The 57671-nt window shown below is 35.1% G+C and carries 46 protein-coding genes (2 of these 46 cut by a window edge); 42 read left to right on the top strand and 4 right to left on the bottom strand.

From position 1 onward, the window contains the following. The 18 genes from B0A66_RS14670 to B0A66_RS14585 form a co-directional block, all read left to right on the top strand. Window positions 1-798, top strand: the 3' portion of a protein-coding gene (locus B0A66_RS14670) for a UDP-glucose 6-dehydrogenase (protein ID WP_089050600.1). 615 nt of this gene lie to the left of the window's left edge; the window shows 798 of its 1413 coding nt (coding positions 616-1413); the start codon falls outside the window, past its left edge; it ends in the stop codon at window positions 796-798. A gap of 50 nt (window positions 799-848) precedes the next feature. Beyond that, window positions 849-2168 carry an MATE family efflux transporter gene (locus B0A66_RS14665; RefSeq protein ID WP_123868246.1) on the top strand — a complete coding sequence of 440 codons (1320 nt, stop codon included), beginning with the start codon at window positions 849-851 and terminating at the stop codon, window positions 2166-2168. 34 nt (window positions 2169-2202) lie between these two features. Continuing rightward, window positions 2203-3051 carry a glycosyltransferase family 32 protein gene (locus tag B0A66_RS14660; RefSeq protein ID WP_089050598.1) on the top strand — a complete coding sequence of 283 codons (849 nt, stop codon included), beginning with the start codon at window positions 2203-2205 and terminating at the stop codon, window positions 3049-3051. A gap of 115 nt (window positions 3052-3166) precedes the next feature. Beyond that, window positions 3167-4246 (top strand): glycosyltransferase, encoded by a 1080-nt coding sequence (locus B0A66_RS14655; protein ID WP_089050597.1) that lies wholly within the window; start codon window positions 3167-3169, stop codon window positions 4244-4246. Beyond that, on the top strand, window positions 4243-5487 hold the full coding sequence (locus B0A66_RS14650) for a glycosyltransferase family 4 protein (protein ID WP_089050596.1): 1245 nt from the start codon (window positions 4243-4245) through the stop codon (window positions 5485-5487). Before B0A66_RS14655 ends, B0A66_RS14650 begins: the two co-directional genes overlap by 4 nt. A gap of 11 nt (window positions 5488-5498) precedes the next feature. Further along, window positions 5499-6800, top strand: a complete 1302-nt coding sequence (locus B0A66_RS14645; RefSeq protein ID WP_089050595.1) for a hypothetical protein — start codon at window positions 5499-5501, stop codon at window positions 6798-6800. Continuing rightward, on the top strand, window positions 6801-7967 hold the full coding sequence (locus tag B0A66_RS14640; RefSeq protein ID WP_089050594.1) for a glycosyltransferase: 1167 nt from the start codon (window positions 6801-6803) through the stop codon (window positions 7965-7967). It abuts the gene before it with no gap. After that, window positions 7964-9046, top strand: a complete 1083-nt coding sequence (locus tag B0A66_RS14635) for a glycosyltransferase (protein ID WP_089050593.1) — start codon at window positions 7964-7966, stop codon at window positions 9044-9046. The genes B0A66_RS14640 and B0A66_RS14635 overlap by 4 nt, the downstream gene beginning before the upstream one ends. After that, window positions 9043-10161: a glycosyltransferase family 4 protein gene (locus B0A66_RS14630; RefSeq protein ID WP_089050592.1), complete on the top strand. Its 1119-nt coding sequence runs from the start codon at window positions 9043-9045 to the stop codon at window positions 10159-10161. Before B0A66_RS14635 ends, B0A66_RS14630 begins: the two co-directional genes overlap by 4 nt. Window positions 10162-10163: 2 nt before the next feature. Next, window positions 10164-10715: a DapH/DapD/GlmU-related protein gene (locus B0A66_RS14625; RefSeq protein WP_089050591.1), complete on the top strand. Its 552-nt coding sequence runs from the start codon at window positions 10164-10166 to the stop codon at window positions 10713-10715. Next, window positions 10708-11538 carry a glycosyltransferase family 2 protein gene (locus B0A66_RS14620; protein ID WP_089050590.1) on the top strand — a complete coding sequence of 277 codons (831 nt, stop codon included), beginning with the start codon at window positions 10708-10710 and terminating at the stop codon, window positions 11536-11538. The genes B0A66_RS14625 and B0A66_RS14620 overlap by 8 nt, the downstream gene beginning before the upstream one ends. Beyond that, on the top strand, window positions 11535-12479 hold the full coding sequence (locus tag B0A66_RS14615; RefSeq protein WP_208862594.1) for a UDP-glucuronic acid decarboxylase family protein: 945 nt from the start codon (window positions 11535-11537) through the stop codon (window positions 12477-12479). Before B0A66_RS14620 ends, B0A66_RS14615 begins: the two co-directional genes overlap by 4 nt. A gap of 120 nt (window positions 12480-12599) precedes the next feature. Beyond that, the gene (locus B0A66_RS14610) at window positions 12600-13349 is read left to right on the top strand and encodes a glycosyltransferase family 2 protein (protein WP_244283501.1); all 750 of its coding nucleotides are present in this window, start codon (window positions 12600-12602) and stop codon (window positions 13347-13349) included. 42 nt (window positions 13350-13391) lie between these two features. After that, window positions 13392-14159 carry a polysaccharide biosynthesis/export family protein gene (locus tag B0A66_RS14605; RefSeq protein ID WP_089050588.1) on the top strand — a complete coding sequence of 256 codons (768 nt, stop codon included), beginning with the start codon at window positions 13392-13394 and terminating at the stop codon, window positions 14157-14159. A gap of 45 nt (window positions 14160-14204) precedes the next feature. Further along, a complete protein-coding gene (locus tag B0A66_RS14600; protein ID WP_089050587.1) occupies window positions 14205-16550 on the top strand; it encodes a GumC family protein in 2346 nt (781 codons plus the stop codon). A gap of 63 nt (window positions 16551-16613) precedes the next feature. Further along, window positions 16614-17030 (top strand): VanZ family protein, encoded by a 417-nt coding sequence (locus tag B0A66_RS14595; protein ID WP_123868245.1) that lies wholly within the window; start codon window positions 16614-16616, stop codon window positions 17028-17030. Continuing rightward, window positions 17014-18414: an exopolysaccharide biosynthesis polyprenyl glycosylphosphotransferase gene (locus B0A66_RS14590; protein ID WP_089050585.1), complete on the top strand. Its 1401-nt coding sequence runs from the start codon at window positions 17014-17016 to the stop codon at window positions 18412-18414. The genes B0A66_RS14595 and B0A66_RS14590 overlap by 17 nt, the downstream gene beginning before the upstream one ends. Window positions 18415-18432: 18 nt before the next feature. Beyond that, window positions 18433-18636: a hypothetical protein gene (locus B0A66_RS14585; RefSeq protein ID WP_089050584.1), complete on the top strand. Its 204-nt coding sequence runs from the start codon at window positions 18433-18435 to the stop codon at window positions 18634-18636. Between the two features lie 16 nt (window positions 18637-18652). Here the strand turns inward: B0A66_RS14585 and B0A66_RS14580 are convergent, their stop codons facing one another. Continuing rightward, window positions 18653-21367: a S8 family serine peptidase gene (locus B0A66_RS14580; protein ID WP_089050583.1), complete on the bottom strand. Its 2715-nt coding sequence runs from the start codon at window positions 21365-21367 to the stop codon at window positions 18653-18655. A gap of 457 nt (window positions 21368-21824) precedes the next feature. Between B0A66_RS14580 and B0A66_RS14575 the strand changes: the two genes are divergently transcribed. The 18 genes from B0A66_RS14575 to B0A66_RS14490 all read left to right on the top strand — a co-directional run bounded on the left by B0A66_RS14575 (window position 21825) and on the right by B0A66_RS14490 (window position 44892). Continuing rightward, the gene (locus B0A66_RS14575) at window positions 21825-22673 is read left to right on the top strand and encodes a M57 family metalloprotease (RefSeq protein ID WP_089050582.1); all 849 of its coding nucleotides are present in this window, start codon (window positions 21825-21827) and stop codon (window positions 22671-22673) included. 163 nt (window positions 22674-22836) lie between these two features. Further along, window positions 22837-23862, top strand: a complete 1026-nt coding sequence (locus tag B0A66_RS14570; protein WP_089050581.1) for an NAD(P)-dependent alcohol dehydrogenase — start codon at window positions 22837-22839, stop codon at window positions 23860-23862. A 20-nt stretch (window positions 23863-23882) separates the two neighbouring features. Then, entirely contained in the window at window positions 23883-24905 is a 1023-nt protein-coding gene (locus B0A66_RS14565) for an LLM class flavin-dependent oxidoreductase (RefSeq protein ID WP_089050580.1), read from the top strand. Window positions 24906-25193: 288 nt separating this feature from the next. Further along, window positions 25194-28484: an AsmA family protein gene (locus tag B0A66_RS14560; RefSeq protein ID WP_089050579.1), complete on the top strand. Its 3291-nt coding sequence runs from the start codon at window positions 25194-25196 to the stop codon at window positions 28482-28484. 191 nt (window positions 28485-28675) lie between these two features. Further along, window positions 28676-29245, top strand: coding sequence for a Crp/Fnr family transcriptional regulator (locus B0A66_RS14555; RefSeq protein ID WP_089050578.1), 570 nt, complete (start codon window positions 28676-28678; stop codon window positions 29243-29245). 129 nt (window positions 29246-29374) lie between these two features. Further along, on the top strand, window positions 29375-30169 hold the full coding sequence (locus B0A66_RS14550; protein ID WP_208862593.1) for a type 1 glutamine amidotransferase domain-containing protein: 795 nt from the start codon (window positions 29375-29377) through the stop codon (window positions 30167-30169). Between the two features lie 92 nt (window positions 30170-30261). Further along, window positions 30262-30567, top strand: coding sequence for a putative quinol monooxygenase (locus B0A66_RS14545; RefSeq protein WP_089050577.1), 306 nt, complete (start codon window positions 30262-30264; stop codon window positions 30565-30567). A gap of 128 nt (window positions 30568-30695) precedes the next feature. Then, complete coding sequence (locus B0A66_RS14540; protein WP_089050576.1) at window positions 30696-32090, top strand: aldehyde dehydrogenase family protein; 1395 nt, start codon at window positions 30696-30698, stop codon at window positions 32088-32090. 238 nt (window positions 32091-32328) lie between these two features. After that, window positions 32329-32550, top strand: a complete 222-nt coding sequence (locus B0A66_RS14535) for a tautomerase family protein (RefSeq protein ID WP_089050575.1) — start codon at window positions 32329-32331, stop codon at window positions 32548-32550. Window positions 32551-32573: 23 nt separating this feature from the next. Then, entirely contained in the window at window positions 32574-32993 is a 420-nt protein-coding gene (locus B0A66_RS14530; RefSeq protein ID WP_089050574.1) for a hypothetical protein, read from the top strand. 11 nt (window positions 32994-33004) lie between these two features. Further along, window positions 33005-33967, top strand: coding sequence for a zinc-binding dehydrogenase (locus B0A66_RS14525; protein WP_089050573.1), 963 nt, complete (start codon window positions 33005-33007; stop codon window positions 33965-33967). 24 nt (window positions 33968-33991) lie between these two features. Further along, window positions 33992-34987, top strand: coding sequence for an L-histidine N(alpha)-methyltransferase (locus B0A66_RS14520; RefSeq protein ID WP_208862592.1), 996 nt, complete (start codon window positions 33992-33994; stop codon window positions 34985-34987). A gap of 16 nt (window positions 34988-35003) precedes the next feature. Continuing rightward, window positions 35004-36182 carry an ergothioneine biosynthesis protein EgtB gene (gene egtB / locus B0A66_RS14515; protein ID WP_089050572.1) on the top strand — a complete coding sequence of 393 codons (1179 nt, stop codon included), beginning with the start codon at window positions 35004-35006 and terminating at the stop codon, window positions 36180-36182. A gap of 18 nt (window positions 36183-36200) precedes the next feature. Further along, complete coding sequence (locus B0A66_RS14510; RefSeq protein WP_089050571.1) at window positions 36201-37115, top strand: ABC transporter ATP-binding protein; 915 nt, start codon at window positions 36201-36203, stop codon at window positions 37113-37115. Continuing rightward, window positions 37112-38680 carry an ABC transporter permease/substrate-binding protein gene (locus B0A66_RS14505; RefSeq protein ID WP_089050570.1) on the top strand — a complete coding sequence of 523 codons (1569 nt, stop codon included), beginning with the start codon at window positions 37112-37114 and terminating at the stop codon, window positions 38678-38680. The genes B0A66_RS14510 and B0A66_RS14505 overlap by 4 nt, the downstream gene beginning before the upstream one ends. A gap of 23 nt (window positions 38681-38703) precedes the next feature. Further along, entirely contained in the window at window positions 38704-39861 is a 1158-nt protein-coding gene (locus tag B0A66_RS14500; protein WP_089050569.1) for a MalY/PatB family protein, read from the top strand. Between the two features lie 706 nt (window positions 39862-40567). Then, complete coding sequence (locus tag B0A66_RS14495; protein ID WP_089050568.1) at window positions 40568-43768, top strand: T9SS type B sorting domain-containing protein; 3201 nt, start codon at window positions 40568-40570, stop codon at window positions 43766-43768. Window positions 43769-43899: 131 nt separating this feature from the next. Beyond that, a complete protein-coding gene (locus tag B0A66_RS14490; RefSeq protein WP_089050567.1) occupies window positions 43900-44892 on the top strand; it encodes a PorP/SprF family type IX secretion system membrane protein in 993 nt (330 codons plus the stop codon). A 143-nt stretch (window positions 44893-45035) separates the two neighbouring features. On the opposite strand, the gene B0A66_RS14485 is transcribed toward B0A66_RS14490, so the two are convergent. Next, entirely contained in the window at window positions 45036-45722 is a 687-nt protein-coding gene (locus B0A66_RS14485) for a LytR/AlgR family response regulator transcription factor (protein ID WP_089050566.1), read from the bottom strand. Then, on the bottom strand, window positions 45719-46819 hold the full coding sequence (locus B0A66_RS14480; protein ID WP_089050565.1) for a sensor histidine kinase: 1101 nt from the start codon (window positions 46817-46819) through the stop codon (window positions 45719-45721). Before B0A66_RS14480 ends, B0A66_RS14485 begins: the two co-directional genes overlap by 4 nt. 183 nt (window positions 46820-47002) lie before the next feature. On the opposite strand from B0A66_RS14480, the gene B0A66_RS14475 reads away from it, so the two are divergent. The 6 genes from B0A66_RS14475 to B0A66_RS14450 all read left to right on the top strand — a co-directional run bounded on the left by B0A66_RS14475 (window position 47003) and on the right by B0A66_RS14450 (window position 57035). Further along, the gene (locus B0A66_RS14475; protein ID WP_244283498.1) at window positions 47003-47695 is read left to right on the top strand and encodes a DUF2490 domain-containing protein; all 693 of its coding nucleotides are present in this window, start codon (window positions 47003-47005) and stop codon (window positions 47693-47695) included. 18 nt (window positions 47696-47713) lie between these two features. Further along, window positions 47714-49006: a CitMHS family transporter gene (locus B0A66_RS14470; RefSeq protein ID WP_089050563.1), complete on the top strand. Its 1293-nt coding sequence runs from the start codon at window positions 47714-47716 to the stop codon at window positions 49004-49006. Between the two features lie 40 nt (window positions 49007-49046). Then, window positions 49047-50291 (top strand): cation:dicarboxylate symporter family transporter, encoded by a 1245-nt coding sequence (locus B0A66_RS14465; protein WP_089050562.1) that lies wholly within the window; start codon window positions 49047-49049, stop codon window positions 50289-50291. 44 nt (window positions 50292-50335) lie between these two features. Beyond that, window positions 50336-51133 (top strand): DUF475 domain-containing protein, encoded by a 798-nt coding sequence (locus B0A66_RS14460; protein ID WP_089050561.1) that lies wholly within the window; start codon window positions 50336-50338, stop codon window positions 51131-51133. Between the two features lie 25 nt (window positions 51134-51158). Next, the gene (locus B0A66_RS14455; RefSeq protein ID WP_089050560.1) at window positions 51159-53453 is read left to right on the top strand and encodes an NADP-dependent malic enzyme; all 2295 of its coding nucleotides are present in this window, start codon (window positions 51159-51161) and stop codon (window positions 53451-53453) included. Between the two features lie 591 nt (window positions 53454-54044). Beyond that, window positions 54045-57035, top strand: a complete 2991-nt coding sequence (locus tag B0A66_RS14450) for an amino acid adenylation domain-containing protein (RefSeq protein WP_244283497.1) — start codon at window positions 54045-54047, stop codon at window positions 57033-57035. Window positions 57036-57205: 170 nt separating this feature from the next. Here B0A66_RS14450 and B0A66_RS14445 read toward each other — a convergent pair whose 3' ends face one another. After that, a protein-coding gene (locus B0A66_RS14445; protein WP_089050558.1) for an amino acid adenylation domain-containing protein crosses the window boundary here: on the bottom strand, window positions 57206-57671 show its 3' end. 3290 nt of this gene lie beyond the right edge of the window; the window shows 466 of its 3756 coding nt (coding positions 3291-3756); the start codon falls outside the window, past its right edge; it ends in the stop codon at window positions 57206-57208.

The raw sequence follows: 57671 nt of genomic DNA, 5'->3' as shown, positions 1-57671 counted from the left end.
CCGGAACAAATTTTAACTACGAATGTCTGGTCATCAGAATTATCAAAATTAACTGCCAATGCATTCTTAGCACAACGAATTTCTTCAATTAATGCCTTATCTGCTTTATGCGAAGTCACAGAAGCCGATGTTGATGAGGTTGCCAACGCAATAGGAACGGATAGTAGAATTGGTTCTAAATTCCTTAAAGCTTCGGTAGGTTTTGGAGGTTCTTGTTTTCAGAAAGATATTTTAAACCTGGTGTATTTGTGCCGTTACTTTAATCTGCCGGAAGTGGCGAATTACTGGGAGCAGATTATTATTCTGAATGATTACCAAAAGTATCGTTTTGCAAAAAAAATTATAACCTCGCTTTTTAATACGGTAAGCGGAAAAAAGATCACTTTTTTAGGCTGGGCTTTCAAAAAAAACACCAATGATACGCGTGAGTCGGCTGCCATTTATGTCGCAGAACATTTAATAGAAGATGGAGCAGAAATTCATGTATACGACCCAAAAGTTTCTGAAACAAAAATTAAAGCAGATATGCGCTATTTATGGGAGTTAAAAGGTGTTACAGATCAAAAAATTGAACAAAAATTACAACAGATTTTTGTTTACCAAACTGCAATCGAAGCTTTAGATCTTACTCATGCCGTAGCGGTATTGACAGAATGGGATGAGTTTAAAACGTATGACTGGGAAAGCATTTACAGCAACATGTACAAACCTGCTTTTGTATTTGACGGACGTAATATTCTGGATGTGAAAAAATTAACGACAATTGGTTTTCAGATTAAGGGAATTGGAAAAGGGTAAACTTATCCATTACATAAAAAACGATTGTTAAACTATTTTATTTCCATTCCTTGAAAAACATCTTGATCAAATTCAGACAACATTCTAAATATAATACCGTCATTAGCTGGGGGAAACTACTCTCGATTACCGGAAGCACTCAAATTATAATACAGGCTTTAGGATTTGCTTCGGGTATTTTAATAATCCGTTTGCTGACTGTTCAGGAATATGCTTATTATACTTTAGCGAACACCATGTTGGGAATGATGGCAGTACTTGCTGACGGTGGAATCGTTCCGGGAGTAATGGCGCAGGGAGGAAAAGTGTGGCGCAGTAAAAAAGAAATGGGAGTTGTTTTAGCCACTGGTTTAGATTTAAGAAGAAAATTTGCAATGGCAAGTCTCTTTGTATCAGTACCTATTTTGTTTTATCTTTTGCTTCACAATAATGCCAGCTGGATGATGGCGCTGCTCATTGCAATAGCACTGATTCCTGCCTTTTATGCAACCTTGTCTGATTCCTTATTAGAAATTATTCCAAAACTAAACCAGACCATTGTACCCTTACAGCGCAATCAGATAGAAGTAGGAGTGGTGCGGTTGTTTCTTTCAGGTATCAGCATGTTTGTTTTTCCCTGGGCTTTTGTAGCCGTGCTGGCCGCAGGAATCCCGCGCATTTGGGGAAATATTGGTTTGCGAAAAATAGTTCATACTATGGCAGAAAAGGAACAAGAACCCGATAAAGAAGCCCGAAAAGAAATGTTGAGTTTAGTAAAACGTATTTTGCCAACCTCTATTTATTATTGTTTTTCGGGTCAAATTACGATTTGGCTGGTCTCTATTTTTGGCAATACAAGTTCTCTGGCGCAATTAGGTGCTTTAAGCAGAGTTAGCGTGATGTTATCTATTTTTAATGTGCTAATTGCAACCTTAATTATTCCGCGTTTTGCAAAGTTAGAACCAAATAAATACTTGCTTTTTAATCGTTTCCTGCAAATTATGGGGCTTTTGCTAGTACTGACAGTCGGTATTGTTCTAACAGTGTATTTATTTCCTACTCCAATTCTATGGTTACTGGGAGATTCTTATAAAGATTTACATTTTGAATTGTTACTAAGTATTATTAGCAATTGCATTGTATTGCTGGGCGGAGTAGTTTTTAACCTATATAGTGCAAGAGGCTGGGCAATGTCCCCTGTATTGGCAATCTTACTGAATTTTGTATCAATCATCGTTTTTTCTTCACTATTAGATTTAAGCAGTTTAAAAGGTGTTTTGTTCCTCAATATAGCTTTAGCAATAGTTTCATTAGTACAAACAGTTTTGTTTTTTACCTACAATATTGTCCTTTTAAAAAAGGGAGAACATCAACAGTCAAAGTTTTTATGAAAAATAGCTTTTTTAAACGAATAAAATAAAAATTATGATTCCAAAGACAATACACATTTGTTGGTTTAGTGGAGAAGAATACACTCCATTTATAAAAGAGTGTATGGCTACCTGGAAAATTTATCTGCCCGAATTCAAGATTCGAATATGGAACAAGGATAGTTTTGATTTTGATTCCGTTCCTTTTGTAAAAGAGGCCATTGCGGCCAAAAAATGGGCTTTCGCTGCAGATTACATTCGATTATATGCCATATACACAGAAGGAGGACTGTACTTAGATTCAGATGTTAAGATTCTGAGACCTTTTAAAGAATCGTGGTTTGCTTATGATTTTTTTAGCGCTCATGAAATACATCCCGGATTGTTTGAAGAAGCCGGAGGAATGCAACAGTTAAATGCTTCCTTTTTGCCCAAAATAGCGGGGGCGCCAATAGCGGGTTTTGCGGTGCAGGGAGCCATATTTGCCGCTGTACCCAACCATCCGTATATAAAAGAATGTTTAGAACAGTACAATAATTTAGAATTATTTGGAGCTGATAAAACGATGGATCTCAAAAAGGTTATAATAGGATATGTTATAACTCCAATTGCCGAAAAATACGGCTATACTTATCAGGATAAAGAACAGATTCTGAGCGAAAATATGCTAATTCTTTCTTCGCATATATTGGTTGGAAATTCAATTTATTTAAATAAAGAATCCTACGCCATTCATTTAATAAACGGAAGCTGGAGAGGTAAAAAAGGAATTGAAAAGTTTATGCATTTAATTCGAAATCAGTATCCTAAAATATTTCCGGTGGTCAATTTTATTGGCAAAGGTTTCAACAAAACGTACCGTATTTCAAAATATCTGAAAAAAAATATCTTAAGACAAAATTAAAAAAGTAATCAGGATATTTTTTGGCAATCAAATCATGAATATTGCGATTACCCTCCCCTAAGATTACTACATCAATGCCCGATTTATTTATACAATCAATAACTAAATTAAAAATATGGATATACTTTTCATTTGCGGCTCTGCCGAGATTAGCAATGATGGCGTTGGTGATTATACACGTCGCTTGTGTGGTAAGCTTATAAGATCTGGTCATCAAGCTCAAATTGTATCCTTATGCGATCAGATCATTTTTTTTACCAGCGAAAATCAAATAGTAGAAGATACAGCCGTAACGGTACATCGAATACCGGTAGAAACTCCGGATGAACAACGATTAATCTGGTTACAATCTGTTTTAAAAGATTTTCAGCCCGATTGGATTTCGCTGCAATATGTTCCTTATAGTTTTAATCCTAAAGGATTGCCTTTTTGGCTGCCTTCATTATTAAAAAAAATAAGAGGAAATCATAAGTGGCATATTATGTTTCATGAATTGTGGTTAGGCATAGACATTGAATCTTCTGTAATCCATAAAATAATTGGAAAGTTACAGCAATTGATAGCCAAAAGAATAATTCACAATACAAAAAGACCAGCTGTTAACACACAAAATAAGTTGTATCAGGTCTTTTTGAAATCTCATAATATTAGTGCAGAAGTTTTGCCTATTTGCGGTAATATACCCTTGACGGCGTTAAAAAAACAAGCCAATGAGTTTTCTCAGTTTGTTTTATTTGGTACGATTCACAATGGTGCACCTTTTGAAGATTTTGCGTATGATCTCGTACGAAATTCAGAAAAGTTCTATAAGCCAATAAAGTTTGTATTCATTGGAAAAAATGGTCCGGAACTCTCCAATTATATGGCAATACTTGAATATTATAACATACAATATGAAGTATTGGGAAAACAGCCTGAAAACACAATATCGCAAGTACTCAAAAACAGTGATTTTGGAATATCAACAACACCTTATTATCAAACCGAAAAAAGCGGTGTTTATGCAGCTTACAAAGAACATGAAATAAATATTATTTGTGTTTCCCGCGAATGGACCCCAACAAAAGGGCAATATGTTATACCGCAAATAATTAAATATGAAAAAGATAATCTAAGCATAATTCCCATTAAACCTGAATCAGCAGTTTTATACAATATCGAATCGCAGTTTATCAATTCAATTTCATTAGTATGACGTTATTACTTTCTCATCCGACTTTAAATGCAAATTCAAAAAATTTAGTAACAGGTTTATTAAAAAATAAACTTCTTTTTAAAGTAAAAACCTCCATTGCAATATTTCCGAATCAAATCTTATATAAGTTAGCCGGCATACCCAAACTAAAAGATCTAAAAAGAAGAAGTTTAGATACAGCATGGAAGCCTTACACAAAATCCAGGTCTTTTTATGAATTAGGCCGCTTATTATCGGCAAAGCTTAATTTGAAATTTTTGATACAACACGAAGAAGGATTTTTTTGTATCGACAGAGTTTATGAAAAGCATGATCACTGGGTTTCTACTCATTTGATTAAAGCCAAAAAACAAGGACTTTTGGGTGTTTATGCTTATGAAGACGGAGCATTATCTACTTTTAAAGCGGCAAAAAAAATAGGACTTTATTGTATATACGATTTACCAATTGGTTACTGGAAAAGTGCGCGTTTGTTACTGCAAAAAGAATTTGATACCAATCCCGATTGGTCCAATACACTTACGGGTTTTAACGATTCACCTCAAAAATTGCAGAAAAAAGATGCGGAAATAGCGTTGGCAGATGTTGTTTTTGTCGCCAGTACTTTTACCAAAAAAACATTAGAAAAATTTTCAGGTCAATTGCCGGAAATAAAGGTTATTCCCTATGGATTTCCCGATGTTACCGAAAAGAAAAAGTACGAGCCACTCGATAATCGAAAACTCAAAATTCTATTTATAGGAGGTTTATCACAACGAAAAGGACTTTCCTATTTGTTTGATGCGGTTGAAGAAATGCAAAACGAAGTCGAGCTCACTGTTGTAGGCCGAAAAGTGGTTCCGAATTGCAATGTATTGAATGTAGCTCTGGCAAAGCACAAATGGATTCCGTCTCTTTCTCATGATGAAGTGTTAGCCTGTATGCGGGAGAACGACGTATTTATTTTTCCGTCACTTTTTGAAGGTTTTGGTTTGGTAATTACAGAAGCAATGTCACAAGGACTTCCTGTTATAACTACAGAACGTACCGCCGGACCGGATTTAATTACAAATGACGAAGATGGCTGGATTGTTCCTGCCGGTTCTGCAGAAGCCATTAGAAATAGTATCGTCAAAATACTTAAAAATCCACAAAGCATAGAACGAGTAGGTTTGGCAGCTCAAAATAAAGCGCGACTAAGACCCTGGTCAGTTTACGGACAAGAAATGGCTGATGCGCTTTCTTCCTTAAAGATTTTATAAAAGCAATGGTAATGAATGCAATAACACAAAAAGAAAGTACTCCTAATTATAAATCGATAAAAGCAGCGATCTGGCTGTATTTTTTACTTTGGATTTTTGAAGGCGCTTTACGCAAATGGATTCTTCCTGGATTGGCCACGCCTTTGCTGGTAGTACGTGATCCTGTTGCTATTTTTATAATTCTTCGGGCTTTTTATTTGAATGTGAAATTTTTAAATGTTTATATCATTTTAGCATTGGTCTTTACCTTATTGGGATTGGTCATTACGCTAACATTTGGACATGGTAATCTTTTTGTAGGCTTATATGGCGCCAGAATTATGCTGCTTCATTTTCCGTTAATTTTTATAATTGGAGAAGTTTTAAAAAAAGAAGATTTACTGAAATTAGGACGTGTTATGTTGATGGTGAATATTTTGGTAACAGTAATTGTTTATTTCCAGTTTATAAGCCCTCAGACTTCGTTTATTAATGTAGGTATTGGTGGAGAAGGAAGTGCTGGTTTTTCTGGCTCAATGGGGTATTTTCGCCCTTCTGGTACCTTTTCTTTTACAACAGGATTATCCGCTTTTTATATTTTCCTTTCTGTATTCGTCTTTTATTTCTGGTTGTCTAAAGAAGCCTGTTCAAAGATTTTATTGATTGCAAGTACAATAGCTTTACTTATTGCTTTGCCGCTTACCGTTAGCAGAACTTCGGTTGGTGGTGTAATTTTAGTTGGTTTTTTTACTTTTTTGGGTTCTTCTACCAGTTTTAAATCCATAATCAGATTGGCATTTACTCTTGTACTAATTGGTGGTTTGTTCGTGTTTTTGCAAAAAACCACAGTCATTTTTAGTTTAGGTACAGAAGTTTTTATGAGCAGGGTTGAAACCGCCAATGGGCAGAGCGGAAGCGTGAAAGATTCCTTTTTTGCCAGAGCATTGTCTGGATTTACAGAACCCATAATTTCTTTATTTCATGCACCCTTGTTTGTTGGCAATTTAGGTATGGGGACGAATGCCGGATCACAATTATTAGTGGGAAAAAGAAAATTTTTAGTTTCAGAAGGAGAATTAAATCGGCTTAGTGGAGAACAGGGATTCATTTTTGGCGGAGGCCTTATTGTTTTAAGATTGGTCTTAGCATTCAATTTGCTTCTAAAATCAATTAAGTTGCCGGGTAAGTATAAACTGCTGCCCATGACATTGTGCGGTACCGCTTTATTTTTGATTACGCAGGGACAATGGGCGCAACCCAGTATTTTGGGATGCTCTGTAATAGTCACCGGTTTATTAGCAGCAAGTATAAATATTAAACCAAAAACTGCCTAAATGAAAATTGTCCTTTTCACACATCCTCCATTTTTAGAGCATCAAAGTATGCCGCGTTATGCTAATATGCTATTAAACGGAATGAAAGAAAGAAATCATGAAGTAGAAGTCTGGACGCCCAAAGCCAGATTTTACAGACTTTCTAACATCAAATCTTTAAAAAAATGGTTAGGCTACGCCGATCAGTATATTGTGTTTCCTTTAGAAGTGTGGTTTAAACTCCGTAGATCTTCAAAAGAAAATCTTTACGTATTTGCAGATCAGGCTTTAGGACCTTGGGTTCCCTTAGTACATCATAAAAAACACATTGTGCATTGTCATGATTTTTTAGCTTTAAAATCGGCTTTGGGAACAATTCCGGAAAATCATACCTCATTTTCAGGTAAACAGTATCAAAATTATATTAGGAATGGTTTTTCAAAAGGAAAATATTTTATTTCAATTTCTAAAAAAACAAAGGAAGATTTACACGCATTACATCGGGGTAAAATAGAAAGTTCAACAGTGTGTTACAACGGATTGAGCCGTCCATTTTATGCATTATCTCCTTTTGTATCACGCAGTTTATTAGGAAAAAAAGTCAAGATGCAATTATCAGCAGGATACATTATGCATATTGGCGGAAACCAATATTATAAAAACAGAAAAGGCGTAATAGAAATATATGATTTTTGGCGCAGTACAAGTTCCGGCAAGATTCCATTGCTTTTGATAGGCGCGGTACCTTCAGCTGAATTACTTGATTTATACCAAAAATCACCTTACAAATCAGATATTCATTTTATCAATAATTTATCTGATGAGTATATTAATACGGCTTATTCCGGAGCGGTTTGTTTATTGTTTCCTTCTTTAGACGAAGGTTTTGGGTGGCCCATAATCGAAGCAATGGCATCCGGCTGTCCTGTTATTACCACCAACAGATCGCCAATGAACGAAATAGGAGGCTCGGCAGCTTTTTATATTGATAAAAGACCTGCTGATATTTTACCCTTGCAAAAGTGGAAAGAAGATTCGGCAAGTATTTTAGAAAAGCTTATTTCCCTTGATGAACTTCAAATGAAAGAGCGAATTAAAAGATCAGTACAACAAGCACAAAAATTCACTACAGATAATGCTTTAAATGCTATCGAAAATGTTTATAAAGAAATTAATTCTATTGTATGAAAGTAATTCATTATATAGCCAGTATCGATAAAAGTGGCGGCGGAACAACAGAGTATATACGTTTGCTGAGTAAAGCACTAAAACATGACACCACGTTTAGTATAGCAACCGGAATGTCCAGCGATCCCATAACGATTGATGGCGTGGGCATAAAGTTTTTTCATAACGGAATATTGCGCTGGTTTTCTTTAATTAAAGAATTTCATGCTTTTCTTCAAAGTGAAAGACCGGATATTGTACACATTAATGGAATCTGGAGTCCTCAAAATTGGGGTTTTCAGAACACAGCACAAAAACTGGGCATCAAAGTCATTATTTCACCTCATGGTATGCTAGAACCCTGGATTTTGGCTCATAATCCGTTAAAGAAAAAACTGGCGCTGTATTTATACCAAAAAAAAGCCATCGAACAATCTGCCTGCCTGCATGCAACGGCTCAGATGGAAGCTGAAAATCTTCTCGAATTGGGATTTAAAAACCCTATTTATACCATTCCAAACGGAATTTATTTAAGCGATATTAAAAAAAATAAGAAACTGTACGGAACCAAAAAAATGGTGTTTTTATCCCGTATTCATCCCAAAAAAGGAATTGAAATTTTGTTGGAAGCCTGGCGAAATTGCGATACCAAAGGCTGGATTCTGGAAATAGCCGGAAACGGAAATGCCGATTATATTGAAAGCCTAATAGGAAGCTGTCTCGATTTAAAAAATGTATATTTTGTTGGAGCAGTGTATCAGGAAGCAAAATGGAATTTTTTGCGCTCCGCAGATATTATGGTTTTGCCTACATACAGCGAAAACTTTGGAATTGTAGTAGCAGAAGCACTAGCAGTTGGTGTACCTGTAATAACTACAATGGGAACACCCTGGGAAGATCTAAAAACACATGAATGCGGCTGGTGGATTGATTTATCAGTATTAAATTTAGAAGAGAGTCTGAAGGAAGCCTTTACAGCATCCCCCAATTTACTGGAAACAATGGGTGAAAACGGACAAAAACTGGTCAAAGATAAATATGACATTATGATTATAGGCAAAAAAATGATTGAATTATATAACACTTTATTAAAGCAATGAAAATAACAATAGTTCAGGGTGCATTTTTTCCGATACCGCCATTATTAGGAGGAGCCGTAGAAAAAAGATGGTACGGTTTAGCAAAAGAATTTGTTAGTCGGGGTCACGAAGTAAATTACATCTCAAAATCATACAAAGGATTTTTGAATGCCGAAAACGAAGCCGGAATTCATCACGTTCGTGTAAAAGGATATAAGTCGCCATCTTCAGGAATTATCCTCAAGATTTTAGATTTTTTTTATACCCTGAAAGCCGTTCGCAAAATTGCCGGTAATACGGATATTATTGTTTCTAATACTTTTTGGCTTCCTATTTTATTATCCTCAAAACAAAAACAAAAGTGTATGATCGATGTGGCTAGAATGCCAAAAGGGCAAATGAAGTTTTATACCAAAAACGCCCGATTAAGAGCCAATTCAAGTCCCGTGGCAAAAGCAATAAAAGAGGAAATTGATCAGGAATACTTCAACAAAGTAGTTATGATTCCAAATACATTACCATTTAAAAATTCAACTCCGATTGACTTTTCTAAAAAAGAAAAAATAATATTATATACCGGACGAATACATCCTGAAAAAGGCTTAGATATTTTAATAAAATCTTTTGCGGCGCTTCACGCAAAAGATTGGCAATTGCTTATTGTAGGACCTTATTCTACAGAAACAGGAGGCGGCGGAGACGCTTATTTGTCTGAATTAAAAACGTTAGCCAAAAACAGCAAGGTAATATTTTTAGAACCTGTTTTTGATATCGATAAATTAAACAAACTATACTCAAAAGCCGCCGTATTTGTATATCCTTCGGTAGCAGAACAAGGGGAAACTTTTGGGGTTTCACCATTAGAAGCGATGAGTTGGGGATGCGCCACGATAGTTTCTGATTTAGACTGTTTTAAAGATTTTTTAATTCATAATAAAAATGGTTTATGTTTCGATCATCGCTCCAGACAAAGAGTCGAAATTTTGAGTAAATACCTGGAAGATTTAATAGACAATCCGAAATGGAGGAACGAGTTAGCACAAAAAGGTTTGATGGTAAATGAGACACATTCTACCGAAAAATTAGCAGCAGAATTTTTAAGTGAGTTTCAATCTATGAGAATCCAATCAAGTTAGTAATGAAACAGGAATATGCACAAAATTCGCCCTACGATTCGCCCTGGTCTGTAAAACAGCGCATTAAAATGATACTCTGGGAATATGTCTGGATCTTATTCTGCAGCTGGACGCCAAAACCGGCCAATGTCTGGAGAATATTCTGGCTGAAAGTATTTGGCTGTAAAATTTACGGAAAACCATTTGTACACCAAAGAGCAAGAATTCAAATTCCATGGAATCTAACGCTGCACGATCATGCCTGTCTTGGTGATCGGGCGAATGCCTACACACTCGGCCCTATCGAAATATTTGAACACGCCACGATTGGGCAGGAAGCGTATTTGTGTACGGGAACTCATGCCTTTGATAAACCAGCAATGAACCTGATAACAAGTAAAATAACAATACAAAAAGGTGTTTTTGTCGGAGCGAGAGCTTTTATAATGCCGGGTGTAACGGTAGGCGAATATGCTGTTGTAGGTGCAGGAAGTCTAGTGATCAAAAATGTTGAAAAAAATACCATAGTAGGAGGGAATCCTGCCAAACTTATAAAACCGAGAAGCTTTGAATAAAATTCCAATTTCTGTAATCGTTTCCGTCAAAAACGAAGCTTTAAATTTACCCTCTTGTCTGGATAAATTAAAGCGATTTACTCAGATCATTGTGGTAGATTCAGGAAGTACTGATGAAACTGTGACTATTGCTTCTGGCATGGGAGCTGAAGTATTGCAATTTCAATGGAATGGCAAATTTCCAAAAAAACGAAATTGGGCAATGCAAAATGCAAAAATTTTAAATGAGTGGATTTTGTTTTTAGATGCCGATGAATTTGTTACGGATGAGTTTATCGACGAAATAGCTTTTAAAACTCAGGATGATTCCTATAGTGGTTTTACCATACAGTTTGAAAACTATTTTATGGGTAAAAAAATGAGGTACGGTTACGGATTTAAAAAGTCAGCTCTTTTTAAGAAATCCAAAGGAGCGTATGAAAAAGTAGAAGAAGATTTGTGGAGTCATCTGGATATGGAAGTACACGAACATCCTATTATCGAAGGTAAGGTTGGCGTTATAAAATCGAAAGTCGTTCATAAAGATTTTAAAAATTTAGAACATTATATCGCAAAACACAATGCGTATTCTACCTGGGAAGCGCAACGCTATTTGCAGCTGAAGCAAACTAAAAATGCTTTTTTATCCGTCAATCAAAAAATTAAATACGGTCTTCTCAACACAGGATTACTTCCGGCAGTTTATTTTTTAGGAGTTTACTTTTTAAAATTAGGTTTTTTAGATGGTAAGCAGGGCTTTTATCTGGCACGTTTTAAGTCGCATTACTTTTTTCAAATTCAGACCAAAGTCGATTCATTCAAAAATAACATAGAATTAAAATGAAGAAAATATTAATAACTGGGGGAGCCGGATTTGTAGGTTCGCATTTGTGTAAAAGATTGTTGAATGAAGGAAATGAAGTGATTTGTCTGGACAATTACTTTACGGGAGCAAAATCCAATATAATTGAACTGCTCGATAACCCGTATTTTGAAATGGTAAGACACGATATAACAGAACCTTATTATGCTGAGGTCGATGAAATTTACAATCTGGCGTGTCCGGCATCTCCGGTGCATTACCAATATAATCCCATAAAGACAATAAAAACGTCTGTTATGGGCGCTATAAACGTGCTCGGATTAGCCAAACGTGTCAACGCTAAGGTATTGCAGGCTAGTACGAGTGAGGTTTATGGTGATCCGCTGGTACATCCTCAAACCGAAAGTTATTGGGGACACGTAAACCCGATTGGAATTCGTTCCTGTTACGATGAGGGCAAGCGTTGTGCTGAGACTTTGTTTATGGATTATCACAATCAGAATAAGGTTGCGATTAAAATCATCCGGATTTTTAATACGTATGGTCCTAATATGAATCCGGCAGACGGCAGAGTAGTTTCTAATTTTATTGTGCAGGCATTGCTGGGAAAAGATATTACCGTTTTTGGTGATGGTTTACAAACCCGTTCGTTTCAATATGTTGATGATTTAGTAGAAGGAATGATACGAATGATGGATTCGTCCCTTGATTTTTTAGGGCCTGTAAATCTTGGAAATCCAAATGAATTTACAATGCTCGAACTGGCTCAGACTATTATTGAATTAACAGGTTCAAATTCAAAAATAATTCATCTTGATTTGCCTCAGGATGATCCCAAACAAAGACAACCGGATATTTCCTTAGCAAAAAACAAACTCAATGGCTGGGAACCCAAAATACAATTGAAAGTAGGGCTGGCTGCAACTATCAGCTATTTTGACACACTGCTTCTAAAGTTATAACAGCCCGCTTTTTACAAAATAAAACGATTTAGTGCTGCTCTCTTTTCCCAATGAATGTTGAGGAGTCAGGTTTTTGCACTCTTTAAATTCAGGTAAATATTATCCTTAAAAAGAATTATTATGATAAGAATAACTATAATAACGGTATGTTTTAATCGCAAGGCTACTATCGAAAAAGCCATTCAAAGTGTGTTAGAACAAAATTATCAAAACATAGAATACATTATTATTGATGGTAATTCTACAGATGGAACCAAAGAAATAATAGAGTCGTACAAGGATCGTATTTTTAAATACATTTCTGAGCCTGATAAAGGTATGTACGATGCCATCAACAAAGGACTTCAGTTAGCAACTGGTGATGTTATTGGTCTAATGCATTCTGATGATGAATTTTATGATAAAAAGGCTATTCAGAGAATCGCTGCCCGTTTTGCCCGTGAACCCAATATCGATGGTGTTTATGGTGATGGCGTATATGTTTCGAATGATGAACACGAGTCTTTAATCCGTGACCGCATAGGAGGCATCTTTAGTCTCAAAAAGATAAGATCGGGTTGGTTGCCTTTGCATCCCACAGTATACTTAAAGAAAGCTGTAATTGATAAAAATGGCTTGTATAATCTCGATTTTAAAATTGCCTCTGATACTGAATTTCTGCTTCGATACCTGTACAAATACAAAATTAGAATGAGTTACATCGATGCCTATATCGTTAAAATGAGAATGGGAGGCATGAGCACCAGCCTAAAACGTGCTTTTGAAGTTTTACATGAAGATTACAAAATTTACAAGTTTCACGGTTTAGCTGCAATTGCGGTTGTCTTTCTTAAAAAAACGATTGCTTTAAGACAATACATCGTGCATTAGAAAATAAAGAAGTCCTTAAAAATAATTTATACTACGATTAATATGAAGAAAATTTTCCTTTTGATGAGCTTGCTGTTTTTATTGCTGCTTCAATCTTGTACAACCAAGAAACAAACATTGTATATGCAGGATTTAGACATGTATGCTAATTCAAACTTAAATTATACCTCGACAAAAATTCAGCCTAATGATATCTTAAAAGTTGATATTGGGGATCTTAATCCTTTGGTTGCGGCGCCTTTTAATTTAAATGCCGGCATTTCGAATTCGCAAAACTCAGTAGAAATGATGAAACTGTCCGGTTATCTGGTTACGCCTACAGGAAATATTACTTTACCGGTTTTAAACGAAATAACATTGACAGGTCTAACCCCGACAGAAGCGGAGCTCAAAATAAAAGAACGTCTGATAAAGGAAGGTTATTTAGTCAATCCTACAGTTCAGGTTCGAGTGCTCAATAATAAATTTACCATTTTGGGAGAAGTCAATTCTCCGGGTGTAATTGCTTTTAGCGAAGAATCTATTAGTTTACTGAATGCCATAGGACTGGCAAAAGATCTAACATATTGGGCGATACGAAATGATGTAAAACTTATTCGTGAAATAGACGGAAAACGTTTAGTCTATCATATAGACCTGACTACGGCAGGATGGATGAATAATCCCCATTACCGAATCAGACAAAATGATGTTATTGTGGTAACGCCCAATAAATTAAAAGTAAACAGCGGAGGCGTGATCAGAGATCCTATTCAATTGCTGGGTATTACAGCTTCTCTTCTGGCAGTCATTTTATTGATTGTAAATTGATTTATACATTTTATTATTCATCCGAATATATCTAAATAAAAAATTATGGATTTTAAAAAAGAATTTCTAAAGTATTTACACTACTGGCCATGGTTTTTGCTAAGCCTTATTTTGTGTGTAAGTGCAGGTTTTATTTTTATCAAAGTAGTACCGCCTACCTATCAGACATCAGCTTTGATTTTTATTGATAAAAAACAAGAAGACAAAACCAAAATAATTACCATCAGTACAAGTCAAAAAAATGATGAAGATAATTTAGAAGAAGAAATCAGGTTAGTTACGTCTAATGAATTTCTACTGAGCGTTATAAAAAAGGTAAATTTAAATGTGAGCTATTTTGAGAAGGTATATACAGTTCAAAATCATAAAGTAAATCAGGTTCCTTTTATTTTAAAATTGACGGTTTCTAAAGATTCGCTGCCACTTACTTCTTACGATATAAAAGTAAATAAAGAGGGATTTGTAATAACCGATACAGAAACTAAGGAAGTTTATAGAATACAAGGATATGAAGGAAATCAGTCTGTAAAAGATTTACCATTTAAAATTATATTGTCTGAAAAGGCAATGAAGAATCCATCGTATTATTTTGAAAGTGACTATAAAGTAAGCATGGAACCTACGGCAATTGCCTTAAAAAATCTTAAAACATCGCTTAGCGTTTTAGCTGATGAAAAGCTAAAAGGAACAGTAGAATTAAAACATACCGGATCAAGTCCTGTGCTTTCAAGAAAAATATTAAATGAAATTATCTTTTTACTGGATAAAAATATTGTAATCAACAAACAAAAATTATTTACCAATACGGTTGCTTACTTAAATCAAAGAATAAAAAACTTTACCAAAGAAAAAGATTCGATCGAAAGCGTCAAAGAAAAGTACCTGCAAAATAATGATATAGGCGTAATGAATAGCTACATCGTCGAACAAACCGCCGATAGAAGCCAGAAGAAAGAGACTTCTTTGCTTAATGAAAAGCAAATTAAGCTGACTTATTACGCGATTAGCAGCATCAAAAAATCTGGTGAAGCCCAGACGCTGGGTACCGATTATAATTTAGATGCACCCACAGTCAATCAGATGCTTTCGGATTATAATGCTACACTTATGGAAAGTGAAGTAATTCTGCAAAGAGCGCAAAAAAACAATCCGGCCTACATCGCTTTAATAACCCAATTACAGAATCAAAAGCAACAGATTTTGAATACTTTAGATGGATATTTGAACTTTTTAAATCAAAACAATCGGGTTAACAAAACCGAAAAAAGCATTACGGATTCCAATATCAAAAGTCTTCCCACAAAAGATAAAGTATTGGGCAATATCAATAATGATCTAACGATGAAGGTAGAAACCTATGTGGCATTATTGCAAAAAAAAGAAGAAGCTGTTTTAAACAGCGCTATTTTAGAATCGAATCTAAAGACTTTAAATGCTCCGGAAACCAATTACTCTGCAATTTTCCCACAGCCCATATCCTTTTTATCAGCCTCTTTTTTATTGGGATTTCTGCTTCCTTTTGGAGTAATCTATCTTCGTTTGACTTTAGATACCAAAATACACAATGAAGAAGATATTCAAAAAGTAATGACCAATATTCCTATTTTAGGATTCATACCTAAAATAGATACCAGCGAAAAGTTAGACAACACCGCTACTTCACGTTCCTTAATTGCAGAAGCAAGTCGTGCTCTGGTTTCGAATGTATCCTATTTACTGCCCAGAAAAAAGGATAATAAGGGAGATGTTATATTGTTTACGTCCTCTATTCAGGGCGAAGGAAAATCGTTTAGTGCCTTTCATAATGCGATTACACTGAGCAATCATAATAAAAAAGTCTTACTGATTGGTGTTGATTTAAGAAATCCTCAATTACATGACTATTTTAAAATAGATAAAAACGAAGCAGGACTTACTAATTTTTTAGCGAATAAAAGTAATGACTGGAAAGCATTTCTGAAAAAAGACACCAATTTTTCTCATACGCTTGATATTCTTTTTACTGGACAAACACCTCCGAATCCTTCTCAATTAATATCCAATTCTAATTTTGAAGCTTTAATTGAAGAAGCAAAAGACCTTTATGATTTTATAATACTGGATTCTGCTCCCGTGCAGATTGTTTCGGACACGCTCAATTTTAGCTATTTAGCCGATGTTACTGTATTCGTTGTAAAATATGATTATACGGATAAGAGTAATTTAGTTCATGTAAATAATTTTATTAAAAAAGACCTCCTAAAAAATGTTGGTATCCTGATCAACGCTGTAAATATGAAAAGAGCCTACGGATATGGTTACGGATTAAAATACGGCTATGAATATCAGGAAGCAAAAGTTAAGGAGCCTTGGTACAAAAGAGGTTTGATTTACAAAAGAAGTTTAAGTTAATACGCTTGGATAAAAACAACTCAGACAAACAAAATCATATATGCTAAAAATAAATAATTCAAAATGTCTCATAAAACAATAATGTTGGCACTGCTTCTGGTTATTAGTATCGTTTTTTATTTTTCCTGGATTCCGGATTCCAGTCTAAGAAGTGAAACGTATTTACCCAACTGGCTTTTACAATGGAGCAATCGTTATTACAATTTACGAACCGCTGTTCCTTTTGTAGCGGTTGGCTTCTTACTCGAAGCTTATTCTGATTTCAGGAATTCAAATAGAGCAGAAAAGCACAAAAAGATCAATTTTATACAAAATATAAGTGTCGCAGCACTAATTATTTGCATAGCAGAAGCAGGACAATTTATAGTTATTAGAAGAAGTCCGACTTTAATAGATGTTTTTTTTGGAATTGCAGGAAGTATAGTAGGGCTAATAGGTTACAATTTATTAAAAAAAATAAGAAATGCGAAACAGACATAAATTTACCTTTATAATTTGCTGTGCTATTGCAGACATGATCGCTATGATTTTGGGTACGATATTGTTCCTAAAATTTGCAAGCGAAGAAAGAATAGGCTGGAATGCCTTATTTTTGGACAAGATGATCCCCATTACAATTTTAAGCTGGTTATTCGCCGTTACCTATTTTCAATTGTATAAAGTAGACGTTTTATTTAATCTGGAAACTTTTTTTCGTAACAGCTGGCGTGCTTTTTTTACACAAAGAATTCTGTGGCACAGTTACATCTTTATATTTCAGGATGATGTGCTGCATTTTTTTAAAAGCAGGGCAAATTTATTTCAATTAAGTTTTTTACTGCTCTATTTTTTACTGTCCAGAATTTTATTTACTGTAATAATAGAAAAAATAAAAGGGTGGGTTTTCAAACGGTATACAGTCGCGATATGGGGATTTAATAAAACGAGTATCGAATTAGCATCGCATTTAGAGAGTAATTCTTTTTTTATTCACTTTGTGGGTATTCTCAACGAAAATTCAGCTGCACAATACAAAAACAACGAACAATTTAGCGCAGCACTAATAGAAGCTATTCATAACGCATCTGAAGAAAAAATCGATGAGTTGTACATTGTATCCAAACCGGATTTTATTTCAGACTTGAATTACTTTTTTGAGCTGGGGGATAAATATTGTATGCGTCTGAAATTTGTTCCTGATTTTTCATCCATTTCAAAAAAACATTTTAACTCCGGTAATTTAAATAATTTCCATGTTATCAAACCCCGCTTTGAGCCGCTGCAAAATGCCTACAACCGATTAATTAAGCGAATATTTGATATTGCTTTTAGCCTGCTGGTAATTATTTTCATTTTATCATGGCTCTATCCGTTATTAGCCATTTTGATTAAGAAGCAAAGCAAAGGGCCTGTTTTATTTAAACAAATGAGAACAGGTAAAAAAAATGAACCATTTTGGTGCTATAAATTCAGGAGTATGTATACAGATGTAGGTGATGAAAACGAACAGGCAAAAAGAGAAGATGCCAGAATTACACCAATCGGAAAATTTCTTCGTCGTACGAGTTTAGATGAAATGCCTCAGTTTTTTAATGTCTTAATGGGAAAAATGAGTGTTGTAGGACCACGTCCGCACATGATCAAACATACATCTGATTACAATGGTCATATTAATAATTTTATGGTTCGTCATTTTGTTAAACCCGGAATTACTGGTCTGGCTCAGATTTCAGGACTCAGAGGCGAAACTAAAAAAGTATCAGACATGAAGCGACGCGTTACTACCGATATTCACTACCTGCAACGCTGGAATTTAATTACCGATATCAAAATTTGCCTGCTAACCGTTATTGTAACCTTAAAAGGAGATAAAAATGCTTTTTAAACTAAAAAAATAGAAATTATGGACATTACAAATTACTTTGTTGGTTTACTCACAGGTGTTTCTGTGACAACCTTTTTTATTGGAAAAGAATGGTATAAATATTATACTAAATATACTATTCAGCAAAAGCAATTGGATCGTATTTTAAAATTAAACGATAAAATCAAAAAAATAAAACATCTCAATACAACAGAAACGGAGAAATTTAGTGTTGGTGTTTAAAGTCTGGTTGTACTAATTAAAAAATCACAATTTTCCCTGTTTGCACTTCGCCTAGGCCAGTAACTATTTTATAGATGTAGATCCCTGCGGCGGTATTTTTTAGATTGACTTGATTATTTTTAGAAAGCAGTGAAGAAGTAATTATATTTTGTCCGCTGCTATTGTACAAATAAAAGGTATTGTTTTCCTCTTTTTTAGCTTCAACAATAAGTTCTTCGTTTTTGCGTACCAGAGTGGGATGCACAAAAAACAAATCATCACCTAAATAAGTAGCATCAAGAAGTAAAGAACTTATTATAGTATTGTTTTCTAAAATGATGTTGATCTTATACGTATTGTTTCCCTTTATTGGAGCAGGATCTAAAAAAGAGAATGTTTTTGAATTAACATCATCGATTGTGCTAATAATAACTTCAGCGTTATTTACTATTTTCACCAGTTCAATTCTTTTTATATTGTGCAGGCTAAAAAGACTGGCGTCAATCTTTATTTTATTCTCTTCATGAACTTCTGCCAAAGCCAATTCGAAATAACAATTAGAATTTTCAGCATACAGCAAGGTAGCTTCACTTTTTATTCCTTCACTATTGTCAAATACAGGAGTAACGGTATGTGTTTTGCCATCAGTATATGCATAAGTAGTGCTTGTCGTTTGTTCTTTAAATTCTAAATGATCTCCGATAAGCTGATAAATATTAAAGGAAGTTACATCTGCGGGTTTGTCCCAGTTAATTTCTGTTGTACCATCGCAAACTAAACTCGTGCTGATGTTTAAATCATAAGAAATAGTAAAGCTATCAGAGATAAAATTGTTACCACCAACGATCATTTTTAATTTTGCTTTCGAGAACTTTTGTTCGGAAGGGTTATAAGTGAATTGTTCTCCATCCAGATTTACATCATTTGCAATACTCTCCCAAGTTAACCCATCATCATAACTAATAGATAATTGTCCGGAAGTACCGGAAAAAGAAGAATTCCATTTAAAAGGAGAAATCGTCTTACCATCATACGGGAAATTATCATTACTAACAGGATAATTCCATTCAAATTGATTTGCCACTTCATATTCGTAAGCGATGCTGTAGTCCTGAGACGTATTCGAAATATATGAACCTATAATGTTGATAGTATAAGATCCTTCTGCCGGATCTTCAATGGTTACTTGCTCTATGGTATTAATATTGTCTTTTCCCTTTGCTGCCTCTTGTTGAGGAGCATCAGGATTAAGAATCCAGGGCAAGAAAATCGTGTTATCAGCCGAAATAACTTCTAGGTCTAAATTGTTTACCAAACTTATATTACTGTTGATGGCGGCAGGTAAGTCATTCCAAACCAATGTTACTTTTAAGTTTTTAGCATTTGCCGGAACCGCAATAGAATGCGAATTGGTCTGCCCATTAGCTAAATTATCCAATACAAATCGATTTGCGCTGATCGTCTTTAAACTTTTATCGGCATCAATAGTACCGTAACCATAAGTAAAGTCAGGACCTTCATTTCCTAAATCTTTTGCGCTATTAATTAAAATGGCTTTTGTAAGCGCATTAGTCAAATCGATATTGTTTATCGTTTTATAATGTTCTTTCATCAGTGTAATAACTCCTGTTACTAAGGCTGTCGAATTGGAAGTTCCCTCTTTACTAAAGGCAACTAACTCGGGTTTTACTCTTCCATCGTAGGCAGGACCTGTAGAAGAAAACGGTAGAATTACTTCGTTTTGATCGATACAACCTATTACAATACTATTTTTGGATTGTTTAAAATTTCCTGTTATAGATTTATATCCTTGAACTCCCGTATTACCGGACGAGAAACAATGCGTCAAATTAGCATTGGAGAATAATTGTACGTCGTAGGCATTAGCAAGCGAACCATAAAAGTTTTCAATCTCCGTTCCATAAGAATGATTTTGCGTAGTTGCACCTTGTAAAGAAGCTACTTCATCAGGATAAATATTCAAAAAGTCAGACGATTGCAGCTTAGCCTTTTGAGCAACTCCTCTTCCTAAGGCAGAACTATTCCCTAATCCCGCTGCTATAGTCGCCATGGCCGTTGCGTGGCTAGACACAAGAGCAGATTGTGTCGAAGAAGGAACGAACTTATCTAACAAATCGATATCGTTTATATTAAACAAATCATCTTTTATTGCTATAATTTGATTTTCACCTTTTAGAAGAGGAAAATTAACAGTCGCTTTATTTATAGCATTGATACTAAAATTTTGGTCTGGTATTTTAGATTCGCCTTTGGGTTGCAGTGATTCTTGAGAAACGGCCGATACAGTATTTAAAGGGATGATTTCATCCATAATTTTTTTAGAATTACTTCTTATGACTACGAGATGATTATCTAGTATTTTAATATCAGAAATAGTAAGTGACTGTAAATCTATCAGTAAAGCTTTGATAGAATCCGTTGCTATTGTATAGTATTTGTCTTCTTTGTGATTTGAAAAATTAGAAGGTAATTTCCATAAATTATTAACCGGGATAATTTCTTTTGAAGATCGCTTAGCCGTTAAGTTTTCATTTTCAACAATACAGTAAGTGTTGTCAAGCTTTTTTACAATCTTGTATTTGTTGAGATGTGCAATTTCTAAAGAAGTCAAATAGTATTTCTCCAATTTTGTTTCATTTTCTTTTTTTAGGTACTGTTTCCATTTTTCAGCACCTTGTGAGAAACTGATTGTCGAAATCATAAAAAAGAGAAAAGTTATAAGTTTCTTCATTTATTATATAGGTTAGGGCAATTGTTGTAGGTCAATAAAGTTATTAAAATATTTGTAAAAATTTTATGATTTTTTGTTTTGGTAAGAATCTTGACATTTTTACGACGTTTTATGCTGTTTTTGCGTCTCATTTTTAGTCAAAATGTTACAAAAAAATGATTTTTTAAGTTTTTTGTATAACGGTTTAATCAAAATATAACATTTAAATAATGGTAGTAAAACTTACAAATAAAATACTGTGGAGCTATTGATTTTACTGGTAATGAAAGAATATTCAGATAATTATTTTTGTAAAAATTTGATATTGAATAATATAACAAAAAGTGTTAAAATTGTTAAATATTATTTTTATAAGTATTTTAATATGAAAATTATCTAAATTTGAAATTTAACATTATTAATATTGTGTAAAGATCTCTATTTGTAAAGTTATTTTTAACACCCAAACTAAACCATTATGAAAAAAATTAATTTAATTGTAGCCTTATCGTTTATTGCACTAGTATTTGTGTCTTGTAACAAAGAAGATGATGCTGCACAAACAAACCAAGCAAGTCAACCTACTGAACAATCTCTTAAAGTAACACAAGAAGTATTAGATAAAATTAGTGCACTTTCACTAAATAATTCTGATGTTCAAGTGATCAAACACACTAATCTGGATGGTACTACCGAAGATGCTTTCTTAGTAGAAGGAGATATCGTGATTACAGCAGATCAATTAAAAAATTCTGACATTCACGGAGGTATCACAACAGAACAATACCGTACTACAAATTTAGTATCTGCTCCAAAAACTATTAACGTTGTTGGATTAACAGGAACTGGTACAACAGCTTTAAGTACAAATATGCGTAACGGATTGACAGCTGCAATCAATAGATACAATAATTTAGGATTAACTATTAGATTTAATCTAACTTTTAGCTCAAGTACATCAGGTGCAAACATTGTTGTAAGAAGACAAACCGGATCTGCCGGTGGGGTAGCTGGTTTCCCTACAGGAGGAAATCCATATAACTCAGTTACATTGTATTCTGGATTAGATTCTTACTCAGTAAATGTAAACGCACACGTAGCGGCACACGAAATTGGTCACTGTATTGGTTTACGTCATACTGACTGGTCAACTCGTCAAAGCTGTGGACAAAATTCAAACGAAGGTCAAGCAGGAGTTGGAGCAATCCACATTCCTGGAACACCTACAGGATATGATTCAACATCTTACATGAGAGCATGTTTCAGTTCATCTGAGACAGGAAATTTCAACTCTAATGATGTTATCGCTCTTAACTATTTATACTAAAAAAATGAATTAGAGAACTCTTTACACAATATTAGAAGGCTGTTTCACCAATGTGAAACAGCCTTTTTTTATTAACAAAAATTTAAAAAACTGTATTATAAAGGCTGCTTGCATTTTTTGTAAATTGCTTCTAATTGAAGCAATGAAATTAAAACAATAAATTATGAAAGCAGTACGTTATTTTGGACATAAAGATGTAAGGGTTGTTAACGATTTAGAGAAACCGGTTCCTAAGGGAGATGAGGTTTTATTAAAAATAGGAGGAGCAGGAGTTTGCCATTCTGATCTTCACATTATTGATGAAGGTACAGTAGGAGATTTGGTATTTACCCTTGGTCATGAAAATGCCGGTTGGATTGAAGCTGTTGGAGAAACGGTAAAAGATTATAAAAAAGGAGATGCCGTTTTAGTATACGGACCTTGGGGTTGTGGACATTGCAAACCTTGTCAGCAGTCTAAAGAAAATTATTGTGACCATCAAAGCGAACTGGGTTACGGAGGAGGACTAGGACTTAATGGCGGTATGGCAGAATATATGCTTGTACCATCTTCTAGGTTATTAGTACCTATTTATGATCTGGATCCTGTAATTGCTGCACCATTAACAGATGCCGCATTAACCCCATATTCAGCAATTAAAAGGTCACTTCCTAAACTGATGCCGGACGAATATGTTGTAGTTATAGGAGTTGGCGGACTTGGTCACGTTGCCATACAAATTTTAAGAGAAATTTCAGGAGCAGCAATAATTGCTTGTGATGTTACAGAAAATAAGCTGACCTTTGCAAAAGAATTAGGTGCCGCATATACTGTTAATTCAAAAGATGCAGATGCAGCAGAGCAGATTTTAAAAATTACCGGAATACAAAAAGCGAAAGTAATTTTGGATTTTGTAGGAGCAACCTCTACAATAGAGTTGGGAACTAAAGTAGTGGGAATGGATGGAGACTTAACCATTGTGGGTCTCGGAGGAGGATATTACCAATACAGTATGAACGGATTGCCTTTTGGAGTTACGATGACGAATCCTTATTGGGGATCTCGTACAGAGCTGATGGAAGTAGTTGGATTGGCAAGACAGGAAAAAATTCATATTGAAATTGAAAAGTTTGCCTTAGATCAGGCTAATGAAGTTTATGATAAAATGCGTCAGGGACAAATTAAAGGACGTGCCGTATTGATTCCATAATTATTAACAATAATCTATATATGAAGAAAATAGGATTTTTATCGTTTGGGCATTGGGCCAATCATCCGTCCTATCAAGCTCGTACAGCAGCCGATACACTTCTTCAATCTATTGATTTGGCAGTTGCTGCAGAAGAGATTGGTATAGATGGTGCTTATTTTAGAGTGCATCATTTTGCACGACAGTTGGCATCACCTTTTCCTTTGCTTTCGGCTATTGGTGCTAAAACAAGCAAAATAGAGATTGGAACCGGAGTGATCGATATGCGGTATGAGAACCCGCTTTATATGGTCGAAGATGCCAGTGCTGCAGACTTGATTTCAGGAGGACGTTTGCAATTAGGAATCAGCCGAGGATCACCGGAGCAGGTTATCGATGGCTGGCGTTCTTTTGGATATGAACCGGAACAAGGCGAAACCGATGCTGATATGGGACGCAAAAAAGCGTTAGAATTTTTGGATAAACTTAGTGGTGAAGGATTTGCTGAGCCAAACCCATTTCCAATGTTTCCAAATCCGCCTGGATTATTGCGTTTGGAACCATATTCCGAAGGATTGCGTGAGCGCATCTGGTGGGGAGCTGCATCTAATGCAACTGCGATATGGGCGGCTGAAAAGGGAATGCATTTGCAGAGTTCTACTCTAAAGTATGACGAAAATGGTAAACCATTTCATATCCAGCAGGCAGAACAAATCAGATTGTATAAGGAAGCCTGGAAAAAGGCAGGACATAAACACGAACCACGAGTTTCGGTAAGCCGTTCGATTTTTGCATTGGTCAATGATCAGGATAAATATTACTTTGGCGATCAGGGCAAAGGTTCTGATAGTTTTGGTAATATAGAACGTGATAAGCGCGCCATCTTTGGAAAAAGTTATGCTGCTGAACCGGATAAACTTATTGCTGAGCTGGCACAAGACGAAGCGATTCAGGAAGCAGATACAGTATTGTTAACGATTCCTAATACTTTGGGCGTTGATTACAATGTACATATATTATCGTCTATACTGGAACATGTTGCCCCGGCACTTGGCTGGCGTTAACGATTAGAATAAATACAATGAAGCCCCTTAAATTTTTAATGAAAGGGGCTTCTTTATTTTTTACAGTATTCAATGCATTGTGAAATACTTTTCATCATTATTCGTTAGTTTACAATAACGGATTTAAAAAGACCTTAACTGTTTTTTATTACAAGAGTAAAATTAATTCAATAGATTTGCGCTAATGACGCAAAGCTTTTTTAAAAGATTGCACTAAAGCCGCTACACAAGTGTTCAATTGATTAAAGCGCTGTTTTTAATCCCTTATTATAAATACGTTGAAAAAAAATGACTAAAAAGATTTTAAAAATCACTGCAATTTCTATAGTATCCCTAATTGCATTTTTGGTGATCATCCTAACCATTATTCCTTATGTTTTTAAAGATCAAATAACAGATAAAATAGAAAGTATTGCAAACGAGAATCTGGATGCAAAAGTACGCTTTGATGAAATTGGACTTTCTGTTTTTAAACATTTTCCGGCATTAATTGTTTATGTTAAAAACGTTAGTATCGATAATAACAAAGTTCAATTTGCTTCAAAAAATGTGGTAAAAGCCAAAACAGCTGCGGTCGGACTTAATTTTTATAGTTTACTAAAAGGTAAAATTGTTTTAGATGCTGTTTATCTGGACGACGCCAATTTAAATTTTGAAATCGATGCTGTCGGACACGCAAATTTTGATATTGTAAAACCCTCAAAACCTTCTGCAGATACTACTGAAACGGAGTTTAAAATTAAACGTGTCGTTGTCAATAAAACCAATATAAACTACAATGATAAAAGTGCGCTTTTAAAATTTAAAGCTCAGGATCTTAACTACAAAGGAGAAGGCGATTTAAGTGCCGATTATTTTGATCTTAATTCGAGTGTAAAGATTAAGACGTTTGATTTTAGCGTAGAGGGCGTTGATTATGTGCGCAGTAAACCTATAAATGCTGAAATTGTTACCTATATCGATACCAAAGCGCTTAAGTTTAAATTTGAGCGCAATACAATTCGAATTAAAAATTTTCCTTTCTCCTTCAATGGTTATTTTGCTTTCATAAAAGGAGGATATGATTTCGATCTGCGTATGCAGTCTAAAAATTCTACCTTAGAAGAAATGTTATCACTTGTTCCGCCTGCTTACGACAAGTGGCGCGAACAGATGACCATAACAGGAAATATAGATTTTAGAATTTTTGCAAAGGGAAAGTACATGCAGGATCAATCAGAAAAACCGGTTGTTTCAGCAGATTTACAAATCAATAGCGGTACGATTGCCTATAAGAAAATTAAGGAACCGGTAAAAGATATTGATATTACAGCCAAAGCTTTGGTTAAAGATTTAGATATTAATAAAATAAAGTTTGATTTAGAAAACCTTTCCTTCAGTCTGGACAAAAGGAAAACAGTACTTAATTTTCATTCAGAAGGTTTTAAAAAGTTAAAAATAAAAACCGCTATAAAAGCCAACTTAGATTTAGCAAAATTCAAAGAAGCCTTAAATTTAAACCAGCATGACATTCGTGGAGACATTGCTTTAGACTTAAAAGCCGATGGTACATTTTTACGTGATTTAGGTTTTAGTCAGCGTTTGAATAAAATAGATACCATTATAAAAAGTATACCTAAGTTTCAGTTAAGCGTGAGTCTAAAAAACGGATACTTAAAAAATGTAAAGAAAAATGATGCTATCAAAAATGTTAGCCTAAATTTAAATTTAACGGCTAAAGACAGTATTTTACGCAACGTTACCGGTAAAGTAACCAATTTAAATGTAGAAGCACTTGATAATTATGTTCGTGGTCAATTTGAGCTTCACAAACTATATCCTTTTACTGTAGATACGGAATTAGAATCTAAAATTAACCTTGCTGAAGTTCACAAATTTTATCCATTAGACAGTTTAGAAGTTAGGGGAGATTTAAATTTAAAAGTGAGTATGCACGGAGTTTTAAACCGTAAGCAGAAAAAATATCCATCTTCCAAAACAATCGTAAACATTAAAAACGGATATTTAAAATCACTTAAATTCCCTAATATTCCAATAGAAAATATAAACCTGAGTGCGGCTGTAACCAGTCAAAAAGGTACAGGACAGGATTTAAATGTAAAATTGCAACCCGCTGAATTTGTATTAGCAGGATCTCCATTTAAAGTACAAGGAGAAGTTACTAACCTTTATGATTTGGTGTACAATATCAAAACGCAGGGAACTTTGGATATTGGTAAATTAACTCAAATATTCCCAATTAAAGACGTTAGTATTTCAGGAATAATTCAGACCAATCTTATTGCTAAAGGTTCTAAAAAAGATTTAGATGCCAAAAATTATGACAATATTAAAAACGGAGGAAAGCTTGAAGCTAAAAACATAGTAATCAAGAGTACATTATTTCCGGAGACATTTCAAATTTCTAAAGGAACATTTAAATTCTTTAAAGATAAGATGCGCTTTGAGGACTTTAATGCCACATACGGTAAATCAGATATTGTATTAAACGGTTACATTCATAATGTTTTGCGATACCTGTTTAATCGAAAGTACCTGCATCAATCCAATGAAAAGCTTAAAGCAGAGATCGATTTGTTTAGTAATCACATCAATGCAAATGAGTTTTTTGACATGATTGCCAAATACACAGATAAAAAAGCCGAAGAAGAAACAGCACTAAAAGCAGAACAAAAAACAGATTCTACAGCTATAGAAAGTCCTGCTAAAAATGCTCCTGCAAAAAATAAGAATTACGTAATCAGAATACCAAATACAGCCGATTTAAAAATTACAGCAAAGGTGAATAACCTTCAGTTTGATACTTACAAAATCAATGATTTTATAGGTACGCTGGATGTTAACAACCGTAAAGTTCAAATAACCAAAGCAGCTTTTAATATGGCGGGCACTAATATAGAAATGACAGGAGACTATAAAGCCCAACATCGCCGATTGGCCAAATACAATGCTCATTTTAAAGCCAATAATTTTGATATTCAGCGTGCTTATGCAGAGATACCTATTTTTGCAGACATGGTGAGCATGGCAAAAGACGCTTATGGTTTAGTATCTGTAGATTATCAATTTGCAGGAAGTATTGACGAAAATATGGATATTGATTTTAAATCGATAGAAGGAGAAGGAATACTAACATTGGAAGATATTAAATTTAAAAACTTTAAACTTTTAAATCACGTAGCTAAGAAAGCAGATGCAGCCGACTTAGAAAAAGCGTCATTTAATAAAATTGCCATTCACTCAACTATCAAAAATAATGTAATGACTATTACGCCAACAACAATGAAAATGGCTGGTTTTAGAGGGAAACTCGAAGGTCAGGTTACGATGGATGGTAAATTGAATATTGGATTTCGCTTAGGATTGCCACCAATGGGACTTATTAATATTCCGATGAAAATTACAGGGACTGCAGAAAATTTTGAAATTTCTACAGGGAAATTTAAAGAAGATACCACTTTTGCAGAAGAAAGCGAATTAAATAATTTAAAAGCAGAGCCTCGCAGATCCAGACGTCGAGATACATTAGATATGGCGCCTGTAAATTCAAAAAAAATAGACACGATAAAATCGAAATAAAAAGCTTTGTTTGTAGAAAGATAATATTTTTAAGCAACACAAAAGGGGATGAGTACTGTACTCATCCCTTTTTACTTATAAAATATATCTAGATAATTTTGTAGTAGATTTTTCCTTCCCTCCTGTAACTTTTACTCCCATTTTGGGTGACAGATTAAAATCTTCTATCTTTGAAATGTTAAAAACAAACTATGGAAAAACTGAGAAAACATATTGAAGAAATTACTCCAATTACTGATGAAGAGTTTGAATCGATTAAGCCCTTTTTTACGATTAGAAGAGTATTAAAAAATCAATATCTTATTCAGCAGGGAGATGAGGCTAAATATGAGTATATCATAATGAGTGGGATTTTCAGAGTTTTTTACCTTAATGAAGAAGGAAAGGAACATATCGTACAATTTGCTACAGAAAATTGGTGGATGTCGGATTATATTTCCTACTTCAATCAAAAGCCGGCAAATATGTATGTAGTTTGTATGGAACCCGGAGAAGTATTATGTCTGACACTTGAAGGCAGAGAACAACTCTCGGTTACGCTTCATAAAATGGAACACTTTTTTAGAGTAAAATTAACCAAAGGTTATATGGCACTTCAGCAAAGAGTAATTTCATTACTTTCTAATAATCCGCAACAGCGCTATCAAGAATTTGCAGCTTTGTATCCAAATCTCATGCAGAAAATTCCAAAGAAATATATAGCAGAATATCTCGGAGTTAGCCGTGAAACCCTTAGCAGGCTTTACTCCGGCAATAAATAACAAACCTGTTTAATTCTCAAAGTGTGATTCCCGTCACACTTTTTTTGTGACTTTCCTCCTCGTATTGAGGAGTAGAGCCGGCATAAATTTGCCCTATAAATAATTCATAACCACTTAAAATTTATAGTAATGAAAAAATTGATGATTCTAACAGCCATGCTTGCCTTTTTCTCTTCTTATGCACAAAATCAAAAAGAAAGCAAAATAGTACAACAAATAACAACCCCTAAAAACGAAACAAAAATGAACAAGAAAATTTTAATTATTGTATCTAATGCTAATGCAATTGGACCAAATAACAGAAGAACAGGAACATTTCTACCAGAAGTAGCGCACCCTTATGCGGAATTCGAAAATGCAAATTATCATATAGACTTTGCCAGCTTAACTGGAGACACACCCTATTTGGATGCCTTAAGTTTAGCAAATGATCCATCTAACCTTGCATTTCTAACAGGAAAAGGTTGGGAAACAATGCAAAAAGCTGTTAAACTTTCAACGGTTGATGTTAGTAAATACGATGCTGTTTTTGTACCCGGAGGATTAGCACCAATGGTTGATATGCCGGAAAATGAATTGCTTAAAAAAGTCATAAAAGAGACCTACGAACGAAATGCTGTTGTTGGAGCAGTGTGTCACGGTCCGGTTTCCTTACTAAATGTAAAATTAAGCAACGGAAGCTATTTAGTAAACGGTAAAAACATCACTTCTTTTACAGACGAAGAAGAAAGAGGTTACGCTATCGCTGATGTACCTTTCTTACTGGAAACAGCATTAACCAAACAAGGAGCAAAATTTCATGCCGCTGCAAATTGGTCTGCACATAGTATTGCTGATGGTAATCTGGTTACAGGACAAAATCCTGCTTCTGCAAAAGGAGTGGCCGAAAAGATGATTGTTATTTTGGAAGCAGCTAAAAAGTAAGCTTCTTATTGTATTGACCTTCTCCAATAGTTGCAAAGAAGGTTAATACAATTATTGTGATATAAATTAAAAGTAATTGTAAAAAAATCAAAATGGAAAATCAAAATCCAGTTCATGTTTTTGCAACATGGAAAGTTAAAGAAGGTCAGATTGAAAACGTTTTAAATTTATTAAAAACGGTACATGACGAAAGTGTCAAAGAAAAAGGAAATCTGTTTTATACCATTCATCAAAGTAATTCAGATGCTAACACGCTCGTATTATTCGAAGGATATACTAATGATGATGCTGTATTACAACATAGAGAATCAGTTTATTTTCAAGAGATCGTTTTAGGGCAAATTGTTCCTTTATTAGAAAAAAGAGATATTATTTTAGCAACGCCGGTACATTACTAGTTTTCATAATGTGAATATCAGCTTGTAATGATCGATAATTTGAACTAAATTTAAGGAGCAAATCATGAGAAATTGACTTTAGATATTGATAACATGATTTTATAGTTCACATTTTAAAAGAAATATTTATGGAAAAGACCACAAAAGTAATATTCCCCTATGATCAAAGTCTGGTAAAAGAATTACCGCTTATCAATAAAATGGAGATTGAAAATATATTGAATACCGCACAGAACTTATTTAAAGATCAATCGAATTGGATTCCGGCTTTTAAAAGAATTGAAATATTAGAGAAAGCAGCTTCGATTATGAGTGACAGAAGTGAGGAATTGATTCATCTGGCCATTAGCGAAGGCGGAAAACCGTATAAAGATTCTAAAGCAGAAATACTCAGAGCCATTAAAGGAGTAAAACTGGCCGCTGAGCATATCTCACAGATAAAAGGCGAACAAATTCCGATGGGACTTACTCAGTCTTCTGTAAACAGAATGGCTTTTACATCAAAAGAACCTATTGGCGTTGTTGTCGCAGTTAGTGCATTCAATCATCCTTTAAACCTTGCAGTTCACCAAATTGCAACAGCAGTTGCTGCGGGTTGTCCGGTTATATTCAAACCTTCAAGTAATACGCCATTATCAGGTTTGGCATTGGCGGATATTTTAAAAGAGGCCGGTTTACCTGAAGGCTGGCTGCAAGTGGTGCTGTGTGACAATGAAACAGCAGAATTATTAGTAACAGATTCCAGAGTTCATTTTTTCTCTTTCATTGGTTCGGCAAAAGTAGGCTGGTCATTAAAAAGCAAATTAGCTGCGGGAACAAGATCTGCCTTAGAACATGGTGGTGCCGCACCAGTAATTGTAGAGCATGATGCCGATTTTAGCGAAATGATTCCTGACTTGGTAAAAGGAGGTTTTTATCACGCAGGTCAGGTTTGTGTTTCAGTTCAGAAAATTTATGTAAATCAGGAAATTTGTGATCGTTTTGTGGAACAGTTTTCTATGGCAACCAATAAATTAATTGTTGGAAATCCGTTTGATGAAGCGACAGATGTAGGTTCTCTTATTACACCAAAAGAAGTAAATCGAGTAGAGGAATGGGTGAACGAAGCTATTAAAGAAGGAGCTAAGTTAATTACAGGAGGAAAAAAAATTTCGGATACTACTTTTCAGCCAACAGTTTTGTTTAATCCTTCAGAAGAATCTAAAGTATCCGTAAACGAAATTTTTGGTCCTGTTGTATGTATATATCCATTTACTGATAGGGAAGAAGCAATAAAAAAAGCAAATGCCTTAGAGGTTCATTTTCAGGCTGCTGTTTTTACAAAAAATATAGATGTAGCATTGGATACAGTAAAAAAACTAAATGCAACTGCTGTTATGGTGAATGACAATACCGCTTTTAGAGTAGATTGGATGCCGTTTGGCGGAAGAGATGATTCTGGTCTAGGAATGGGCGGAATCTCCTATACTATCGATGATATGACAAGGGAAAAACTAATTGTTTTTAAAAGTAAATCGCTCTAAGGCTGATTGAAAAATAATTCAATAATAAGAAAATAGGAAAAAGCTAAACTTTACAGTTTAGCTTTTTTTATAAGATCTCATATTTCTTAATCGAGTTTAAGAAGTAGTATTAAACTAGATTAAGAGTATTTCTTAAACATGTTTATAAGCGTCAACAACAGATCTGTTGCAACTTTGCAAAGAAAATTTACTGTTTGAAAATTAGCAGGAAATCAAGTAAACCTTAAATAAAAATAAAATGCCACACGTAAATTTAAAAATGTATCCCGGGACTTCTGAGGAACAAAAAGAAAAAATCGCACAAGAAATTACTAACATCATTATCAAACATACAGGTAAACCTGAGGCAGCAGTTTCTATCGAAATAGCAGAAGTTGCAGAAGATGTCTGGATGGAAGAAGTATATAATAAAGAAATAAAGCCAAATATAGAAAAACTTTATAAAAAACCGGGTTATTAATACCGGACCTAAATGCTGAAATAATGAATAATACAGATAAAAGTTCTACAAAAGAAAAAGAAGCAATTAGTATAGTATTGGGCAATTTTGCGCAGGCACTAAGTAATGGTGAAATAAACGCTGTTGTTAATTTTTTTGATCACGATGCTATTTTCATTCCTGATGGTATGAAAAAGAGTATTGCCGCTAATGAATTGAGAAAAACTGACACCGGTTATCTTAAACGTGTCGATTTTAGAATTGGTTTTACGATAAAAGATATTACTATAGAGAATCAATTTGCTTTTGTAGAAGCTTTTGCTGCAACTACACAAAATCGTATTTCAGATTTAAAGCCTGTTGAAAAAAGAAGTATTGATTTTTTTGTTCTTAAAAAATTAAACGAAAACTGGAAGATTTACCGCTATATATTCAATAATGTACAGGAATTGGAACTAATTTAACTTATTAAAAAATGAAAGCAGCTGTATTAAAAATTGCGGGTGATGCGAATAACTTTTCTATAGAAGAAGTTGCGATGCCAACTCCCTTAAACGATCAGGTGCTCATTGAGATAAAAGCCTTCGGTCTTAACCGTTCTGAGCTCATGACCCGAAAAGGACTTTCGTCCGACGTGCATTTTCCAAGAGTCTTGGGAATTGAATGTGTTGGTGAAGTAGTATATGATCCTTCAAATATACTGGTAAAAGGACAAAAAGTAGCCGCATTTATGGGAGGAATGGGGCGTGATTTCGATGGAAGTTACGCCCAATATACCGTAGTTCCAAGGGATATTGTCATGCCTTTTAAAAGTACACTTTCCTGGGAAATTCTCGGCGCCCTGCCTGAAATGTTCCAAACGGCATACGGCTCACTACATCATTCACTTAAAATCAAAAAAGGAGAAACACTGTTGATAAGAGGAGGTACTTCATCGGTAGGTTTGCTGGCTTTGCAATTGGCTAAGAAAACCGGACTTTTTGTAATCTCGACTACACGAAATAAAAATAAAAAAGATTTACTGCTGGCTAACGGAGCGGATGCAGTACTAATCGACAACGGAAATTTAGCAGAAACAATTAAAAATCAATTTAAGATAGATAAAGTTCTGGAACTTGTAGGAACAACTACATTACGGGATTCTCTTAAAACAGTAACAAGAGCGGGCAGCGTCTGTATGACCGGTATGCTCTCTGAAAAGTGGTCAATTGCAGAGTTTGCACCTATGGAATATATTCCTGCAACCGTTAGTCTGACTGTTTATGATAGCGGTCAAATACGAATTGAAGGAAAATATTTTCAGAAATTTGTTAAGGATATCGAAAAAGGATTTATAAAACCAGCGATAAAGCGTATCTTTAATCTGAATGATATCGTTGCTGCACACCATTTTATGGAAAGCAGTTCAGGTGGTGGAAAAATTGTTGTTCTGCCTTAAATGAACTTTTAAAAATCAAATTTTATGATATTTGAATCTTATAATAATCCTACACATATAAATACCAATACAAATAAAAATCAGATGCAGTTTCGGTTTGATGTACTTGAAGGTTTAAGCAGTACACCAAAAAAACTGCACTCCAAATATTTTTACGATAAAACAGGAGATGCACTTTTTCAGCAGATAATGGCGATGCCGGAATATTATCTCACCAATTGTGAGTTGGATATATTCCAAAATAAAACTTCGGAGTTGTCGAAAATTATTTTAGAAACAGATGCCGCATTCGATCTGATTGAACTTGGAGCAGGTGACGGAACAAAATCTGCATTTTTACTGAAACATCTTTTAAATGAAAAAGCTAATTTCAATTATATGCCAATTGATATATCGGCAAATATATTGTCAGTTTTAGAAAGCAAGTTAAAAGAAGATCTTCCGGAACTTAGCATTACTTGTCTGGAAGGAGAATATTTTAGAATGCTGGAAAAAGCAGCAGAATTATCTTCAAGACGAAAAGTGGTTCTTTTTTTAGGAAGCAATATAGGGAATATGGAGAAGGAGGAAGCACTTTCTTTTTGTCATAGTCTCAACACTTATCTTTCCTCAGGCGATATTGTTTTGATGGGGTTCGACCTGAAAAAGAATCCGCAAGTTATATTGGATGCGTATAATGACAAGTCAGGAATTACAGCAGCGTTTAATCTGAACTTATTAACCCGCATTAACAGAGAACTTACGGCTGATTTTAATATAGAAAAGTTTCAGCACTATCAGACATACGATCCATTAAGCGGTGCTTGCAGAAGTTTTTTAATAAGCCTGGAGAAGCAGGTTGTTACTATTGATGGTCAGTTAGTTAATTTTGAAAAAGACGAATTGATCTACATGGAACTTTCACAAAAATACGCTGTAGAAGAAAGCGAGTTATTGGCAAATAGTTCAGGTTTTGCAACAATAGATCATATTATGGACTCAAAATCATGGTTTACAGATGTAGCCTGGTTGGTAGTATAACAGTTAAAATAGTATTATGCAGGTAAAAATAGCAGTAAATCAGGAGAATTTTATCAAAAAATATAAAACGGTCAGATCTCATTCTGAAACTATTTGCAAGCCTCTAGAAATAGAGGATTATGTTGTACAGCCCATTGTAGATGTAAGTCCGCCCAAATGGCATCTGGGACATACAACTTGGTTTTTTGAAACCTTTATCCTAAAACCGTATAACAGGGATTACAAAGTTTTTAATGACCAGTACGATTTTGTTTTTAACAGCTATTATGAAAGTCTTGGTGCACGTGTTGTACGGACAGATCGGGGGAACTTAAGTCGTCCTTCGGTTACAGATGTGTATCGCTATCGTACTTATGTAGACCAGCACATGGAAGTTTTTCTACAGAACACTGCTCTTTCGGAAGAGTTAACAGCATTGCTGGAACTGGGACTAAATCATGAGCAGCAGCATCAGGAATTATTATACAGCGACATCAAATATATTTTAGGACATAATCCGCTTTTTCCGGCTTATAGTATTAATTCTGTTTTTAACCAAAACAGTAGTCAAAATAATGAATTTATCAAAATAGAATCCGGTATTTATGAAATTGGATATCAGGGAGATGATTTTTGTTTTGATAACGAACTTGGACGTCATAAAGTGTATTTAGAGAGCTTCGAAATTGCCAAATATCCGGTAACGAACGCACAATACCTTGAATTTATTACTGACGGAGGGTATACGAATTTTAAATACTGGCACTCTGAAGGGTGGGAATGGGTAAAAGAAAACACTGCAAAGTCACCGCTTTATTGGCATTACATCGATCAAAAATGGATGAACTATACTTTTGCCGGTTTAAAAGAAATAGATCTTAACGAACCTGTTTGTCATGTTAATTTTTACGAAGCCTCAGCATTTGCTTCGTGGAAAGGTTTACGTCTGCCAACTGAGACAGAATGGGAAGTAGCCTCACCCGATTTAAACTGGGGACAACGCTGGGAATGGACAGACAGTGCCTATTTACCTTATCCGGGATTTCAAAAAGCCCCTGGAGCAATAGGCGAGTACAATGGTAAATTTATGATTAGCCAGATGGTATTGCGCGGAGCTTCTGTAGCAACTCCTGAAGGACACAGCCGTTCGACCTATCGCAATTTTTTTCATCCCCGTCACCAATGGCAGTTTATGGGCATTCGTTTGGCAAAATAATTAATATCGGGCTATTTTATGATTACAATAGAAGGAGTTTCTAAAAATTATGGTTCAAACAAAGCGGTTGACAGGGTTTCATTTCAGGCCAATGATAGAGAAATTCTGGTATTGTTAGGTACTAGCGGTTGTGGAAAAACAACTACACTGAAAATGATTAATCGTCTTGTAGAACCCGATAATGGCACTATTTATATTGACGGTAAAAATATCAGGGAGCAGAAACCGGAAGCACTTCGTAAAAATATTGGTTTTGTGATGCAACAGGCGGGTCTTTTTCCACATTACAACGTAGCACAAAATATAGCTGTAGTTCCCAATTTGTTAAACTGGGAAAAGCAGAAAATAGAGAGTAGGACATTACAGCTTTTAGAAAAACTGCATCTTACAGAAGAGCTGTTGAATTATTTTCCGCATGAGTTAAGCGGCGGACAGCAACAGCGAATTGGTGTTGCCAGGGCTCTAATTGCTGATACCTCTGTTTTGTTAATGGACGAACCTTTTGGAGCGTTAGATACCATTACAAAATCCGCTATTCACGATGAGTTTAAGAATCTCGATGAACTCAGAAACAAAACTACCATTTTAGTTACTCACGATGTATCAGAGGCTTTTGAACTCGGTCATCGTATTGGTTTGATGGACAAAGGAAAGCTTATTCAGATAGGTTCGCCAGCCGAAATACTATATCATCCCGCTAATAGTTTTGTTAAAGATTTTTTTGCCGGTAATAGGTTGATGTTTGAGTATAAAATTGCTTCCGTAAAAATGGTTCAGCCTTATCTTAAAAAACAATTAAAAGCTCAGGAACGAATTCAAAATGCCAATGTTTGGGAAGCTCTTCAGTTTTTTAGTACCGAACATACTTTTAATGAAGATTACGAAGCACTTCTGCAGGCTTTTAATCAATACAGAAAACTTCAGACGGTATGACAGAGCAGCAAAGTTTTTGGGAATTTATTATAGCCCAGCATGAAAAATTGCTTCTGCAAATCGGACAACATTTGGGGCTTACTTTTTTATCGTTGCTTCTGGCAATTGCAGTTGGAATTCCGTTAGGTGTTTTAATCTCCCGAAGACGTACCTTGTCTACTCTTGTATTAGGTATGGCAGGAATAGTACAAACCGTTCCCAGTATTGCCCTTTTAGGTTTTATGATTCCGCTTTTTGGTATTGGTGCAAAGCCTGCCATAATTGCACTGCTTATTTATGCGCTGCTTCCCATAATTCGAAATACCTATGCAGGAGTTACAGGAGTAGATCCCGTTGTTGTAGAAGCTGCAACGGCACTGGGAATGAACAAAAACCAGCGCTTGTTTAAGGTTGAATTTCCTTTGGCCATGCCCGTCATTATAGCCGGTATCCGAACTGCTGCGGTAATCAATGTTGGCGTTGCCACTTTAGCATCTTTTGTGGCCGCGGGAGGACTTGGAGAATTTATCTTTGGCGGTATTTCGCTCAATAACAGCAATATGATTCTGGCAGGCGCTATTCCCGCTGCTTTACTGGCTGTTATGCTGGATTTAATTATTGGCTATCTTCAAAAGTCTACTTTAAAAACACTTCGACGAGTTTTTTATATTTTAGGTGTTATCTTAATTGCAACAGGTCTTTATTTTTTATTTTCGACTAAACCCGAACATAAAATAATAGCAGGATTTACACCTGAGTTTATGGGGCGTCAGGATGGAGATTTAGGACTTCGCTCTATATATGGGTTGAAATTGAATCCCTTGGTGGTTTCAGATGCTATTATGTATGAAGCAGCCTATCAGGCGAAGCTGGATCTTATAAGCGGTTATTCTACCGATGGCAGAATCAAAGCCTTTGATTTGGTTGTTTTAGAAGATGATAAAACCATATTTCCGCCATACTATGCCGCTCCAATAATCAAAACCCGGACACTGAAAAAATTTCCAGGACTCGAAGAAACTCTAAATCTTCTCGCAGGCAAGATCAACGACAGTATTATGACGAATCTTAATTATAAAACCGAACTCTTAAAACAAACTCCGGAAAAAGTAGCAAAAGATTTTTTGGTCAGTCAGCATTTATATAAGAAAGCAAATCTAGGTACTGGCGAAACAATCAGAATTGGTTCAAAAATTTTTGGAGAACAATACATTTTGTTAGAAATGTACAAAATGCTCATTGAAGGTTACACCAATTATAAAGTAGAAACAAAAACAGGACTTGGCGGAACGAAAATATGCTTTGATGCACTTATGAATGATGCTATTGATTTTTATCCTGAATACACCGGCACCGGATTGTTAGTATTACTGAAACCTTCAGAGAAGACAATTGCCAAAGTATCGAAAGACAGCAGACAAACGTATGTTTATGTACAAAGAGAATTCAAAAAGCAATATAGTTTGCAGTGGCTCAAACCTATCGGATTTAATAATGCCTACGCGCTTATGATGCGGAGATCTCAGGCGCAGGAACTTCATATCCGCACGATTTCAGAGCTTGGCAACTATTGCGCTGAAAAATAAGTTTTAAATCAAAAACACCTGTTATGAAATACAATTTTGATGAAATAGTGACACGCAAAGACACTGGCTCGATTAAATGGGATGAAGGTCCGTTTGGAGAAGTTCTGCCTATGTGGATTGCAGATATGGATTTTAAATCAGCTCCCGAAATTTTAGCTGCTTTAGAGAAAAGAATTGCTCATGGAATTTTCGGATATACGGCAATTCCTGACGCATTTTATGATGCAATAATAGCATGGTGGAAAAGAAGATACGGTTTTGCTCCTGAAAAAGAATGGCTGGTACCCGTTTCAGGTGTTATACCGGCATTATCAGCGGCTATACAGGCACTAAGTAAAAACGGTGACAAAGTTATTATACAAACACCTGTTTATAACCATTTCTACAGCAGTATAGAAAATAGTGGTCGTATAATGATCGAGAATAATCTGCTTTACAACAATGGTACATACATTATAGATTTTGAAGATCTGGCACAAAAAGCTACAGATCCTAAAGCGAAACTTCTAATCATCAGCAATCCCCATAATCCCGTTGGAAGAGTTTGGACTAAAAGAGAATTGCAAGCGCTTGGCGACATTTGTCTGCAACATAATGTAGTGATAATTTCAGATGAGATTCATGCTGATTTGGTATTCGAAGGACACTTACATATTCCTTTTGCTTCATTAGGAGAAAAATACAGCCGTAATTCCGTTACGCTCAGTTCACCAACAAAGAGTTTTAATTTAGCAGGATTACAAGTTGGTTATTTTTTTACAAAAAATGAGCAATTTAGAAAATCAATTTTGTCCTCTTTTCAATTAATGGGAATAGAATTATTGAATTTATTTGGTATTACAGCACTTATCACAGCATATAATGAATCGGAAGAATGGCTGGATGCTTTAAAGGAATATCTGTATGATAACTATCTTTTTCTGACAGAATTTATAGCCTTGCATTTGCCTCATATAAAAGTTACACCTTTAGAAGCGACCTATTTGGTGTGGCTTGATTGTACGGCATTGGGAAAAACCGCTGATGACTTATCTTATGTACTTCTTGAAGAACAAAAGCTATGGATTAATTCAGGTACGATGTATGGATCTTCGGGTGAGGGATTTCTGCGAATTAATATTGCAACACCCAGATCTCTTTTAAAAATTGGTATTGAAAAACTTTTAAAAGGATTGGCTTAAAACAAAAAAAGGATGGCGAGAAAAAACAAATAAATTTAAAAGAATAAGTCATCCTGAAATAGGTTTACAGTTTTCATAATAAACATTTACTATTAACCAGTCGGTTTTTCTGACTGGTTTTTTTATGTATAGTGTTAGGTCGTATTGTAAATGTTTATTGATTCATTTATAAGTTTTTCTAATGTGATTCCATGAATTGCATTTAAAAATTTCAGTTGTATTTTTTTCTATTTTTTTGCCAGAAGTTATAGTAGTAAATCGTTGTCAGTTTTATATTATTTTAATTAAATAATTTTACCTACTGTCTAAAGTTCTGTGAGAATGATTTAACAGCGGTATTATTGACTTCACGATGCTTGAGGTAAAAGATTCTTATTCCCTAGTACTCTTTTTTTAAAAGGAAATCAATCACGATTTTGCTCGTATTATTGCGTATAAAAATAAGTCCTAAACTGGCATAATTAAAATTTATTTTTTTTCGAAAAAGGTCTTTTTTTGTATGTTGTTTTAGAAGCCCTAATTTATTAAAGGTCAATAGTTTTCCAGGTTGTCCAAAAATCTTTTTTTTAGAGTTTATTTTTAAAATAATGTATTTGTATCATTCTCTCATTTTAAAATGATAGTCCGATACAGAAAGACAAATAGCAGATTATTAATAGATTAAATAATTAATGAGATCATTAGATCTTATTAAAAAAGGCAATTTATGGATTTAGTTAAAATACGACTTCTTTTATTCATCATTTTATTATACCCTTTAAGCACATTGCATTCTCAAGTTACCTATGAGTTTTGTATGACTGGAAAGTATGGAAACACTATTGTTTTGGATTTTAAAGTTCATAATAATACTGCTGCTGAGGTACCCAATTATAATTTTGTTTTTAATTGGAAAGGAGTTTCCAATGGTATCATGTATTCGGGATTAGATGTAATACAAAATGGGGATAATGGAATAGTAGAACTTCAGAAAACGGCTTGGGGAAGTGCTCTTCCAATTGGAACTACAGTATTTAGTATTACAATAGATTATGAAGCGGGAATGTTTCCTCCTGATGAAGGTACATTAAATGGGAATATCATAAAAGGTATTACATGTTATACACCTCCTGCACATGAAAATTTTTCTTGTGAACGAAATTTTAATGATGCTTGTACCATAAAACCTGTTGGACCAGGAGGGCATGAAATAAAAATTGGAGAAGGATCTGTATTTGCATGGCAGGCTCCTATTGAGGTATATATTCCTGAGAATAGAAAAGGCTGGGCTATTGGTATGGCAGTTTCTCACTCTCTTTTTACGAATCTTATAGGGTTCGATGCATTGAGTGTTAACGAATATTTTGCTACAGCAATTCAGGAAAGTAATGCAGGATGTGAAGGTAGCCAACTTGTTGCACCTGCCTGGGTCACATCTGGATATCCGCATCATGATACCAATAATCCTTTCTTTTGCTATGATAAAACCGGTGCTGTTGCAGTTGGTTACTTTCAACAGGAAATGGGAGGTAGTTGGAATGAGTTAGTTATGAATTATCCTTGTTTTGTTCCTCAGATAGTCAAAGACGATTTTATTGCTACTCCAGCTATAGGTTCTAGTTTTGAATTTCAGTCCATTATGAAAGCTTATCATGATTATAGAAATATTGCTTTTTGGCAATATGTAAAATGCTGGAATCCTATTGAGTTTATTAAGACATCACAAGATCCCTATGCTGCCGTTAAAATCATTGCGATGGCATACAATCAAGGAATGAATCATACCTCTTTTGGAGAAATTTTTGACAGTAACAGGACAGATGCTGTTAATGCTACTAATTTAATGGATAAAATTTCGCCGTCAACCCCAACAGCGACCAACAGGCTTTATGCCGAGCAAATAAACAGATTAACAAAAGTATTAGACAATAATGTTGCTGCTATTGACTGGCAGGATGCTGCCGTTTTTGGAGTAACAGACAGAGGAGCGCATAGCTTTAGAGGTTTCTATGACGCTCAGATTACATGGAGTGATGTCGAAGATTATATAAAAAAAATAACTCCATTTTATGCTCCATTTGGTGTAGATGAAGCAAGTTTTATCGCTGCTATTAAACCCGCTTTTGATAATATTAATGGAGGAAGCTCTATTTCATTCCGATATCAAATGTCTGAAGTAGTAGAAGCGATAGTAGTTTATTTACCTGCTTTTGATCCAAAAAAGGGATTAGGAGAGGTGTATGGCGGTTCCGGTGCAAATGGCTGTTTTGCTCCAACAGCCAGAATGGATGGTTTTGATGCTAACTGCGGACAAGATTTGTCGCTAAAAGTTTATTTTTCGGGACAGGCTCCTTACACTTTTAGATATAAACGTACTGATGTTTCTCCTGAAATTGTCTATCCGGATATCACTACATCACAAAATCCATATACGATTACACCTGTAAATCAAGGAACGTATTCATTAATTTCGTTAAGTGATAGTGTAAGCGCGGGAGAAGTAGTGTGTAATCCTGTACAAGTAAAAAATATAGGTTCCGGAGTTACAGCGCAACTGCTTAGATATGGTGGTAATCCTTGCACAGGAGCAGGCGAGGGCATAGAGGTTGAGGTTATTAGTTCAGATCCTGCACCTTATACTATCGAATATGAAATAAGCGGAAATCTGCATACCGCTGTGATAAACAGTAATCGCGAAGTATTAATTGTTGCACCTGCACCTGCAGAAAGTTATCAGTTAAAGAAAGTTACTGTAAATGGTTGTGAGACTTTATTTAACAATAGCGGAATAATTGACCTAAAAGTACCTCCCGTGATTACAGCAGACCTTACTGAGTTTGGAAAAGATATTTGTTTAGGTATAACTTCAGGTGTACACATAGAGGTAAAAGCTCCTGGTAAGACAGGCCCATTTATTATCGATTATGAGTTTGATGGCGTTGCACAGCCATCAGCGACGATAGCGACAAACACTGAAATATTAATTCCTGGAGGTGGTGCCGCAGGCGAGTATCATGTGACAAATATTACTATTGGGAACTGTAATTTTGCAGTAGATGAAACCATCAAAATTGATGCTGTTATTGTTCCGGTTCTTGATGTAAAAGTGCAAAAATATGGAGGAGACTTTTGTTCAGGTATAAACGAGGGCGTACAAGTAAAGATACTATCGAATCTTACAGGAACATTTGTGATCCATTATGAAATAGATGGAGTAGCGCAACCTCCGGTAACAACAATAGCAGATCATTTTGTACTATCTCCTGAGCCTGCACCGGCAGGAAATTATAAATTGACAAAGATCGCTATAAATAATTGCGAATTTCCACTTAATAAAGAACTTGTTCTTAACGACAGCAGTATAACTCCTAAAGTAAAAATTGAAGGATACTTGTTTTTGTGTCACGGAAGTGAAACTGTTCTAAAAGCTTCTGTTGATGCCTCAATTCCTGCTGTCCTTTCTTATCAGTGGAAAAGAAACAATGTTGATATAGAAGGAGCTGATGAAATCTTTTATGTTACTGATAAAGACGGAGAGTATACTGTTATGATTACGCATAAAGATGGCTGTACTTTTTTATCTCCAATTGCCGAGGTGGCTTTTATTACGAATAGTGGTTGTGGGACAATTAAACCTCGTCCGTCTGTGAAACCGGAATATCTAAAATTTTTTACACCTAACGGAGACGGATTTAATGATACCTGGCATATTACAAACCTGGATAAATTTAGAAAAACCCAGATACAGATATTTGACAGGTACGGAAAGTTAATTGCGGAGCTGACAGAAACAACAGATGGCTGGAATGGTACATCTCATGGTAATACTGTTTTTGCTACTGATTATTGGTTTTTAATGATTTATGAAGACAGGAATGAGCCGGGAGTAAAAAAACAGTACAGAGACCATTTTTCTCTGAAGCGATAAGTGTTTTTTTAAAATTTTCTATTAACAAAGAATCATTATTTTTCAAAGATTAAATTGCTGTAAATGATGATTATATATGTTTGTATGTTGCTGATTTTGAAACGTATAAATATTGAATTATGTATTGAATTATGTGCTTTAAAAATATTTTTTTTATTACTGTGTTTTTTATTTCTATGACTTCTTTTTCTCAGGAAGGATTAGCAGTTTATTCGGATTATTTATCAGATAATTATTATTTGATTCATCCTTCAATGGCGGGAGCTGCCAATTGTGATAAGATACGATTAACCGTTCGTAAACAATGGATTAATGAAGATAAAGCACCCGGACTTCAGACTTTAAGTTACAATACCAGAGTAGGGGATCGATCCGGTGCTGGAATCATACTTTTTAATGATCAGAATGGGTATCATTCTCAAAAGGGAGCGAAACTTACTTTTGCACATCATATTATGTTTTCACGTGATGAAATTGATTTGGATCAGCTATCGTTTGGAATAAACGCTGGTTTTATTCAAGCTCAACTGGATCAGACAGGTTTTCTTGAGGGAGGAATTACGGATCCTATCATCGACGGAAGTATTCAAAGCGAAACCTACGCCAATTTTGATGCCGGTGCCTCGTATAATTTCCTAAATATGTATGCTCATGTTACAATAAAGAATGTCTTGGAAACCCGACGTAAAATTTATACAGAATTTGAGACCGATAATTTAAGGAAATATCTTCTAAGTTCGGGTTATATTTTTGGAGATAGGGATGGCGTTTTATGGGAGCCTTCTTTTTTGTTACAGTTTACTGAAAAGTCAAAGGAAAAGTTAGTTGATCTGAATTTAAAAGCATATAAAAATTTTGATAATGGAATGCTTTGGGGAGGACTTTCTTATCGTACAAACTTAGGATTTGAGAGTAATATCTTCAATAAGACTCCAAGTCCAAAGCTACAGTATATAACACCAATTGTAGGTATTAATTACGAAAATTTAATGTTTGCTTATACCTATTCCGCAGTAAGTGGAGATGTTAAATTTGATAATGGTGCTTTTCATCAAATTACACTTGGAATTAATTTATCCTGTAGAAAAGAAAAATACGATTGTCATTGCCCAGGTGTTAATTAAGACGAAAAAACAGTAATATATCGTTGGCTTTAAAAAATACAATTTAGTAAGTATTATACTTTGATTTATAAATATGCTGGAATTTGGTTTTATATACAATATTGATGACTTAAGCCGCGACGAACCATCAACATTAGAGTAAATTAAATTCCTTTAAGATTGTCTTTATAAGTGCGGCCTATTGGTAACTCCTTACCATCTTTGAGTTGTATCATTCGGGAATTGAATGATGCTATGTGGCTTTTCAAAACCAGATACGATTTATGTATTCTAATAAAGCCCAGATGACGATGCATTTCTTCAAACTTTGCCATGCGCTCTAGTACCATGTGTTTTTTATATCGGGATACAATTTTAAGATATTCGCCAAAACCTTCTATCCAAAAAATATCATCCAGCTTTACCTTGTTTACAATGTTGTCTGATTTAAACATAATATAATCTTCTACAATGTCTCTAGACTTTATAAAGCGGTGGTATTCTTTGGCTTTTGTAATGGCTTTTTCAAAGCGCTCAAAACTTATAGGTTTTATAAGATAATCCACAACATCAAGCTCAAATGCCTTTGCGGCATGCTGCTCTTCAGCGGTTATAAAAATGCAGAGTGGTTTGCTGGGCGTATTTTGCAACAGTTCTATCCCGTTGATTCCGGGCATATTAATATCCAGTATCAGGAGGTCAGCTTCATTCTGTATTAAAAAATCCACAGCTTCCTGCGGATTACTGTACGTAGCCAGCAGATTTATGCCATCAGTCTTGGCACAATAGTTTTTTATAAGTTCCAGCGCAAGGTATTCATCATCTACACCCACAACTTGCAATTCCTTCATAACTTAATTTTAAGGGTAGAAAAGTACGTTTTATTTAGTAATTCATCAAACAATTCATAATTTTCAGCGTATTCCGTTACAAGTATTTTTTTCAAGGCAGTAAGTCCCATTCCGTTATATCCATTATTGTTGACAGGTTGAGCCTGCTCTGGTAAAGAATTTTCTATTCGGAAAACTAAATTGTTATCAACCTGATTAAAATGTACCGTAATATAAGCCTCTTTGTCTGCTCCAATGGCTGAATGTTTAAGAGCATTTTCAAAAAGGGTAAAGTATATAGAAGGAGGTACTTCTACCTGTTCCTGCACTTCAATATCATTGAGATCAAATGTGATATTTAGTGTATTATTGTATTTGAGTTGGTAGAGACCAGCAAGAGCCTTCATCATTTCAAACTCTTTGTGTATGGCAATCGTTTTTTTATCGGTTTCATATATTACATATTGAAGCAACTGACTTAGTTGTAGTATTGCTTCGGTGGTATTGCCATGCTGATTGTAACTACCTGCATAGATATTATTAAGCGTGTTGAGTAAAAAGTGGGGATTTATTTTTGACTTCATCAGGTTGAGGTCAGTCTCGTTCTTTTTTATCTCAAGGTCATGATAGTCGTATTCTATTAAAAATTTATGTCTTGATATCCCTAAAAAAGAAGCTACTAAAATCACAATACTTTGTGAACTGTATACGCTTATCAAAAATAATGTCTGGTCTTGTGCTATGACACTCCTTTTAGAAAATTCAGGTTCAGCGATTAGTCTTAGCAATGTTGTGGATATAAATAGTATTAGTACATAAAGCAGGTATTCGGGGTATTTATTAGTTTGGTAATAGGCGGGAACTAAGTAGGCGTAACAAACAATGTATAATGCAGTATTAATTACCATAATAAATATTATTCTATATAATGCGAAAGGCATTTCAATAAAATAAAGCATTGAAGTTACCAGAAACGAGGTATAAATCACAAAAAATAGGGCATGTTGAAGCTTAATAAGATTGGTCCATTGTTTTTTCATCAGACTGCCTATGATTTTCTGTTCAAACAGTAATCGAAAGGCAACCAGTAGAATAATGATGTTTATTAGTAAAACCATACTTTTTTGTGTTTAAAATTATTTACCTTTTAAAATTATACCGTTAAAAATACAAATATCATTATTTTAAAATCTGCATTTTGCGTTGTTTGTTTATTAAATGTGTCGTTCGTTGAAAATTAATTTTTTGAAAAAGTCAATCTTATACATTTACCGATATAAATAAATTAACAATTTATCAAAATGTATAGAATATATATATCAATCACGTTTTTTTTAATGCTTTTTTCTACGAAAGCATTAGCGCAGCAAGATAATTTTAATATGTGGTTACAATATACAATGTCCGCAAAACTGACCGAAAAGTACAGCTTTACCGCTTTATCTCAATATCGATCGTACGATTTAGTAAAAGATTCGCGTCTTTTCCTGGTTTCTACCTATCTTGAAAGAAAGCTCGATAACGACCTTTATCCGGCAATTGGTTATATGTTTTTGGTACTTGAACCTTACACTAGTGACAATCATAAAAAAATACGTTACGAGAACAGGCCGTTTCAGCAGTTAACTATCAAAAATAAAATTGGCCGTACTACTTTATTGCATCGTTATCGTGCCGAAGAACGTTTCTTAACGAACCCTGATGATTTTGTTTTGAGGCTGCGTTACCTGATATCATTAAAGATTCCATTAGGTAAAGAAGGAGGTAATAATCCTTTGTATGGTATTTTGAAAAATGAAATCAGGATGAATGTTGTAAAGGAAGAACAATTCGACAGTAACAGGCTTACAGCAGGATTGGGAATTAATGTTGGTAAAAAATCGGCAATAGAATTATCATTTATCAATCAGTTAAGCGCTGATGATACCAGTAATTACGTACTCGCGGGCTTTAGAAACACATTTGACTGGTCGGCTAAAACAGAAAATAATTAAACTTAAAAATATATAGTCATGCTTACAATCTTAGGATTTTCAATGATCATGGTATTTATGTATCTGATCATGACAAAACGCTTGTTTCCGTTAACAGCGCTAATACTTATCCCTATACTTTTTGCTATTTTCGCAGGTTTTACTGCTGATCTTGGTTCTATAATAATGGATGGTGTAAAGAATATTGCTCCCACTGGAATTATGCTTATTTTTGGTATACTTTTCTTTAGTATCATGATTGATGCGGGCTTGTTTGATCCGCTGGTAAACCTGATATTAAAGTTTGTAAAAGGCGATCCTGTAAAAATTGCCGTAGGTACTGCCTTGCTTACGATATTGGTTTCATTGGATGGTGATGGAGCCACTACTTATATGATAGTTGTAGCAGCAATGTTGCCTTTATATAAAAAATTGGGTATGAACCCGCTTGTACTGGCTTGTATTATAATGCTTGGCGGGGGTGTAATGAATATACTTCCTTGGGGCGGACCTACAGCACGTGCCATGACCACACTTAAAATGGATGCATCTGAGCTTTTTATGCCGATGATACCAGTGATGGCAGGCGGTATAGTATGGGTAATATTTACAGCATTCTGGCTTGGACTTCGCGAAAAGAAAAGAATTGCCCGTGAAGGCGATTTTAATAAATTTCTTGTAAAAGAAGAAGAAGCTGTAATTGAGCGTGAATTGAGAAGACCTGGCTTAATTTGGTTTAATCTGTTGCTTACCATATTGTTGCTTGCATCTATGATGTTTGATGTACTGCCATTGGCTGTTTCTTTTATGATCGCATTTTGTATTGGACTTATTATCAATTACCCAAAAGTAGATGAACAGCAGAAAGTATTAAAACTGCATGCGGGTAATGCGCTTTCTGTAGCGTCGATGATATTTGCGGCAGGTATTTTTACAGGCATACTTTCGGGTACAGGAATGATGGATGCTATGGCGGCTTCGATGATATCAGTGGTGCCGGATACATGGTCAAGTGCTTTTCCTGTGCTAACGGCAGTAAGCAGTGCGCCATTGACATTCTTTTTAAGTAACGATGCTTATTATTTTGGAATATTACCTTTAATTACAGAAACGGGTATTCACTTAGGTGCAACAAAGTTGGAAATAGGAGCAGCATCACTAATCGGTCAGGGAGTACATCTTTTAAGTCCTCTGGTACCTTCTACCTATCTTTTAGTAGGTTTGGCTGGGGTTGAATTTTCTGATCACGTAAAATTTACTATGAAGTGGGCACTAGGTTCATCACTTGCTATGCTGATTGCTGCGCTGCTTATAGGGTTAATAACTTTTTAAGTTACCTTTACAACGGAATTTAATGAGTAAGGTTTAAAAAATGAATAGCACACAACAAATCCCCGTAAGTACCGGAATACCCCAAAAGTATTTAAAAAATTTAGCAGCTTATGTTACTTTGGCATTGTTGTTAGGAATTGCGGTAGGTCATTATTATCCGGAACAGGGGATTCAGCTTGATTTTTTAGGTAGTGGATTTCTATATCTTATTGAACCGCTTATACAGCCCATAATATTTTTGACTATTATTATAGGTGTAAGTAGTATTGATAATCTTAAAAAAGTAAGCCGTGTAGGGCTTAAGGCACTAGTTTATTTTCAAATAATAACGACTGTCGCCATGATAATGGGGATATTGGCAGCGCTATTTATAGAACCGGGCAAGATCAAAAAAAGTCTTTTGGATGTAGCTTTGCCGAAACATTTTACAGCTACAGAACCACTTGATGGTGGCTGGTTTAATTTTATAATACTTAACCGTCCGCTTGTCGTGGTACTTTTAGCTGTTGTCATTGGTGTTTTGCTTAGTCTCTCACCAGGTCGGGCAAAATACGTTGGTGTCCTGCAAAAAATCATGAATTTTTTGTATAAAATACTGATGTACTTGTTTTTGCTTATACCAGTTGCTGCTTTTGGCGGAATGGCTTATGCCGTTTCTCGATTTGGTATTCATAGCCTTTTACCTTTAGGTAAACTATTGGCTACTACTTATATTACAATGGCTTCCTTCATATTTATAGTACTGGGGCTTTTACTGCGTTATTACAACATAAGTCTTTGGAAGTTTTTGAATTATATTAAAGAAGAACTGCTTATTGTTTTTAGTACATCATCATCCAGGACAGCATTTCCTCTAATTGTTTCAAAGCTTGAAAAAGCGGGGTGCAGTAAAGCTGTTGTAGGTCTTTCCATACCGTTAGGCTATTCTTTTAACCTTGCCGGTGCCTCTATATTTTTGCCTGTATGTACCTTGTTTGTTGCTCAGTTGTTTAATATACCGCTTACTTTTCAAGATATCATATCCATAGGGTTGGTTATTATGGTTACATCAAAAGTAGCATCGGGAATACCGGGATCCGGTTTTATAGCCCTTACCATAACGTTTACCACACTAAATAAATTTCCTTTAGAAGGCTTGGCACTTCTTTTTAGTATTGATAAGTTTATGAATGAAGCACGTACCATAACTAATTTTATAGGAAATGGTGTAGCTGTTATACTTATTTCTAAATATGAAAAAGACTTTGAGCCAAATCCCGAAATAGACCTTTCTATATCAAAATAAATACGCCATTAAGGCACCATTCTTTAAAACTATATAAAATAAAAATGACTGATTTAATTACTACTTTTAACAGCCTTTGGCAAGATATTATTGCACATCCCGGTACATCCCTGGCAATTATTGGAAACCTTATTCTTATAGAGAGCCTACTCTCAGTAGATAATGCAGCTGTATTGGCTACAATGGTAATGGACTTGCCTGAAAACCAACGTGATCGAGCGCTTAAATACGGTATTTGGGGAGCTTATATTTTTAGAGGTATTGCCATGCTATTTGCTTCGGCACTTATTGCTATCTGGTGGCTTAAGCCTATCGGAGGACTTTACCTGCTTTATCTGGTATACGCTTGGTATAAAGACAAGCAAAAAGAAGGAGGAGAAGAAGAAAAAATAAATAAAGAAGGTAATTGGTTATACCGTATTACGGTGGGTACGATAGGTCATTTTTGGGCTACAGTTTGTCTTGTAGAACTTATGGATATGGCTTTTTCAATAGATAATGTTTTTGCAGCTGTGGCTTTTACACCCAATATTATACTGGTTTGCATCGGCGTATTCATAGGTATTTTGGCGATGCGTTTTATAGCACATTGGTTCGTGGGGCTTATGGCAAAATACAATTTTCTGGAAACAGCCGCTTTTGTAGTAATTGCCATTTTAGGGATCAAACTGGCATTATCTTTATATGAACATTTTTACCCTGAAACTGCATTCAGCAAATTCTTAGGAAGCCATGCAGCAGATATAGGAATATCAGCCCTTACTGTTGCTATATTTTTTGTACCAATACTTACCAGTACCTTTTTTAATTTTCCAAAGAAAACAATACCTACTAAACAATAAAATCCAATATTAAGTACATTAGCTTATGAACAAAGACAGCAAGCGCCAAGAGGCATTATTATACCACGCTCAGCCTCAACCTGGTAAAATACAGGTACTACCTACTAAGCCTTACGCTACACAAAGAGATCTTTCAATGGCCTATTCGCCCGGTGTAGCAGAACCCTGTCTTGAAATTGCAGCAGATATAAATAAAGTATACAATTATACAGCAAAGGGTAACCTTGTAGCAGTAATATCGAACGGTACTGCCGTGTTAGGACTTGGCGATATAGGTCCGGAAGCCAGCAAACCTGTAATGGAAGGTAAAGCCTTGTTATTCAAGATATTTAGTGATATTGATGTGTTTGACATAGAAGTGGATACAAAAGATGTAGAAGCTTTTATACAGACAGTTAAAAATATAGCTCCAACTTTTGGAGGTATTAACCTTGAAGATATAAAGGCTCCGGAGTCATTTGAAATTGAGCGTCGCTTAGTTGAAGAACTCAACATACCGGTAATGCACGATGATCAGCATGGGACAGCCATTATTTCATCTGCAGCATTGCTTAATGCCGCCGAGCTTGCAGGTAAAAAGCTGGATGAAATGAAAATTGTGGTATCGGGAGCAGGTTCAGCTGCACTTGCCTGTACTAACCTGTATGTTTCACTGGGTGTTAAAGTAGAAAATATTACCATGTTTGATGTTGGAGGTATGTTAGTGAAAAGCCGTAAAGATCTTTTAGATCTTCAGCTTCTTTATGCACAGCCCGGAGAACAAAAAACATTGGCAGAAGCTATAAAAGGATCCGATATGTTTTTGGGTTTATCAGCAGGTAATATTCTTTCACCGGAAATGCTTTTGAGTATGGCAAATGACCCTATTGTATTTGCTATGGCCAATCCAACTCCTGAAATTAGTTATGATATGGCAGTTGCTACTCGTAGCGATGTTATTATGGCAACCGGACGAAGTGATAATCCTAATCAGGTGAACAATGTATTGGGTTTTCCCTATATCTTTCGTGGTGCACTCGATGTAAGAGCTACTAAGATAAATGAAGCTATGAAAATGGCTGCGGTACACGCTCTTTCAGCACTTGCTAAGTCACCAGTGCCGGAGCAGGTAAACATTGCGTATGGCGAAACAAAGTTACTTTTTGGCAGAGATTACATTATCCCCAAACCTTTTGATCCAAGACTTATAGCTGTGGTGGCACCCGCTGTTGCGAAAGCTGCGATGGATAGCGGTGTGGCACAAAAGCCTATTACCGACTGGGAGAAGTATACAGAAGAATTGCTGGATCGAATGGGTAACGATAACAAAGCTGCACGTCTTTTAATCAATCGTGCCAAGAGCGCACCAAAACGTATAGTATTTGCCGAGGCTGATCAGCTTAGCGTGTTAAAAGCGGCGCAGATAGTGATGGAAGAAGGTATTGGTGAACCAATATTGTTGGGTAATCGTGATAGTATTGAAGAACTTAAGAGAGAAATAGGCTTTGAGAATGAAGTAACTATTATTGATCCCAGGTTAGAATCAAGTCATCCGAGATTATTAGCCTATGCTGATGAATTTTGGAAGAAACGCAGGTATAGAGGTATTAGCCAGCTCGATGCAGAAAAGATGATGACACAGCGTAACTATTTTGCTGCTATGATGGTAAACCATGGCGATGCCGATGCCATGATAACGGGTTATTCACGAAGTTATCCACTATCGGTTAAGCCTATGTTGCAATTAATAGAACGTTCGGAGGGTATCGACAAAATTGCTTCAACAAACCTTATGCTTACAGGCAGAGGACCTATTTTTCTTTCCGATACGGCTATAAACGTAAATCCAACGGCGGAGCAATTGGTTAGTATAACGTTAATGACAGCTAGTATGGCACGAATGTTTGGTGTTGAACCGGTTATAGCTATGGTATCCTTCTCCAATTTTGGCTCGTCTCAGGATCCGAGTGCTGTAAAAGTACGTGAAGCGGTGGCTTATCTTCATAAAAATCACCCTGATATTATTGTAGATGGAGAAATACAAGCCGATTTTGCTCTTAATCCTGATATGCTTGCCAATAAGTTTCCTTTCAGTAAGCTCAATGGTAAAAAAGTAAATGTGTTGATTTTTCCTAATCTTGATTCAGCTAATATTACATACAAGCTATTAAAAGAGCTTAATAAAACGGTATCTATTGGACCTATAATTATGGGACTTGAAAAAGCAGTACATATAGTTCAACTAGGAGCCAGTGTAGAAGAAATGGTGAATATGGCTGCTGTTGCCGTTGTAGATGCTCAGGAAAAAGAGCGAAAGGTTAAAGCGGCTGTTAATGCTTAACACAAAATAGTTCTATTATGAGTTAAATAAATTAATTTTAGAGATTAGATTACATCATCTTTTGCAAAATAGTGAACTTTTGATCATCATCCCTGTTTTTTTAATTTCATAACAATACATCGCATAAAAAAAAGTCCTAATTTTTATTAGGACTTTTTTTGTGGGGGGACCAGGATTCTAACTTTAAGTTTTAAACGCAAAATATTGCCTGCATTTGTTTTTTAAACCAGTGTTGACAAGATTTTGGCATAAACACAAACACTAATTTTTTAAGTAATTTAAAGTGTTCTTTTTGAACAACTTCTTTATAATGAATCTCAAGGCATTTTTAGTATAGTGCTGTTTAAGTTACTTGTTTACAGTGTGTTAATTTTAAATTATATTATATTGATACTTTATTTATAAGATATTTTTTATTTACCTTAGATATGCGTTTTTTAATGTTAAAAAAAGCAATATGTTGTTTAGTAGTTTTTTAAATAATTATTTCTAACATAAAATTTTGCTCCATGAAAAAAAAAAACAAACTCTAGTAATGAACTGAAAAACAATATTCTTAAAAGTAGTTTTCATGATAATGAAGTCAGTATTGTGAAGCAAATTGAGAAAATCGCTCATGACAATCCTTATAAATTAGCTATTGTGGATAATGGTGAGAAAATCACTTATAAAGATCTAAATGCAAGAGCGAATCAGTTGGCACGTTATTTACAAACTCAGGGTATTAAGCAAGAAGGAAAAGTAGGAGTATGTCTTCCGCAGTCGGCAGATCGTATTATTGCTTTTTTAGCCATTTTAAAATTAGGAGCTGCCTATCTGCCTATCGATGGCGAATTACCTCAAATCCGAATGCATCTAATGGTTACAGATTCAAAAATTGATCTCTTGCTGACCACTAATAAATATTTGGAAAAACTTGGTAACAATGAAATTAAAAGTATAGCATTGGACCTTTTATTTCAGGATGATGGATATAAAAAAATAACTGCCGGTAATATCACTCTTGAAATCTTACCACAAAATCCAGCTTACATTATTTATACTTCAGGAAGCACGGGAACACCAAAAGGAGTTGTTATAGCAAATCAGTCATTTTATAATTTTGTGCAGGAACAGGCAGAGGTTTTAGATTTGTCTTTTGATAGTATCACATTGCAATTCGCTTCTCCTAGTTTTGACGCTGCTGTAATAGATATCTGGACACCTCTTATTAAAGGTGCTTCCATTTACTTATATCCTAATAATAAAATTGTCGGCGAACCGCTTTTAGAATTTATTACTGCCCATAATATTGATACAGTACCTTTGATGCCTCCAATGGTATTGGCTTCACTTCCTTTAAATAAACCAATAGGGAATCTAAAGACTATTGCAATTGGCGGTGAAGCCTGCAGTGAAAGCATTGTGAAATCCTGGTACAAAAAAATACGTTTAATAAATAGTTATGGACCGACAGAAGCGACAGTTGCAGTAAGCAATTATGAGTTTAAAGAGGAAACAAATCCAAGAATTATTGGTTCTGCTATGTCTAATGTAAAATTATTAATCTTAGATGAAAATCTGAAACCTGTAACCAAAGGAATCATTGGGGAACTTTATATTGGCGGTTCTCAATTAGCATTGGGTTATTTAAACCGGCCAGACGATACTAAAAAAGCTTTTATCGAAGCTCCAGAATGGTTTTTAGATCAATTAAAAGGCAATAAAATTATCTATAAAAGTGGAGATATGGTGCTGGAAAGGCCCGATGGAAATCTCGAATTTTATGGCAGAAAAGACGATCAGGTTAAAATTAGGGGCTACCGTATTGAACTTGCAGAAATTGAACATAATATGGCAAAATTGCCGCAGATTGTAAAAACGGCTGTTAAAGTTCAAAAAAAAGAAAATGGACTCCCCATGCTTATTGCCTTTATTCAGCTTGCTGCTATTCATGATGATGAAGTAAAATCTTTGCAAAGCATTAAAACAAAATTACAGCAGATAATGCCCTTATACATGCTTCCTGATAAAATTATTATTGTCGATAAAATGCCTTTGACACATGCAGGAAAAATAGATAAGGCACTTTTGGAAATTCCGGAAAACCAAGTAAAAAACAGTAAGCTTCCGAAATGGAAAGAAGATAACCTTAATGAAGTTGTAAAGCATATCTGGAGAGAGCTTCTTTCGATAGAAAATATTAGAGATGAAGATGATTTTTTTGACTTGGGAGGGCATTCTTTATTACTCGCCCAGCTTCATGTTCTTCTTCCGGAACCTGTAAGAAATAAAATCACTTTACCGGAACTTTACATTTTTACCACTATTTCTGCCTTTGTAAAAGAAATTGATAAACGTATGCATGAAACGGAGATTTCACAGAAGACAAAGGCTCAAATAATGATCAAGGAGCTAATTGAGGATTCAGAACTGCATATTGATTTTAGTATCAATGAAATACCTGATACAGCTATATTGAATAATCCAAAGAATATTTTTTTAACGGGAGTAACTGGCTTTGTCGGGTCTCATTTATTAGAAGAACTTCTGCGTCATACATCTGCAAAAATATATTGTTTAGTACGAGCTTCCTCTGCCGCAGACGGGCTGGAACGTATTAAAAGTACTTTTGCAAAATTTAAACTTTCGTGGTCTGTTAGTTATGATAGCCGAATTATGGCCATTATAGGAGACTTATCTTTGTATCGTTTTGGAATAGAAAATCTGGCTTACCATTTTATTGCAAACGAAATAGATGTTATATATCATTCGGGAAGTTCAGTTAGTTATGTCCAGCCTTATCCGTTGATTAAAAAATCGAATATTGACGGACTTCACAATATTATTGATCTGGCTGTTACATCAAAAATAAAATTTCTGGTGTTGCTATCCTCAATGGGTGTTTTTAGCTGGGGAAGGCCTTTTACCAAGAAAACATGGATGTATGAAGATGATGCAATAGAACAGAACATGGCGGCAGTTTCACGTGATTTAGGCTATATAAAAAGCAAATGGGTAATGGAAAGTATTGCCGAAAAGGCAAAAGCAAAAGGACTTCCTATTATAAATTTCAGACTTGGTTTTGCGGTATGTCACGGTACTTCTGGTGCAACTGTAATGAATCAGTGGTGGGGAGCGCTCATAAGAAGCTGTATTCAGCTAAAATCATTTCCGCTAGTGATGGGTTTAAAAGATGAATTGACAACAGTAGATTATATGTGTAAAGCCATTATGCACATTAGTAAAAAGAAAGAAGCAGTAGGTTTAAATTTTCATCTTTCCCCCCTGGCTGAAAATGATGTATCTCTAACGGATTTTTGTGCTAAGATGAATGAATATTACGGTATGAATTTAAAAGGGATAGAATATCACCAATGGCTCAATCGATGGAAATATGATAACAATGTTCCTATATATCCTTTGCTTAGTCTTTTTACAGAAGATGTTCATGAAGGTAAATCTTTAGTAGAAGCTTATGAAAACACTTATTATTATGACAGAACCAATACAAAACAGTTTCTGGAAGATACTGATTTAACACCTCCTGTTTTTGATGAAAAACTTATGACTCCCTACTTAAAATTTATGGGTGTTTTTTAAAAGATCCAATACTTATTTAAAATGGATCAATGGCTAAATTTAGAGCATAAAAAAAGTCCTAATTTTCATTAGGACTTTTTTGGTGGGGAGAGCAGGATTCCTCTTCCGCAACGAAATTTGCGGAAGAGCGGACCTTGAACTTAATTAACAAATGCTTCCTACCTGCTTCGCTACGAATTAGCATGAGCATGTGTATCCTGTCGCTGATCTACGATTCGCCCAATAAGCCATATAAATACCTCTACTTGTCCGTTTAGTACACAGGTCCCTTTACAAATGCTATGAAGTAATCCTTGTACATCAGATGACTGCAAAGCGGAAAATGCAGCCCTCTCAGTAAGAAGCAACGAACAGGAAGGTAAATCGAAAATCTTATGAGCTTTCAAAGTCACGTCTCCGTCCTTAAACATAATTGTAATTGGCTCAGACTGTTCAGAAGCACTAACAGATATAGTGAGGTTTGGGGTTAGAGCTGAAACTTCAGCTATCGATTCTTTCAAGTAAGAAGAGAATGCATTGGCCCAGACCTCGATATCAGAGTGCGTTATGTTTGAGTCCCTTGTTTCATCAAGTGTTACCTTGAGTTGTTCATCTACTTCACGTTCTGCTTCTATGAGAGCTTCCAACGTCCTGTCC

This window comes from Flavobacterium hercynium, from assembly GCF_002217285.1.
Lineage (GTDB): Bacteria > Bacteroidota > Bacteroidia > Flavobacteriales > Flavobacteriaceae > Flavobacterium > Flavobacterium hercynium.
Note: the sequence above shows the minus strand (reverse complement) of the source record. Positions and strands in the feature narration are given on the sequence as shown.

Excerpts from the sequence above, each read along its gene's own strand:
- B0A66_RS14660 (WP_089050598.1), top strand. The coding sequence starts at position 2,203 with ATGATTCCAAAGACAATACACATTTGTTGGTTTAGTGGAGAAGAATAC.
- B0A66_RS14655 (WP_089050597.1), top strand. The coding sequence starts at position 3,167 with ATGGATATACTTTTCATTTGCGGCTCTGCCGAGATTAGCAATGATGGC.
- B0A66_RS14650 (WP_089050596.1), top strand. The coding sequence starts at position 4,243 with ATGACGTTATTACTTTCTCATCCGACTTTAAATGCAAATTCAAAAAAT.
- B0A66_RS14645 (WP_089050595.1), top strand. The coding sequence starts at position 5,499 with ATGAATGCAATAACACAAAAAGAAAGTACTCCTAATTATAAATCGATA.
- B0A66_RS14640 (WP_089050594.1), top strand. The coding sequence starts at position 6,801 with ATGAAAATTGTCCTTTTCACACATCCTCCATTTTTAGAGCATCAAAGT.
- B0A66_RS14635 (WP_089050593.1), top strand. The coding sequence starts at position 7,964 with ATGAAAGTAATTCATTATATAGCCAGTATCGATAAAAGTGGCGGCGGA.
- B0A66_RS14630 (WP_089050592.1), top strand. The coding sequence starts at position 9,043 with ATGAAAATAACAATAGTTCAGGGTGCATTTTTTCCGATACCGCCATTA.
- B0A66_RS14625 (WP_089050591.1), top strand. The coding sequence starts at position 10,164 with ATGAAACAGGAATATGCACAAAATTCGCCCTACGATTCGCCCTGGTCT.
- B0A66_RS14615 (WP_208862594.1), top strand. The coding sequence starts at position 11,535 with ATGAAGAAAATATTAATAACTGGGGGAGCCGGATTTGTAGGTTCGCAT.
- B0A66_RS14610 (WP_244283501.1), top strand. The coding sequence starts at position 12,600 with ATGATAAGAATAACTATAATAACGGTATGTTTTAATCGCAAGGCTACT.
- B0A66_RS14605 (WP_089050588.1), top strand. The coding sequence starts at position 13,392 with ATGAAGAAAATTTTCCTTTTGATGAGCTTGCTGTTTTTATTGCTGCTT.
- B0A66_RS14600 (WP_089050587.1), top strand. The coding sequence starts at position 14,205 with ATGGATTTTAAAAAAGAATTTCTAAAGTATTTACACTACTGGCCATGG.
- B0A66_RS14595 (WP_123868245.1), top strand. The coding sequence starts at position 16,614 with ATGTCTCATAAAACAATAATGTTGGCACTGCTTCTGGTTATTAGTATC.
- B0A66_RS14590 (WP_089050585.1), top strand. The coding sequence starts at position 17,014 with ATGCGAAACAGACATAAATTTACCTTTATAATTTGCTGTGCTATTGCA.
- B0A66_RS14585 (WP_089050584.1), top strand. The coding sequence starts at position 18,433 with ATGGACATTACAAATTACTTTGTTGGTTTACTCACAGGTGTTTCTGTG.
- B0A66_RS14580 (WP_089050583.1), bottom strand. The coding sequence starts at position 21,367 with ATGAAGAAACTTATAACTTTTCTCTTTTTTATGATTTCGACAATCAGT.
- B0A66_RS14575 (WP_089050582.1), top strand. The coding sequence starts at position 21,825 with ATGAAAAAAATTAATTTAATTGTAGCCTTATCGTTTATTGCACTAGTA.
- B0A66_RS14570 (WP_089050581.1), top strand. The coding sequence starts at position 22,837 with ATGAAAGCAGTACGTTATTTTGGACATAAAGATGTAAGGGTTGTTAAC.
- B0A66_RS14565 (WP_089050580.1), top strand. The coding sequence starts at position 23,883 with ATGAAGAAAATAGGATTTTTATCGTTTGGGCATTGGGCCAATCATCCG.
- B0A66_RS14560 (WP_089050579.1), top strand. The coding sequence starts at position 25,194 with ATGACTAAAAAGATTTTAAAAATCACTGCAATTTCTATAGTATCCCTA.
- B0A66_RS14555 (WP_089050578.1), top strand. The coding sequence starts at position 28,676 with ATGGAAAAACTGAGAAAACATATTGAAGAAATTACTCCAATTACTGAT.
- B0A66_RS14550 (WP_208862593.1), top strand. The coding sequence starts at position 29,375 with ATGAAAAAATTGATGATTCTAACAGCCATGCTTGCCTTTTTCTCTTCT.
- B0A66_RS14545 (WP_089050577.1), top strand. The coding sequence starts at position 30,262 with ATGGAAAATCAAAATCCAGTTCATGTTTTTGCAACATGGAAAGTTAAA.
- B0A66_RS14540 (WP_089050576.1), top strand. The coding sequence starts at position 30,696 with ATGGAAAAGACCACAAAAGTAATATTCCCCTATGATCAAAGTCTGGTA.
- B0A66_RS14535 (WP_089050575.1), top strand. The coding sequence starts at position 32,329 with ATGCCACACGTAAATTTAAAAATGTATCCCGGGACTTCTGAGGAACAA.
- B0A66_RS14530 (WP_089050574.1), top strand. The coding sequence starts at position 32,574 with ATGAATAATACAGATAAAAGTTCTACAAAAGAAAAAGAAGCAATTAGT.
- B0A66_RS14525 (WP_089050573.1), top strand. The coding sequence starts at position 33,005 with ATGAAAGCAGCTGTATTAAAAATTGCGGGTGATGCGAATAACTTTTCT.
- B0A66_RS14520 (WP_208862592.1), top strand. The coding sequence starts at position 33,992 with ATGATATTTGAATCTTATAATAATCCTACACATATAAATACCAATACA.
- egtB (WP_089050572.1), top strand. The coding sequence starts at position 35,004 with ATGCAGGTAAAAATAGCAGTAAATCAGGAGAATTTTATCAAAAAATAT.
- B0A66_RS14510 (WP_089050571.1), top strand. The coding sequence starts at position 36,201 with ATGATTACAATAGAAGGAGTTTCTAAAAATTATGGTTCAAACAAAGCG.
- B0A66_RS14505 (WP_089050570.1), top strand. The coding sequence starts at position 37,112 with ATGACAGAGCAGCAAAGTTTTTGGGAATTTATTATAGCCCAGCATGAA.
- B0A66_RS14500 (WP_089050569.1), top strand. The coding sequence starts at position 38,704 with ATGAAATACAATTTTGATGAAATAGTGACACGCAAAGACACTGGCTCG.
- B0A66_RS14495 (WP_089050568.1), top strand. The coding sequence starts at position 40,568 with ATGGATTTAGTTAAAATACGACTTCTTTTATTCATCATTTTATTATAC.
- B0A66_RS14490 (WP_089050567.1), top strand. The coding sequence starts at position 43,900 with ATGTGCTTTAAAAATATTTTTTTTATTACTGTGTTTTTTATTTCTATG.
- B0A66_RS14485 (WP_089050566.1), bottom strand. The coding sequence starts at position 45,722 with ATGAAGGAATTGCAAGTTGTGGGTGTAGATGATGAATACCTTGCGCTG.
- B0A66_RS14480 (WP_089050565.1), bottom strand. The coding sequence starts at position 46,819 with ATGGTTTTACTAATAAACATCATTATTCTACTGGTTGCCTTTCGATTA.
- B0A66_RS14475 (WP_244283498.1), top strand. The coding sequence starts at position 47,003 with ATGTATAGAATATATATATCAATCACGTTTTTTTTAATGCTTTTTTCT.
- B0A66_RS14470 (WP_089050563.1), top strand. The coding sequence starts at position 47,714 with ATGCTTACAATCTTAGGATTTTCAATGATCATGGTATTTATGTATCTG.
- B0A66_RS14465 (WP_089050562.1), top strand. The coding sequence starts at position 49,047 with ATGAATAGCACACAACAAATCCCCGTAAGTACCGGAATACCCCAAAAG.
- B0A66_RS14460 (WP_089050561.1), top strand. The coding sequence starts at position 50,336 with ATGACTGATTTAATTACTACTTTTAACAGCCTTTGGCAAGATATTATT.
- B0A66_RS14455 (WP_089050560.1), top strand. The coding sequence starts at position 51,159 with ATGAACAAAGACAGCAAGCGCCAAGAGGCATTATTATACCACGCTCAG.